Consider the following 56,295-nt stretch of genomic DNA (forward strand, 5'->3'; position numbering starts at 1 on the left):
CATCTTCATGTCAGGACTGGACCTGGACCAGTACTCGCTGCGCAAATGGGTCAGCGCTCCGTTCATCGGAGTGCAGAACTTCGTCGAAGCGCTGACCGCGTCACCTTTGTTGCACGCCATCTGGCTCAGCGTCAGCTACTCGCTGCTCGCCATGGTGGTCACTATCCCGCTCGGCATAGCAGGAGCAGTCGCGACCCAGAACGCATTCAAGGGCCGCGCAGTGATCCGCTCCGTCTTCCTGATCCCCTACGTCCTGCCATCCTTTGTAGTGGCCACGGTGTGGCGGACAATGTTCCAGCCGGGCAGCGTCATCGACTCGGCGCTGCATTCGGTAGGTATCGACCCCGGACTCTGGCTCAACGGGCCCCAGTCATATTGGACGCTGATCCTGGTCCAGATCTGGGCATCGTGGCCCTTCGTCTACCTGCTGGCCTTGTCCGGGCTGCAGTCCGTGGACCATGAAGTCCACGAAGCTTCGGCCCTGGACGGTGCCCTCTGGTGGAACAAGCTCCGCTATGTGGTCTTCCCTTATCTCAAGGGCCCGCTCGCCTTGGCGTTCCTGATCGGCATGCTGCACCACATCAACAACTTCACCTTGCCGTTCGTCCTGTTCGGTGTGCCGGCACCGTCCGATGTGGAGCTCCTCCCGATCCTCACCTACGTCACCAGCTTCCAGAGCTTCAGGTTCGGGCTCAGCGCGGCCATGGCGTTCATTTCGCTGATCCTGATCGCGATCCCCTTGTTCGTCTATCTACGGGCCGTCAAACTCGACGACGCCGAAACCCCCGGAGGCAAAAAGTGAGCACCACAACTACCGCCGTCGGACGCCAATCGAGCGAAGACTTCCGTCCGGGCTCCAAACGCCAGCACGAAGTCACCAAGCTCCTGCCAGGTCCCATGCTTGCCATCATCTTGACGGCGTTGTGTGCCCTGGTGCTTATTCCGGTGGTCTACATCTTCCTGGCGTCGGTGAACTCGGACATCGGCGTTGCCCGGGGCGAGTTCTTCCCTTCCACGTTCTCCTTTGAGAATTACTCCACGATCTGGTCGAGCGTCGGCCTGGCCACCGGCTTGGCGAACAGCGTTCTCGTGGCCGGTTCCACCGCCGTGGTCTCCGCGCTGATGTCGATTGCCACCGCCTACGTCCTGGTCCGCTACCAGTTCCGCGGCCGCCTCACGATCCTTCGCGGGCTGCTCGCGCTGCAATCGGTGCCCGGTACCCTCATGGTGCTGCCGGTATTCGTGCTGTTCTCTTCGGCCGCCAGCTACCTCGGCATCCAGGTCATCGGCACGCAGTGGGGCCTGTTCGTGACCTACCTGACGTTCGCGATGCCGTTCTCCACCTGGGTGATGGTCACTTATCTGCGCGGACTGCCGCGCGAACTCGAAGAGGCGGCAAGGATCGACGGCGCCAGTAACCTGGGCGTGCTGGTGCGGATCATCCTCCCGCTGAGCTGGCCCGGCGTCGTCGTTTCGGGTATTTTCGCCTTCCTGCTCGGCTGGAACGACGTCCTCTTCGCCTCTGTCATGACCCGCCCCGAAAGCCAGACCGCCGCCGTCGCGCTCCAAGTCTTCGGTGCTTCGCAAGAAGGCGGCGCCATTCCCTTCTACGGCCAGATGATGGCAGCCTCCCTTGTGTGTGCTGCCCCGGTGGTCATCCTGTACCTGATTTTCCAGCGTTACCTAGTGGGCGGCCTGACCGCCGGAGGAGTTAAGTAGTTATGAGCACGCCAGCTGTTGAATGGGAGCTCTCGGGCTTCGGCGACGAGATCGACGACGACCCCAAGATCCAGATTGCCGTGATGCAGGCATTGGGCGCCAACCACATTGAAGTCCGCAGCGCCTGGGGCACCAACATCGTGGATCTGGATGACGCGCAGCTCCGTGAACTGAAGTCTTTGCTGGATGCCGCGGACATGAAGGTTTCCGCGATCGCCTCGCCGATCGGGAAAGTGGACGTTTCCCTACCCGTGGAGCACGAGGTGGAACGGCTCCGCCGCGCAGTCAACGCCGCGCGTGTCCTGGAATCCCGCTACATCCGGATCTTCTCCTTCTACTACGGTGAGGACGTAGCGGTGGAGAGCATCCGGGATGACGTCATAGAGCGCATGCGTGCCCTCGCGGGGGTGGCGGAAGGGGCCGGCGTCGTCCTTCTGCACGAAAACGAGAAGGACATCTTCGGTGACATCCCGGAGCGCGTCCTGGACATCATCGAAACCGTCGCGTCTCCCGCACTCAAAGTGGCTTGGGATCCGGCCAACTTCGTCCAGGTGGGCGTCAAGCCCTTCGACGAGGGTTACGCGAAGCTGCGGCCGCACCTTGAATACCTGCAGGTCAAAGATGCATTGTTTTCGAACGCCACGGTGGTCCCGGCGGGCGAAGGTGACGGCGACGTCCTCCGCACGGTTGAAGCACTGAAGGCCGACGGCTACACCGGCTTCGCCAGCCTCGAACCGCATCTTGCCGGTGCCCATGGCCTGGGCGGTTTCTCCGGCCCGACGGCATTTGGCATCGCCGCAAGGGCGTTCGCGAAAGTTCTCAATGAAGCAGGAGTGGAAACCAAATGACTGAGGGAAAAAAGAACACCAACGCACCCATCCAGGCAGTAATCGTGGGGTGCGGCGTCATCGGCCGTACGCACGCGGCTGCGGTCCGTGAGTTCCCGGAGGTCGTCATCACGGCGCTCGTGGACGAGATTCCCGAGGCTTCCGAGGCGCTTGCCGCCAAGATTGAAGACCAGGGAGACCCGAAGCCCGCGGTTTTCCGGACGATGCGCGAGGCGTTCGCGAGCGCTCCGGTGGACCTGGTCATCATCGCGACACCCAGTGGGCTGCACATCCAGCAAGCGCTGGAAGCGCTCGACGCCGGCAAGCACGTCGTGATCGAAAAGCCGCTTGATGTCGACTTGAGCCGGGCGGACGAAATCCTGGCTGCGGCCAAGGCTGCGGAGGCCAAGGGCTTGGTGGCGAGCGTCATCAGCCAACACCGCTTCGATCCGGCCAGCCGGGTGGTGGACGAGGCTCGCCGTGCCGGACGCTTCGGCACGCTGACCTCCGCCGTCGCCTCGGTCAGTTGGTGGCGGAGCCAGGGCTATTACGATTCCGGCGCCTGGCGTGGAACCTGGGCCATGGACGGCGGTGGCGCCATCATGAACCAGGGTGTCCACACCGTGGATCTGCTTCTGTGGTTCCTCGGCCGGCCTGTCGAGATCAGCGCGCAAACCGCATTGCTCGCCCACGAAGGCGTGGAGGTGGAGGACACGGCCGTGGCCACCGTGACCTTCGAATCCGGCGCACTTGCCGTACTGCACGCGACGACGGCGGCGTACCCGGGCCTAACTGTTCGCCTCCAGGTCATGGGCAGCAAGGGCTCCGCAGTGATCGACAACGATAACCTTGAGTACTTCCACGCGTCCGACGCCGCCGATCCTTCGCAAAGCAGTGCCATGGGCATCCTCGGCGGCGGAAACCAGGCCGCCGTCGAACTCGCCAAATACCCGGACGACAAAGTGGAGGCGCTGGACCCCACCGTGTACCCTGCTGGTCATGTCCGCCAGTACCGCGACATCGTCGCAGCGATCCGGGAAGGACGCCCCGCGGGCGTCACTGTGCAGGACGCCGTGACGGCATTGGCTACCGTGCGTGCCTTGTATGTCTCCGCCACCCTGGGCCTGCCCGTGCTGATCGCCGATGTCATCGCTGGCAAGTACAACAACGTGGAGGTCCGTACGGGCAGCGCCGACGCTAACTCTGCTTCCCACCGCGAAGGGGTTTCGGCATGAAGTTTTCGGTGTTCACTGCATCCACACCCGAATGGTCGCCGCAGGAAGCCGCCACGAAGCTTGCAGCCCAGGGGTGGGACGGCATCGAATGGCGCGTCACGGACCAAGCCGAGGCGGCGGAGCCGGGCTTCTGGGCGGGGAATCGTGCTACGTGGCCGATGACGGGTTTGGAGGACTCGATCCCTGAGATTGCCCGCCTCACCGCCGAGTCAGGGCTGGAATTCTCGGGTCTCGGCGGCTATGCACGCTGCGACAACCACGACGACGTCGATCGCGTCCTCGCTGCCACTGCAGCCTTGGGTGCCAAACAAGTCCGCGTGAACGTGCTGCCGCTGGGCAACTCGAATATGGGCGGCCAGGAACCGACAGGACTGTCCTACCCGGAGCTCTTCGCGGCTACCCGGGAACACTATGAGTGGGTTGCTGCCCGCGCAGCACACCATGGCGTCAAGGCGCTCGTGGAACTGCACCATGGAACCGTGACCTCGTCGGCCTCCTCGGCCCGGCGATTGCTGGAAGGCATGGATCCGCAGCACGTCGGCGTCATCCATGACCTTGGCAATTTGCTCATCGAGGGCTGGGAATCGCCTTTGCCTGCGCTCCAGCTCCTCGGCCCTTATTTGGCGCATGTCCATGTGAAGAACGCCCGCTGGGTCCGCGCCGACACGAAGGACGAATCGGGCGCAGCCGTGTGGGTCAACGAATGGGCTCCCTTGGCCGAGGGCCAGGCAAGCGTCCTCGGCTACTTCCGGGCGCTCGCAGATGTTGGCTACGACTCCTGGGTCACGCTGGAGGACTTTTCCACCGAGCTTCCCTTGGAGGAGCGGACCGCGTCTAACTTGGAGTACGTCCGCAAGGCAGCCGCTTTGGCTGGGTTCGCCGTCGTCGATTCGGCGGCCTGACGGCGCCACTCTCCTTAAGCGCTCAAGCAGCCGCTTGCTCTTCGGAAGCAAGCGGCTGCTGTGTTGTTTGAGGGTCGCTCAGATGGTGCGTGTTGCCTTAGCCAGGTTGTCCTTGAGCTCGGCGGCGTTCTGCCGAATCACGTACGCAGGGCGGTCACGCTCCGCGCGCCAACTCTCGTCGAGCGGTCCAATGTTGACGGTGTCGAAACCGAACTCGTCGTAGAGCTTCGCCACGAGTTCGGCGGCCTCGGGATAGTCGCTGGCTGTGGCTAGCGCGCGTCGGTTTACGGTGCCTGCCGGGGTGCCGTCGGAGGTGATCTCCTTCGCCATGATGTGGTTGAAGCCCTTGGCCACCTTGGACGTGGGCAGGTGCTTTTGCAGCAACCCGGACGTGGTGGCTTCACCGGCGTCCAAGGCCGGGATACGGCCGTCGCGCTCCCAGTAGTAGTTGTTCGTGTCGATCACAATCTTGCCCTCGAGCGGTTCCGCGGGGATGTCCTGGTAGCTCTTAAGGGGAACGGTGACGACGGCGAAATCGCCCGCCGCTGCTGCCTCGGCCGGTATTGCGGCGCGAGCCCGGGGGCCCAGCTCCGTCACCAGTTCTGCAAGGGTTTCCGGCCCCCGCGAGTTGCTGATCACTACGTCATAGCCGAGTTCAACCGCTTTGCGGGCGACTTGGCTGCCAATGTGTCCTGCACCGATGATTCCGATTGTTGTCATGTTTGCGCCAACACCGCCCCCTGCACGGATATTTCGAAGGTTACGGCGGGTGACGCGTGGGACGTGCGGACCGGAGCAGCGCCCCGGCGACGCGGGATTTTCTTCGCGCCACCCAGAATGCCTCACGACACCGGAATTCTGGCGTCGCCAGGCATTCAGCGTGTCGAAGGTCGTGACGCACGTCGTGGACATTGCGTGACGCCGCCCGTTCCCTCGCCTCCAACGGCTTTACGTAGAATGGGCACCATGACTCCCGCCGTTGATACTGCCGCTGCCCGTGCCCGCCTCCTTGAATTGATCAAAGAACTGGCGGTTGTCCGCGGCAAGGTGATCCTTTCCAGCGGTGCCGAGGCGGACTACTACATCGACCTGCGGCGCATCACCCTCCACCACGAGGCCTCGAAGCTGGTCGGCCAGGTCATGTTGTCCATGATCGACGACGCCGGAATCGCCGTTGAGTGCGCCGGTGGCCTGACGATGGGTGCGGACCCGGTGGGGACCGCCGTGATGCACGCCGCGGCCGACACCGGCCGTGCCGTTGACGCGTTCGTCGTGCGCAAGGCCCAGAAGTCCTACGGCATGGGACGGCAGGTCGAGGGTCCCTCCGTCGAAGGCCGGAATGTAGTCGTTCTTGAGGACACCTCCACCACCGGCGGCTCGGCCCTGACCGCCGTCGAAGGTGTCCGCAAGGCCGGTGGCAACGTGGTGGCGGTAGCCGTGATCGTGGACCGCAACACCGGTGCCAAGGAAAAGATCGAAGCCGAAACCGGCGTCCCGTACCTCTTCGCCTTCGGCAAGGACGAGCTCGGCCTCGACTAACTGGCCCAGACTAGCTGAGGCTCGAGCGCGCTTGAGAGGGCCGTGTGCCCGTCGACCGAAACGCCTAAGCTGGCTGCGTGAACTTTCAGGCGGGGAAAATTCCTCGTAAGCAGCGCTGGCAGGACCCGGGCTCCCTTGCCCAGGTTCTCCGCCATGCTGCCGAGCTGAAGAGTTTTTCCCGTCGGACCTTCCTGATTGGCGCTGGCGCTTCGACGGCGCTGGCGGCGGACATGCTGTTTACCCGCCAGGTCCAGGCCGAGCGCCGCACCACCAAGATTCTCCCCGTCGGGGATGACTTCGCGGAGTCCTCTTACCCCAACTCGAGTTGGATACTCTTTCCCGGTTACAAGACCAGCTGGGAAGAAGCCCAATGGATCCTCAACTCCCTCCGAGGTTCGCTGCGGCAGAGGGGCCAGCTGGCCGCCGTCGGGTACTCCAACCTGGGGTTGGACGTCGCTGAGGTGGCGGACGCGGTGGTCGGCTATATCAACGAGCGGAAGCTGAACACGCTCTACTTCTATGGCCACAGTTTCGGCGGCATGCTGGCCACCGAAGTGGCCGCGCTCTTGCGTGAACGGGACGACGTCGGCGTCAAACTGATCCTGTTGGATTCTTCGCCGTTCAGTAAGTACGACATCCTCGACCAAAGCTGGTTCGACGGCGTGGTGTTCTTGTACGAGAGCGGCTTCCAGGTTCCGTCGGTGCTCCGCGGCGGTTACGAACTGGGCGAGCGCGTGGTGAACAAACATGAACGCACATGGGGGCAGATCTGGGACCAGACCCTCGAGCAGCTCTCGCCGATCGCACCGTCGAGTGTCCTGATCCAGAGTGAATCGGACTATATCTACCACTTCGACGGCACTCGGTTCGCGGACCGGCTGGGGGATACCCGCCTGGCTTTCATCGGAAACCCTCGCGATGACACGGTGAACTACGAGACTGCCCGGGCGGCGTGGGCCAAAACGTTCCCGCTCAACATAGCCTCCACGGGCCTCAGGACCGACGGCGCCCGGCCCGGCCACGCGAGTCCCCAGTGGAACCCCTTCGTCTACAATCCGATCATCGAGGATCTGCAGAACGAGCTGTTCCCCTTGCCCAGGGCCGGCTCGCGCGTGGTTATCAACTGACCGGACTCAGCTATCCGCGTGCCGCAGCCCATCCAGCTCTGCGCCGCTCAGTCCGGCGTCGTGCAGGTAGTCTGCCGCACTTCCGAACTCGCGCCCGAACACGTCCAGGAAGTACTCCATGGCAGGCTCAGGGGATTGCAGCAGCATGAGCGAGGGACTGAACGCGTCCTCCGGAACTTCGGGGACGGCCAGCCGCCACGCCGCCGCCATGGTCTCCAACATCAGCGGCAGGGCTGCAGTGCTGGCCGCGTAGTCCGCTACAACGGTTGCGTGGTCCATGCCGGTCGCGAGGAGCGCCAAGGCGGATACGACGCCGGTGCGGTCCTTGCCGAGGGAGCAGTGGATGAGCGTCCGCTTGCCTTGGGCCGCGGGACGGAGGGATTCCGCCACCCAATCAGGGCGTGTGCGAACCCAACCCAGGTACAGCTCCCCAAGGTCTTCGACGGTGTGGATCGTTTCGAGCCCGGCCGAGGCGACACGCGGATCGAGGGGGTTCTCTACGAGCTCCACCGTGCCGTTGGTCAGTCGCCACGGCACGATGGCGCGTTCGTACCCGCTGCGCAGATCCATGACCGTCTGGATTCCATGCAGTTCAAAGAAGGCGGCTGTCGCCGCGGTGTCCATACCGAACGGCTGGCTGCCTCTGAGGATCCGGCCGCCGGCCAGGGAACGCAGGTTCAGCACAGCCATGGTTCGACCTTAGATCTGATTTTTGAGATCGGCCACTGAGTTCAGGACTTGGTTCGGCCTGAACGGAAAAGCCGCGATGTCCTCGCGTTGGGTGATGCCGCTAAGCACCAGGACGGTGTGCAGCCCGGCCTCCATGCCGGCGATGATGTCCGTGTCCATGCGGTCACCGATCATGGCGGTGGTCTCGGAATGCGCGTCGATCTGGTTCATCGCCGAACGGAACATCATGGGGTTTGGCTTGCCCACAATGTAGGGCTCGCGGCCGGTGGCTTTGGAGATCAGCGCTGCGATGGCGCCGGTGGCGGGCATCGGACCGTCTTTCGACGGGCCCGTGGCATCCGGGTTGGTGGCAATGAAGCGGGCTCCGGCGAGGATCAGCCGGATGGCCATGGTGATGGCTTCAAAGGAATACGTGCGGGTTTCGCCGAGCACCACGAAGTCCGGGTTCTGGTCGGTGAGGATGAAGCCCGCCTCGTGGAGCGCCGTCGTGAGCCCTGCCTCACCGATGGTGTACGCGCGGTTCCCGGAATCCGAGCCCCGCACCTGGTCCTTCAGGAACTGTGCCGTGGCAAGCGCCGAAGTCCAAATGTTCTCCTCCGGGATTTCCAAGCCCGAGGAGCTCAGGCGGGCCGCCAGGTCCCGCGGCGTGAAGATGGAGTTGTTGGTGAGCACGAGGAATCGCTTGGAGGTATCCACCCAGCGTTGGATTAGTTCGGCCGCTCCGGGAACCGCCTGGTTCTCGTGGACCAGCACGCCGTCCATGTCGGTGAGCCAGCATTCAATCTCGTGTCCGTTGCGGTAGAGGGATGAGCTCTCCGGGGCCTCGGTTTCGTTCTCCATGCTTTTCCTCCGCGTATTGGCTGGTTCTCGTCCCAAGTCTTTCATCTTTCGGTTCTTGAGACACCCGGGTGTCCAGCGTTACGTGGGAGACGGTCGCGTGGTCGGTGTCGATTCGAGCGGTGAAAAATTCGAACGTACACGGATTGATCGATATCGCCCAAGCAAAAGCGTGATTTTGTTGAAAAATGGGCGGAAATATGCCCCGAACAAGCCTTGACATGTCCGAATCGGACCAGAACAATAGTCAATTAGGACGTACACGTTCTAATTGGATCTCAAAGGAGAGATTACTGATGAAGACCCGCACGGTTTCCATGTTCACGATAGTTTCCGGCCTTGCCGTTACCTTCCTCACCGGTTGTGGCGCCACACCTGCAGCGCCTGACAGTTCCACCGGTTCGGCCACTCTCCGCGTTGCCAGCATCAACATCGACGCGACGATCCCGCTCACCATCGCCCAAGAGCAGGGCTTCTTCAAGAACCACGGCCTGACTGTCAATACCAGTGTTTCCCCCGCGTTTGACGGCACCTTGGCCAGTGTAATGAACGGCCAGGCTGACATCGGTTTCGGCGCGGCGCCGCCGCTGCTGAACGCCATGGCAAAAAAGGCGCCTGTCCAGGTGGTGGCTCAGACAGCGTCCGTTGGAGGACAGATGACCGCCAATGTCGACGTTTACGGTGACGCCATCAACCGCCCCCGGGACTTGGAGGGACGCACCGTCGCCGTCACCTCGCTCAACGACCTTGGAGCTGTTGGTATACGCCTTTCCGTGGCCAAAGATGGCGGGGATCCGTCCAAGGTGAAACTCGTCGAGCTTCCTGAAGCGCAGGGACTTGGTGCGCTTCTTGAAGGACGCATCGATGCGGGCGTATTTCGCGGCCCTGCCCAACTCGCGGCCCGCACGACCAAAGGCGTGCGCGTGCTGTTCCAATACACCGACGGTCTGCCGGAAGGTAGCCCGCTGGACGTCTACTTCGCCACCTCGACGTTCATTCCGGGGCATGAAGACGCGCTCAAGCGGTTCCGGGCTGCCCTAGCAGATGCCGTTACCTATGTTAATGGCCACCCAGATGCCGCCCGAGCGGCTCTCGCCACGATATACAAGGACGTGGACGGTGGCGACAAGTTGGCTGCGACCCTGCCGCTTACCCGCTATTCCGCCACTATCAACCCGGACGCGGTAATGGCGCTGCAGGATGGCCTGACGAAATACGGGAAGCTAGCCGGCATTACCCCCTCCGATCGCTTCTATGGCTACAGCACTGGCAAGTGAGGTATAACGATGAAGCTAAGATCGGCCATCCTGGGAGCGGCAGGGCTGTTGACGTTGCTCACTGCGTGGGAATTGATTTCGCGGCTGGGGATTGTCAGGCAAGCATCCCTGCCCGCGGCCTCCACGACTCTGGCGCGCCTGGCCGCTGAGCTGGGACGCCCGGACCTCTGGGCACAAACACTCCAGACGCTGGCGCAGATCGTCATCGGCGCCGGACTATGCATAGCGATCGCCGTCCCGCTGGGACTGCTCATTGGGCGTCTGCCCCTCTTGGACGCCTATTCCCAAACATCAATCGACTTCCTCCGCGCCGTCCCTGGACTGGCGCTCGTCCCGCTGTTCGTCATGTTCATCGGGGCACGGCCCGAAATGGTGATCGGCCTCTCAGCGTTCGTAGCATTGTGGCCACTGCTGACCCAGACCATCGACGGCGCACGCTCCGTGGAACCGCTGGCCCTGGAAATGGCACGCAGCTTCCGGCTCGGTAAGCTCCGCACCTTCGCGCAGATCGTGCTCCCGTCCGCCGCGCCATTCATCGTCACTGGCCTGCGCATCACACTCAACGTCACGCTGCTGGTGGCAATCGGGACGCAGCTTCTGGTGGGTGCACCGGGCATCGGGCAGCAGATGGCCCAGGCCAATGCCAACGGAGACGGGCTGGCGATCTTCGCCCTCAGCATCTGGGCCGGCATCATTGGCGTCACCCTCAACCTGGCCTTGCGCTGGGCAGAAAACCGCCTGATGGCATGGCACAAAGCATCTACTGCACAGAGCGGAGCAGCATGAACCCCGTACTCAGCCGGAAAGTCGTTTACGCGCTGGCCCTCCCAATTGCCGTTATAGTCTTCATCGCCACCTATGCCAGCCTCGCTCACAACGTGTTTCTGTCCACGCCGCAAGAACTCTGGGACCGCGCGGTGGCATGGTGGCCGCAAGGGTGGGCGACCGACCTCCTGCCCAGTGTCCGAAATATCCTCATCGGATTCGTCGTCTCCGTCGTGGTCGGCATCGGGGCCGGCATGGCCCTGGGCAGCTCCCGATTTCTTCGGGACTACCTGGTACCGACGGTCGATTTCATCCGTGCCATCCCAAATGCGGCGATCGTGCCGGTTCTGCTACTGATTTTTGGGTTCTCTGCCGGCACCCGCATCTTGATTGTGTTCCTCAGCGCAGTCTGGCCGATCCTGCTCGGTGCGATGGATGGCGTCCTGTCCGCCGATCCACGACAGGGGGAGATGGCCCGCGCCTACCGGATCCCGGCCCTTGTCCGGTTCTTCCGGATCACCCTTCCCGGAGCAAGCCCGCAGATCCTGGCCGGTGTGAAGGTGGGGTTGACGGTCTCGATCGTCGTGGTGGTGATCAGCGAAATGTTCGGTGCGACCGACGGTTTGGGCTATTTCATCATCGCGTCCCAACGACAGTTCGACATCGCCGGGGTGTGGGTGGGAACCATTACCATCGCCCTCCTCGGGTATGGACTCAACGCCATATTCGCGCTCGTGCAAAACCGGCTCCTGCGCTGGCACCCATCCACACGCATTGACGCTCAAAGCTAGAAGAGGAATGACAATGACCACCTACAACCTCCCTGTGGCCGGGCATGGTGCTGCAGACCGTCGAGTCGCAGACAGCGGGCCCGCCAACGTGGGCGTGCTCGAAGCCAGCGGCCTGGGCAAGTCCTATGGCAATGGGCCCGCCGCGCGCGAAGTCCTCAAGGACGTGAACTTCAGCCTCGGTCGTGACGAGTTCGTCTGCATCGTCGGGCACTCCGGTACCGGCAAGACAACGCTCCTGCGATGCCTAGCCGGACTCATGGCCCCCACTTCGGGAGAAGTCCGTTTCGAAGGCGCCACGGTTACCGAACCTCCTCGCGGGCTCGCCGTCGTGTTCCAGGACTACTCCCGTTCACTCCTGCCGTGGATGACGGTCGCGAAAAACGTTGAACTGCCGCTGAAGGGCAAAGGCATCAACAGCGTCGAACGCCATTCGCTGGTCGCGAACGTGCTTGGCTCGGTTGGCCTTTCCGTTCATGCCGACAAGCTGCCCCACGAACTCTCCGGCGGCATGCAGCAGCGCGTCGCAATCGCCCGTGCTCTGGCGTACCGGCCGGAAGTGCTGATCATGGACGAGCCATTCGCTAGTGTTGACGCCCAGACGCGCGCCGACCTTGAGGATCTGACGTTGAAGCTGCGCCTGGAATTTTCCGCCTCCGTCGTCCTCGTCACCCATGACGTCGACGAAGCCGTGTATCTCGGCGACAGGGTCGTGGTCCTGGGCGGCAGCCCGGCAAGCGTCCGACGGATCGAACACACGGGTCTCGGAACTGACCGGGACCAGATTGAGACGAAAGCTTTGCCACAGTTCACGGACGTCCGCGCCCGTGTGCTCCGAGAGATCCGATCACAAACCCATCCGACCATTGAGGGGGAACATCCGTGAGCGTGCACGAGAAACACGATGAGGTCCAGAGCGAACTACCGCAAAACGCGGGTAACGACGTCGGGGATCCAACCTGGGGCTTCATGCCGAGGTTGCGTCGCCTGACACAGCTGTACACGGCCGCATGGGTCACTCATGTGTCCCCGGAGGTTACCTCCACACAGTTCGGCATGCTCTCGGCACTGGACGCCATCCCCGGACAGGACCAGAAGACGTTGGCACAAACGTTAAGCATGGACAAATCGAGCACCGCCGATGTTGTCAACCGACTATCCCGTCGAGGGCACATCCGCGTCCTGCGCGACACCAGTGACTCCCGCCGCAAGATCCTCCTGCTCACGCCTGAGGGCAAGGCGTGTCTTGAGGAGCTTCGTCCACTGGTACGCGGCCTGCGCCAAAAGACCTTCGCCGAATTCGGGGACGCGGAACGGGCTGTGTTCTTGAACGGCATGAGCCGGCTGGTTCATCATTTGGAAGGAATGAGCGAAGGATGACTGCAGCCGTGTCACCGGACGTCATTGAACAGGCCACAGTGCTCCGACGGCGCGCGGGGTTGATCGCGATCAACCCCGTCAAAGCGCACGACGGCTACACCTTGGTTGCACCCAGCGGCGGTGGAACCACCACCCGCCTCATCGACCTGCAGGGGCATGAGGTGCACCGATGGGAATTGCCGTGGCCGCCTGGCCTGGGTTCGCGCATCACGGACCGCCGAACCCTCCTCTACAGCGGACGCATCGTCGACGACGAACCGTTCCTTGGGCGCCTCCCGTTCAAGGGTGGCGTCGTGGCCGAAGTCGGCTGGGACGGTGAGGTGCTGTGGGAGGTAAGACACCCAAGCCACCACCACGACGCGATACTCCTCCGTAACGGAAATGTCCTGCTGCTGGGGCTCGGGCAGGTCCCTGCCGACTTGGCGGCACGAGTTATCGGCGGAATCGGCGCCGTCGGCGAACCCATGTACGCCGACACCGTCGTCGAGATAACAACCGCCGGCGAAATCGTTTGGGAGTGGCGGAGCTGGGAACATCTTGACGTCGACCTTGACCGGATCGGACCAGGTCCGATGGATCGCAGCGAATGGACCCACGGCAACGGGCTGGCCGAATTGCCCAATGGGGACGTCCTCGTCAGCATGCGTCAGATCTCAACACTGCTGCGGATCGACCGGCACACGAACCAGATTCTGCAACGCATCGGCGCCGACGAGCTCGCCGGCCAACACTCACCATGGCTAACCGACTCGTCGGTGCTGGTTTACGACAACGGATTCAACCGTGCCGACGGGTGGCCACCCTACTCCCGGGTTGTCGAGTTCGATTTGAACACAGGTGAAAGCGTATGGACCTACACCGACCCTGTCCGGTGGGAATTCTTCAGCGCCTTGCAATCGTCCGTGCAGCGGCTGCCCAACCACAACACTCTGATTTGCGAGGGACTCACCGGACGGATCTTCGAAGTCACGGGCAGCGGCGAGGTGGTATGGGAGTACGTCAATCCCTATGCCGCCACGTCTCCGAACGACCCGGACGGAGCCCGCTCGAATCGGATGTTCCGCGCCTTCCGTTACACCCGCGACCAACTAGGTCCGCTAGCCGGGCCTTCTGCTGAAACACAAGGTGAAAACCAATGAGACTGATTCTCCTCGGTACCGCCGGTGGTCCCCGGCCGGCCGTCAACCGCAGTGCCCCGGCGCAGGCGATCATCCACGACGGCGAGGTCCATGTGATCGACTGTGGCAACGGGGTGGCGCGCCAGYTGGCCCTCGCCGGCATCCCGCGAGACCGACTCACAGGCGTCTACATCACCCATCACCATGCCGACCACATGATCGACGTGGGTGCGCTGCCGCTGATCGCCTGGACCGATGGTCGTGACCTCCCCATCGATGTGTACGGTCCGCCGGGAACGGGGTCCATGCTTAACGATTTCTTGAGCATGACGGCACCCGAACTCGAAGCGCGCACCGCGACCACTGGCCGTGTCCCGTTCCCTGGGCTCCTTCGCACCACAGACCTGGACGCGGCAGGAGTCGTCCGGGAACGGAACAGGCTGCGTGTGACCTCCCGACTCGTTGACCATCCACCTTTCGACATCGCCCTGGGTTACCGCTTCGACGCCGGCGGCCGGTCGGTGGTCATCTCCGGCGACACGCGGTATTCGCCGGCCTTGATCGAACTCGCCCGTGGAGCTGACGTGCTCGTCCATGAGGCCATCTACCCGGAAGCGGTCGGCACTCAACTGGAGGGCGCACGAGCCGAAACCCTTCGCCAGCATCTGATGTCGTGCCACACCACCGCGGAACAGGCCGGACAAGTCGCCGCTGAAGCCGGCGTGGATACGCTCGTGTTGTCTCATCTTGTGCCTGGCAGTGACGTCGTCACTGACCAGATGTGGCTTGAAGCGGCATCCCGTACGTTCAGCGGCCGCATCATCATCGGCCGCGATCTGCAAGAAATCACCCTCGACCCCGTCAGCCATCAGGAGAACAGCTATGTCGAAGCCTGACACCACGAACATCCCCGATACCAGTCATGGCGTGGTTCCGGCTAACGGCGCCGGCCTCTACTACGAACTCCGCGGTGCCGGGCCGGCATTGTTGCTCATTCCCGGCGCCAGCGGCGATGGTGGCATGTATTCGCTGGCCGCCGAGCAGCTCGCCCACGACTTCACGGTCATCACGTACGATCGCCGCGGCAACTCCCGTAGCCTTCCCCCAGCCGGCTGGGATACGACCTCTGTCGACGAACAAGCCGATGACGCTGCCGCGCTCATCGCCGCGCTCAATCTCTCGCCGGCCTATGTGTTCGGCAACAGCAGTGGCGCCACCATTGCCATCAACCTGGCCCTTCGCCACCCGGACGTTCTGCGAGTAGTCGTCGCCCACGAACCGCCCAAAATCGGCACCCTGCCCAATCGCGACGAGTTCCTGGCAGAGCTGAAAGGCAACATGGAGGCGGCCGTCGAAACCGGCGGATATGCCAACGCCATGGACGTTTTCCACGGCTGGTTGACCGGGCCGGACGACGACGCGGACGATGCAGACCTTCGTCAGCGTGTCCAGGCCAACGGCGAGAACTGGATACGACGTGAACTTGGCATAGTGGATCGATATGACCCGCCTGCAGAGCTAGTTTCGGCACGCATCACGCCGTTGGTCATCGGCATTGGCACTGCAGGGGGGACAGAGCTTCACTCGAATCTGCTCGCCACCTACCGGGAGTCGCTCAGCAAGTTGGCGGCTGAGCTCGGTGCTCGATTTGCGTCTTTCACCGGGGCGCACGTTCCCTACGCAACCGGGCCCGAAACCTTCGCGGCGGAGCTTGGCAGAGTCCTCCGCGCCACCAACCAGGACCACTAGACGCCAGAGAGCCACACCAGAAAGCAGCCTCCGCATAACCAACCCAGAGGCTGCTTTCTCTGCCACATTGACAAAATCGATGAGGTACTAGGGTTGAGGAGTGACTGACCGGCCCCAGAACCCAGCCCCTACCGATACGACGCCCGAGGGTGAGTCCGAAGCGAAGCCGGAGGTCGGCGTCGGGCCCTGGGAAGGTGATTGGCCGGAAGGCGAGCAATGGGATCCGGACCTCCTGGCGGACGGCGACCGCCGCAACGTGGTGGACAAATACCGGTACTGGAAGCACGAAGCGATCGTGGCGGATCTGGACGCCCACCGGCACGATTTCCACATCGCCATTGAGAATTGGCAGCACGACCTGAACATCGGCACCGTGGTGCGCACCGCCAACGCGTTCCTCGCCAAAGAGGTCCACATCATCGGACGACGCCGGTGGAACCGTCGCGGGGCCATGGTCACCGACCGCTACCAGCACGTCCGCCACCACCCCACCGTGGAGGACTTCGTGGCGTGGGCGCAGGGGGAGGGGTTGGCGATCATCGGCATCGACATTTTCCCGGATTCCGTGCCGCTGGAAACCTACGACCTTCCCCGCAACTGCGTGCTCGTGTTCGGACAGGAAGGCCCCGGATTGACGCCCGAGGTGCACGACGCCGCCGTTGCCACCCTGTCGATCGAGCAGTACGGTTCTACTCGCTCGATGAACGCGGCGTCGGCTGCGGCAATCGCGATGCACGCCTGGATTCGTCGGCACAACTTCGGGCAGCAGGTCTCTTAACGCCCTTTCTTACAGACGGTCCGCAAGTGTTACCCGTCTCCGTGACCGGAAACACGGTGCCGGATTCTTCAGTCGCTAGGATGGTGTCTAGCCGTATAGGTCTACTCCAGGGTCAACAAAACCCACAGACGAAAATCAGCATAGGAGTCAGCATGCCCATCGCAACCCCAGAGATTTACTCCGAGATGATCGACCGCGCGAAGGCCGGTGGATATGCGTTCCCGGCAGTGAACGTCACCTCGTCGCAGACCCTGAACGCCGCCATCCGCGGCTTTGCCGAGGCCGAATCGGACGGCATCATCCAGGTCTCCACCGGTGGTGCGGCCTACTGGTCCGGCGCATCCGTCAAGGACATGGTTGCCGGCTCCCTGGGCTTCGCGGCTTTCGCCCGCGAGGTCGCCAAGAACTACAACGTGAACATCGCCCTGCACACGGACCACTGCCCGCAGGACAAGCTCGCGGACTTCGTGCTTCCGCTGCTGGCTGCTTCCGAGGAAGCCGTCAAGGCCGGCAAGGACCCCATCTTCAACTCGCACATGTGGGACGGCTCGCACGAGACCCTGTCCGAGAACCTGCGGATCGGTCGCGAACTCTTGGAGCGCGCAGCTGCCGCCAAGATCATCCTCGAGGTTGAAATCGGCACGGTTGGCGGCGAGGAAGACGGCGTCGAGAACGAGATCAACGAGAAGCTGTACACCACCACTGCAGACGCCCTCGCCACCATCGAGGCCCTCGGCGCCGGCGAGAACGGCCGCTACCTGACGGCCCTGACCTTCGGCAACGTCCACGGCGTGTACAAGCCGGGCAACGTCAAGCTCCGCCCCGAACTGCTCAAGCAGATCCAGGCCGAGGTCGGTGCGAAGATCGGCAAGACTAACCCGTTCGACCTCGTCTTCCACGGCGGCTCCGGCTCCACCGAGCAGGAAATCGCGGATGCTGTTTCCTACGGTGTCATCAAGATGAACATCGACACCGACACCCAATACGCGTTCACCCGCCCGGTTGCCGGTCACATGTTCTCGAACTACGACGGCGTCCTGAAGGTCGACGGCGAAATGGGCAACAAGAAGACCTACGACCCCCGCGTCTGGGGAGCCTCCGCCGAGGCCGGCATGGCTGCCCGGATCGTGGAAGCCGCCAAGCAGCTCGGTTCGGTCGGCAAGACCTTCTAATGTCCGACGAATTCCGCAAGAACCTGATGGGCCCGGAGCCGACGCTCCTCCCTCCCGAGACCGAGGTGTACCAGCACCTTGCGTTGGGGCAGGAGGCCCTGGACCTCGTAGCCAAGTACCCCACGTCTTCGTTGCTGTGGGCGATCCTGGCCGAGGAAGCCTGGGCTGAAGGACGAACCATCGATTCGTACGCGTATTCGCGTGTGGGTTACCACCGTGGACTGGATTCGCTGCGCCGCAACGGTTGGCGCGGCGTCGGGCCCATCCCGTGGGAGCACGAGCCCAACAGAGGATTCCTGCGCGCTCTGTACTCCCTCGGCCGGGCATCCGCTGCCATTGGCGAAGCCGAGGAACCGGAGCGGATCGAGAAGTTCCTGAACGACTCCGATCCTGCTGCGAAGGCAGCGATCGAAGGCTAGAAAAGCTGAGAAGACGCCGACGGCGGCCGCCCACGTAAGGTGGGGCGGCCGCCGTCGCGCTTTCCCCGCCCAACTGACTCGCAGTAAATGTCGTTATGAGGCGTCATAACGACAACAAATGCGAGTTAGTTGGGCAGGTCCTAGGAAACTGGCGTGAGGCCGGTCCGGGCCATTGCCTCGGCGTAAGCGCCATGGATGAGGTCCAGGTACTCCTGCTGGCGCGTAGGGGAGCCCGCGAAAGAGCGTCCACCCAGGGAGCGGACCTTGAACGTCTTGAAGCCGCGGCGGTGGATGCTCTGCGGGGCGGCCTTCATGAGCTGGTCTGCCAAGCGGTGGGCTTCATTGCCGTGGGCTACCAGCACGGAGGTGCGCGGCACGATCGCGAGCAAACGCAGGAGCGGCTTGAGGCCTTCGGTGATGTTGGCGGGAGTCAGCTTGCCCGGCTCTCCGTCCGGTTCGATCCACGGGTACACGTTCCACGGCATCATGAGTTCCGGACGCAGCCCCAACTGCCACTGCATGCCCACCATGCGGGTGGTGGCATCTGCGTCACCCGGGACAATGAAGCCCGAGCCCTCCGTGGTGCGGGTGTTGGAGAATAGGCTGATGATGCGGCATTCGTCAACGCTGTGGGCGGGGTCCACGTAGAGGACTTCGCTGCCCGGCTTCTGTTCTTTGAGGGAATCGCAAAGCCCCGTGACCTCGGCGATGTGGGGTTCGAAACGTCGGTTCCAGAGCTGCTCTTCGAGTGAATCAGTCGCCAGGTCTTGCATATGGGCTTTGGTCTCCTACGGGTAGCGAGGCGCACTTATCCGGCCGGGAACGGTTGGCCGCGACCGGTCGGGGTTGGGTGCTGTGTTGGGGGCTGGTTAACTCTACCGGAACGGCGGTGAGCTGTGGGGTGAATCGGGACTTCTGTGGTGGGACTCTCGACGGCGGCAAGCGGCGGCGACCGTTTGGCCGCGGCCGGGTTAACTGAAACGGCACCGCCTCGATGAGCTCGAGACGGTGCCGTTTTCGAAACGCCTGTTACTGCTTGTTGTCGTTCTGGTCGTCGTTTTCCTTGGTGCGGGAAACTACCGTACCGTTCGATTCATTCAGGATGAGTTTGACGTCCCGCCCGTTGTCAAAGTTGAACATCGCGTTGATGGATCCGGCTTTGGCGTCTGCCGACGAGTCGCCAATCTGGCCCGTGCGCCAGTTGTCCTCGATGAAGCGAAGGATGGAAGCCTGGTCCGTCTGGGTGTGGTCAACGAAGTTCTTCTTGGCGAAGGGGGAGATCACCACAAGCGGCTGGCGGGGGCCGGGGCCGCAACGGTCGGCATAGCCTCCGGCCGTAGGCACACCCTTGTTGTATGCGTTGAGGCACCACGCAGCGTCGTCAGTGGTGTTCGAGGAGTTCTTCACCGCGGCGGCAACGTGGTCATACCAGCCGTCCGAGTCATCGTAGGCAAGGATGACGGCGGTGTTTTCCCAGTTCTTCGAGTTTTGGATGGCGTTCACCTGCTGCGTGATGAACTTCTGCTCGTCCAGGGGATCGGAGTAGCCAGCGTGGCCGTCCTGGTAGTTTCCCGCCTTGAGGAAGGACACTGCAGGCATGTTGTCGGAGTTGACCACCTTGGCGAAGTCCTTGGTGTCGTACTGGTGGTTCGCCTGTCCGTTGTGCCCGATCTCGTCCACGCTGGCGGGAGCAAGGTGGTGTGGGTTGGACGTGGACTTGTAGTACTGGAACGGCTGGTGGTGCGGGTTGTAGTCCGTCACCGTGGCGGCTGCAATGTTGGTGTGGGTGGCCATGCAGGCCGCCGGAGTGGTGGCCGTCGCCGCCGTCGTCGGTGCAAAGCCGCCCTGGAACCAGCCCCAGCTGACTCCCTTGTCGTTCAGCAGGTCACCGATGTTCTTGCCCTGCATGCCGGCGAGGTTGTTCTTGCTCGCGTGGCTCTTGTTGGAGCAGTCGTCGTAGACCGGATCCGGGTCCTCCGTCATGGTGCCTACGCCGTTGGCGTCAGGGAACTTGACCGTATAGTCGCTGCTTGCGGGCTTGACCGGCTGTCCGTCCGCGGTGAACTCCGTGACGCCGTGGGTTTGGCCGGACACCAGGTTGAGCGCGCCGGGGCTGGACGGGCCGAAGACGGTGCTGAAGTGGGAATCGCTCATGGCGAAGTTCTGGGCGTAGTTCCAGATTCCTGTGACCGTGTTGCCGTCGTAGTAGTCCATGGTGAGCCCAGGGCGGCCGAACTGGCCACCCGAGCAGGTATCCATGCTGGTGTTCTCGACGAACTTGTTCATCAGGCCACCGTTGTAGGCCTTCTGCTCCGCGGTGTACTCGTGGTCCTGGTCGCAGGTGATTGCCTGGCCTGGCGTCAGCCGCTGGGGCTGGGCCGAGTTGGGGTTGTTAGGTGCCAGCAACTTGTCGTGGGCGAGGGTGGCGATGTTCTTGGGGGTGTTCTTGGCCGCCGTGAACGTCGGAGCCGCTGCGCCACTGCCTTGCTGGGTTTCGCCCGCGGTGTTTGCGGCCTGGGGGTACGTCGCGAAGTAGTGGTCGAAGGAGACGTTCTCGCCGAAAATCACCACAACGTGCTTGATGGGCGTCGCGGTTCCTTTAGGGTCGTCATTGGACGAGGCCGAGGCGGGCGTCATGCCGAACCCGATCATGCCGGCAGCGATCGTGGATGCTGCGAGTGCGCTCACTCCTGCCGTTGACAAGAGTCGCTTGTTGCGAAAATTCATGGATTTCCCTTCAGATTCATGGAAGTGCCCGCCCAACTAGCTCGCATTTGTTGTCGTTTAGAGGGCTCATAACGACAACAAATGCGAGTCAGTTGGGTGTGTTGGGGGTGAGGATTCACAAAGAATGTAGCCGCTCGCTTGGAGCTCGAGGGCCGTTTTGGAGGCTCAAAGCGGACTGTTTGGGAAGAGTTCACATTCTGCTCACAGGGAACTTCGAGGGCGCCGTGCCTGTTTTGATGTCCGCTCCGACCGTGTGACAACAGGTCCAAGAGCCGCATCGGCTAAACTTGGCTGGTAAGAGCCCCGGAACTCTTGCTGATCCCGCCGGTGAACTTTTGCGAAAGTCTGCGGGCAGGGCCGAAAGATTCGGGGCGTTCTCATGTACGGCGCTGAGCCTTGGTGACCCCGCCAGGACCGGCCCGAAAGAATGGGGGAGGATCCCATGCCAGCTATCGTGATCGTCGGAGCCCAATGGGGCGACGAAGGCAAAGGCAAAGCAACCGACCTGCTCGGTGGCCGCGTTGACTACGTGGTCAAGCCCAACGGCGGCAACAACGCCGGGCACACCGTTGTGGTGGGCGGTGAGAAGTATGAGCTCAAGCTCCTTCCTGCCGGCATTCTGAGCCCGAACGCGATTCCGATCATCGGCAACGGCTGCGTGGTGAACCTTGAAGCGCTGTTCCAGGAGATTGACGGCCTGGAAGCCCGCGGCGCCGACACGTCCCGTTTGCGCGTCTCGGCGAATGCCCACCTCGTAGCGCCGTACCACCAGGTGTTGGACAAGGTCACGGAGCGCTTCCTCGGCAGCCGCGCCATCGGCACCACAGGGCGGGGCATTGGCCCGGCCTACATGGACAAGGTGGCCCGCCTGGGTATCCGCGTCCAGGATGTCTTCGACGAATCGATCCTCCGCCAGAAGGTGGAAGGGTCCCTGCGCCAAAAGAACGAACTCCTGGTCAAGGTCTACAACCGCCGCAACGTGGTGGTGGACGAGATCGTGGAGTACTTCCTGTCTTACGCTGAGCGCCTGCGGCCGCTGGTGATTGACAGCACCCTGGTCCTCAACAATGCACTGGACGAGGGCAAGGTGGTCCTCATGGAAGGCGGCCAGGCCACGTTCCTGGACGTCGACCACGGCACTTACCCGTTCGTGACGTCTTCCAACCCGACTGCCGGCGGTGCGTCTGTTGGCTCGGGCATCGGACCCACCCGCATCTCGCGCTCCATCGGCATCATCAAGGCTTACACCACCCGGGTCGGCGCCGGTCCGTTCCCCACGGAGCTCTTCGACGAAATGGGCATGTACCTGCAGAAGACCGGCGGCGAGTTCGGCGTCAACACCGGCCGCCCCCGCCGCTGCGGTTGGTACGACGCTGTCCTGGCCCGCCACGCATCCCGCGTCAACGGCTTTACGGACTACTTCGTCACCAAGCTGGACGTTTTGACGGGCATCGAGCAGATCCCGGTCTGCGTAGCCTACGACGTCGACGGCGTCCGCCACGACGAAATGCCCATGACCCAGACCGAGTTCCACCACGCCGTGCCGATCTTCGAGTACTTCGACGGTTGGACCGAGGACATCACCGGCGCCAAGACCCTGGAAGACCTCCCCGAGAACGCACGCAATTATGTGCTGGCCCTTGAGAAGCTCTCCGGCACGCGCTTCTCCGCGATCGGCGTCGGGCCGGACCGGGACCAGACGATCGTGGTGCACGATCTGATCGAGGATTAGACACCAAAGCCAAATCACGACGACGGCGGGTCGCCCTTTCAGGGGGCGGCTCGCCGTCGTGCGTTGAAGCTATTTGGAACCCAATATCTTCCTGCTTCCGATCGATGACTTGAACTGGACAAACGTGATGAGGGTGTTCAGCTGTTGAGTGCAAGGACCCTTGTTGGGTGTGCCAAGGATGGTGATCGTGATGGTCTCTGCGGTTTCGGCGATTCTTGCCCGGTTGGGAGCGCTGCACTCGAAATTTGAGGTTGTTAAGTACACCCGATTTTCCGTATCATCGATTCGATTCAGGGTCCAAGGCAGAATTGGCGAACCATCCTCGGGGCCGGTCTCGATGGGCATCCCGGCGTTCGTGCTGGTCGGGGTGGAATCCGGGTATGGGCCGAGTGCGTTTTGATCGTTCCGACCGCAGCTGAGGAGCGTCCCTGCAAGACATATGGACACGATCAGGGTCACAGTGCGTGCGCCTCGCGAGCATGCTGACTTAACAATGGGCAACCGACACTCCAAAGGTACTGGGCACGTCGTTGATATGGGTGGAGCAAAGTTGGGTTCCACCCAACCTTAGGCCTTGATCAATGCCAAAAACGGGCTCGGAAAAAACTTTTGGAATACGCGTAACCCTTTGGGGTGCCCCGACGATTACCTCTTTGAAAGGCCGAGCTGAAATTTGTCCCCCATCAGGTTTCAGCTCGGCCCTTTTCATGTCTGAAGGGTTTCGTGGATGTACACAGTCCGGGAGAGGCGAGCCTCCGGAACGGAAAGCCGGTCCTTGGGCTTCATGGGAGCAGCGGTTAAGCTAGGTGAGGTTGTCCGGCCGTGCGGCATTTCGGCGGCAACAAGGATCTCGTTTCAATCCGGACATTTGCTCCCCAACGAAAGCCACGCTTCTGTGACCGACGTCTTGACCGATGCAGCCTTGCGCGCCCTGCAGGGCCGGGAAGCTGAACTGTTCAGTGCAGTGTACCAAGCCTTCGCGGGCCAGGTGCTCGGCTACCTGACAGCAAAAGGCGTCTCGGATCCGGAAGCTGTCACCCAGGACGTCTTTCTTGCTGTCCTGCCGCGTGTTGAGACCATCACCGGCGGCGTCAGTGGTCTGCGGACATTTGTATTTTCGGTAGCCCACGCCCGGATGGTGGATGACCATCGTCGGCAAAGCAGGGCCCCGGAGCACCACGAGTTTGAACCTGAGCGTGACACGCGCCAGTCGAGTTCGGCGGAGGCCGAAGCGATGGACCGTGTTTCGCCCCGGGAAGTCATGGGCCTGCTGGGCCTCCTTCGGGAAGACCAGCGGGAAGTCCTGTCACTTCGGATCATTGCTGGTCTGACAGTGGAACAGGCCGCCGAAATCATGGGGAAAAGCCAAGGCGCGGTCAAGCAACTGCAGCGCCGGGCGTTGAATGCACTCCGCGAGCACTCGGTAGTAAAGGAATACGTGGCCCCATGATGCGTTGGGATTGCAAGGACATTGACCGCGACGCGATCATCCATGAGCTCATGCTTGAGGCTGGACTGGCGGACGATCCCGCGCTCACGGACTCCTTGAAAGCACTGGAATCGTTCGCGTCCATGCCCGCGCCGGTCCCCGGCCAGGCGCTTGCTGCGCTCCTGGCCGGTACCGCCGTGGGAGTTGGCCCCGTTGCCGGAGTTGGCCTGGCGGCCGGAAGCGGGGCGACCGGAAGCGGGGCGACCGGAAGCGGGGCGGCCACTGCCGACCCTGCGGAAGAATATCCCCTCGATGAGCTCGGCAAGCGTCGTCAGCTGCGCAAACACCGCCCTGCCGTCATTGGTGCCGCTGTCCTGACCGCCATGGGCTTGGGCATCGGGGGCGTTGCGGCCTCGAGTTCCGGATTTAGCAAGGGGACTCCCGATTTCATGCAGTCGCTGATCTCCGACTGGGCGCCGGGCTGGACCACTGCTCCGCCGTCGCTGGTACCTCCAGCCCCGGCCGGCGATTCCCCGAAGGTCACCACCCACCCGGCGCCTGTCGATCTGCCTGCTCCTGCCGTAGCACCGGAACCGGTCATCGCGCCTGTCTCCGAAGCAGCCGCACCGCCTGCGGTTGAGCCTTCGCCGGACGTGGTGCCGTCGCCCACGGATCCCGCGGAAATGAAGGATTCACCAAAGCAGGGGACAGTGGGGCAGCCCGGGGTACCGAAGACGGCGCACACCGAGCCCAAGACAGATTCCCAAGGCGTACTCAAGCAGGCAACGGACACCTTGCCGAAATGGAGCAGCAAGGAGTTCCAGGATGGACTGCTACAGGTCCTCCAGGACAGCAAGGCCGACCCCTCGGGAAAGTCCCAAGGAGCGTCCCTGCGCTGGCTCTTCGGACTGGCCCGCTAACACCGCCTGGCGCGAATCCCAGTCAATAATTCGGCCAAGTGACCCGCGAAACCACGGTAGTAGGCTGGGGGTATGGCACATGTCAACGATCCGGCAGTCATCGACCGGCTTATGCGAACAAAGGGCCGCTGGGCAATCGTGGGACTCAGCACGAATGAGTGGCGCTCCGCGTTCGAAGTGRCTCTCTACATTCGCGACACCATGGGCATGGAGATCGTCCCGATCAACCAAAAAGGCGAAGACGTCCACGGTGAAACCGGCTACAAGTTCCTGGCCGATGTGCCCCTCGAACAGCCCATCGACGTCGTCGACTGCTTTGTGAATTCCTCGCGCGTTGGCGGCGTGGTGGACGAAGCGATTGCGGTGGGAGCGAAAGCAGTGTGGCTCCAGCTCGGCGTGATTGACGAGGATGCGGCGGAGCGGGCTAAGAAGGCGGGCCTGGACGTCGTGATGAACGCTTGCCCGGCGCAGATGGGCTGGCGAAGCGACAACTAGTGGCGCCTTCTGTTAACCGGCCGCTGTTACACTCCGGGGGCAATCACCCGAATTCGAAACCAGGGAACCCAATGTGCGACGACCATCCCTCCACTGCCAGCCGACGTACTGCGCTCGGCCTCCTCGGGGCATCCCTCGTGGCAGGGCTCGGAGCTTGCGCTGCTCCCGGAAACCTGTCCGGAGAAAGCCCGACGGCGGCTCCCGGCAGTGCGGGCGCCGCGCCGTCGTCGTCGGGATCGCCAAGCATCGCATCGGGCCCCACGCCTAGCCCGGGGCCCCCCAAGCGGCTCCGGCGCTCCTTTGTCCCTGACTTTGCCCTGCCGCCTATCCAAGGCGGGCTGGCTCCTGTGATCACCAAAATCCCCACCAAACATCCCGTGGTGTTCCTGACGATCGATGACGGAGTGGTCAAGTCCCCGGAAAGCGTCCGCCTCCTCGCGGAGAATGACTACCCGGCCACACTGTTCCTGACGAGCAACACGGTCCGCGACAACCCCGGGTTCTTCAAGGCGTTCATGGCGCAGGGGAGCTTGGTCGAAAACCATACGGTGAGCCACAACGTCAACATGGCCACACAGTGGGGTTACCAGCGGCAATTGGATGACATCGCGGGCATGCAGGATTTTGCCGTCCAGCAGTACGGCCGCAGGCCCACCCTGTTCAGGCCACCTGGGGGTGCCTACTCCACCACCATGAGGCAGGCAGTGGCTGCCGCGGGCCTGAAAGCGATCATTACCTGGGAGGTCAAGGCAAATGCCGGGCGCATGGACTACCAATACGGAAATTCGCTACGTCCCGGCGACATCGTCCTGATGCACTTCCGCCCCGAATTCGCGGCCGATTTTGCGGCATTCCGTTCCGCGCAACTCGCCGCCGGACTGGAAGTGGTGCTCCTGGAGGACTTCCTGGGCGTTGCGTGAGGCTGGGTCTCCGTTAGTCTCAGTGCATGGATGCTGCTACCCTTCGCCGAATCTGCCTGGGCTTCCCCGGGGTTTTTGAGGACTTTCCCTTCGGCCCGGAAACGTCAGTTTTCAAAGTCCGTTCCGCCGTGTCCGGGGGAGCCAAGCAGGAGGGCAAAATGTTCGCGGCCTCCGCCATGGACGACCATAACCTGGCGGTGAGCCTCAAATGTGATCCTGCCCTGGCTGTGCAATTGCGGGCGGCCCATCCGGAAATCACTGGCGCCTGGCATATGAACAAGACGCACTGGAATGGCGTGCGGCTGGACGGCGCACTGCCGGACACCATGGTCCGGGACATGGTGGAGGACTCCTATGACTTAGTAGTTTCGTCATTGAGCCGCAAGCAGCAGGAACAGTTGGGCTGGGCTCGCCTCGCGAAGGAGTGACACGCGGACCCTGTCCACTGCTTCGGCTAGATTGTCATTGCACCGCACCTTCCAACGCCCCGAAGCAATCAGGAGGAGCCAGATGCTTGAACAAGAGACCCTCGATGAGCTGTGGGCTTTTGAGGACCCCGCGCTGTCGGAAGCCCGCTTTCGCGAAGCCATGGAGGATCCTGCCTACGATGCTTTTGAACGGGCCGAGCTCGCCACCCAATTGGGCCGGGCCATCGGTTTGCAGGGCCGCTTCGAGGAGGCGGATGCCCTCCTGGACGGGATCGACGCCGAAGAGGAGCCGACCCTTGCGGTGCGGATTCTCCTGGAACGTGGGCGCTTGCTCAACTCCGCGGGCCACCCGGCCATGGCGGTTCCGCTCTTTGAGCAGGCGGCCGAATTGGCGGACCTCTTAGGCGAAGATTTCCTCGCCGTCGACGCGCTTCACATGCTCGCTATTGCGGACTCCGGACACCAGGAATCATGGACGCGCAGTGCGCTCGAGTACGCCTCCGCCGTCGAGCATCCCCGCACCAAACGGTGGATGGTTTCCCTGCACAACAACCTCGGATGGGCGATGTACGACGACGGTCGCCGCACCGAGGCAATGGTGGAGTTCCAGCTCGCGGAGCAGTGGGCTGAGCGGGTAGGAACCGAGCAACAGCGGCGATTGGCCCGCGAGGCCGTTGCTGAGTGTGCAAAATCCTTGAATTTACGGGGCTAAACAGGCCGAATGACCCCTTCGGAGCGGCAGCCTCGTCAGATCACATTTTGACAAAAGTTGATTGAAACTGCCCTCAAATATTGCTTTTCAATCATTCGTGGTGAAGTATGTCACACGAAGGGCGCGTCGCAGCGGCGGTGCCCGGACCGATCGACTGCCGGCCGAGGCGCCGTCAGAGTTCGGTACTACGAGTCTCTGGAGGGTTTTAGGATGAACGTTCAGCAGCAGTCCTTTGCACGTCGTGGTTTCCTCCGCGGCGCGCTTGCCGCGGCCGTGCTTGTGCCGTTGGCCGGCTCGGTGGCCTCCTGCGCAGCCGGTGGCGGCGGAGGATCCACCGGTCCTACGGGGACCGTTTCAGATGCCAACCCATTCGGTATGGCAGACAAGTCCACCGTTGACGCGGTGATCTTCAAGGGCGGTTACGGAATCGACTACGTCGACTTCGCGGGCAAGGCCTTCGAAAGCGCACATTCGGGTTCCACCGCCAAGATCGCTCCCTCCACGGATATCGCGCAGGAACTTCAGCCGCGATTCGTTGGAGGCAACCCGCCGGACTTGATCGACAACTCCGGTGCCAAGGCAATCGGCTTCAGTGCCATCCTGCCGCAGCTTGAAGACCTCACAAGCGTTATTAATGCCAAGAACCTCGAGGGCAAGGTCATCAAGGACACCCTCTACGGCGGCGTGCTCGCCCCGGGTACTTTCAACGGCAAGCTGGCCGCCTTGAACTACGTGCTGACCGTTTACGCCATGTGGTACTCGGATTCATTCCTCAAGGACAATGGTTGGACCGTGCCGAAGACCTGGGACGACATGTACGCCCTCGGCGAGCAAGCGAAGGCGAAAGGCAAGTACCTGTTCGTCTGGGGCAAAGAAGCAGCCACTTACTACCAGGAAATGGCGATTGCTTCCGCCATCAAGGAAGGCGGCCACGACGTTCGCCTCGGCCTTGAAAACCTGAAGGCGGACGCCTGGTCCCACCCGGCCATCCAGAGCGTCTTCACGGCCTTGGACAAGATCGTCAAGGCGGGCCACTTCAAGCCAGGTGGCTCGGGTACGCAGTTCACGGCAGCACAGGCACAGTGGAGCAACGCCCAGGAAGCCGTGTTCTACCCGTCCGGCTCGTGGATCGAAAACGAGATGAAGGACCAGACCAAGTCCGGATTCAAGATGACCGGCGTTCCGATTCCCACCGTGACCTCGGGATCCAAACTTCCTTACGAGGCAATGCACAGCGCTTCCGGCGAGCCCTTCATTGTTCCTTCCCAGGGCAAGAACGTTGCTGGCGGCAAGGAATTGCTGCGTGTCATGCTCTCCAAGGATGCTGCCACCAACTTTGCCAAGACCAAGCTCGCCCCCACCATCGTCAAGGACACTGTTCCCGCCGATGGCTTCGGCTCCACTGCCCTGGTTTCCCAGACCACCCTTCTCAACGCGGCCGGATCGAACATCTTCACGTGGAACTTTGTTGACCTCTACGGGATGAACAAGGACCAGTTGGTTGTCTGGAACACCTTCCTGGACGGAAAGTCCGACGTCGCCACCCTGACGTCGGCCCTGCAGAAGATCACCGACAAGGTCCGCAACGACAGTTCGGTGACGAAGATTGAAGTGAAGTGACTCCAGTGAAAACCCGAACGAGCCGGAACGACGTCGGCCTCACCGCCGTCGTTCCGGAAAGTGCTCCACCGGTGGTCAGGCGGAGGCGCAAGCCCCTGACGTGGGACAAGGTCAGCTTCTTTGGAGTGTTCCTTGGCCTTCCGCTGGCCATCTACATTGTGTTTGTGATTTCGCCCTTCGCACAGGCGTTCTACTACTCCATGACCGACTGGTCCGGGTTCTCGTCCAAGATGAACTTCATCGGCCTAGAGAACTATCGCAAGATCTTCACGGACGACATCTTCATGAAGGCCTTGGGCAACAACATCCTCCTGGTGATCTTCCTGCCGATCATCACCATCATCCTCAGCCTGGTGCTGGCGACCCTGGTGACCGTGGGCGGGAGCAGCAAGGGGCAAATCAAGGGTTTGCGCAACTCTAGCTTCTATCGGGTTGTGTCCTTCTTCCCGTACACGATCCCGGCAATTGCCATCGGCATCATGTGGGGCCAGATCTACGATCCTTCCGGCGGTCTGTTGAATGGCATGCTGACCTCCTTGGGGCTTGACCAGTTCAAGTCCTATGCCTGGCTGGGTGACAAGAGCACCGCCATGATTGCCACGATGTTCGTGATCGTGTGGGGTTTCGTCGGCTTCTACATGGTGCTGTTCGTCGCAGGCATCAAAGGCATTCCGGCCGAAACCTTCGAAGCGGCGAGGATTGACGGCGCAGGGCGTTTCCGTACCGCCGTGTCCATCACTATCCCGCTGATCCGCGACAACATCCAGACCGCCTACATCTACATGGGCATTCTGGCCCTGGACGCCTTTGTCTACATGGCTGCGCTGAATCCCGGCGGTGGTCCGGACAACTCCACCCTGGTGATGGCCCAGCAGCTCTTCTTTACTGCTTTCACCAAGAGCCAGTTCGGCCTGGCTAGCGCCATGGGCGTTGTGCTGGCCATAGCCACCCTGATCTTCTCGGGCATCGTGTTCCTGGTGAACAGGCTCACTGGCGGCGACAAGGATGTGTCCAACTAATGACTAGCAAACTCGCCTCGGAGCAGCGCACCTCGCTGCATTTCAACCCGAGCAAGTCGGCCACCACCACCAGCGACAAAGTGGTGGGTGCAGTTTCGCACACAGCGCTCACCATCTGGTCGCTCATTGTGATCCTGCCCTTGCTCTGGACTTTCATGTCTTCCTTCAAGACGTCGAGCGAGATCTTCGCCTCTCCGTTCGCCTTGCCCTCGCAGTGGCGATTCGACAACTACCTCCGAGCCTGGTCCGAAGCCGGCATTGGAAGCTACTTCCTGAACTCGGTCATTGTGGTGGGGTCTGCCTTGGTGATCGTCATGGTACTGGGCGCCATGTGCGCCTACGTCCTGGCGCGCTACACCTTCCCGGGCAGCAGGGCCATCTACTACCTCATGTTGGCCGGGCTGACCTTCCCGATCTTCTTGGCCATGGTCCCGCTGTTCTTCATCATGAAGAACCTCGGCCTGCTCAATACCTTGCCGGGCCTCATTCTTGTGTACGTCGGCTTCGCTTTGCCCTTCACAGTGTTCTTCCTTTTCTCCTTCTTCAAATCCTTGCCCTTCGAAATCGGTGAGGCGGCTTCCTTGGACGGAGCGGGGGAGTGGCGGACGTTCTTCCAGGTCATGTTGCCGATGGCCAAGCCAGGTCTCGCTTCCGTGGCCATCTTCAACTTCCTGGGCTTGTGGAACCAGTTCCTGATTCCGGTGGCGATCAACGCAGCCGGACCGCGCGTTCTGTCCCAAGGGCTTGCTGCCTTCGCAGGCCAGATGGGCTATGCAGTGGACTTCGGCGCTTTGTTCGCTGCTGTCACGGTTACCGTGGTTCCCGTGCTGATCGTCTACGTCATCTTCCAGCGTCAGCTTCAAGGCTCCGTGTCGCAGGGTACGTCCAAGTAGCACGACCAAGCTAAATAGGCGCCCGACGGCGGTTCTCACCTTTGGTGGGGACCGCCGTCGTGGTTTCCCCAGCGGTGGCGCCTCTAGGCGCGGGGCGCCATCAGAGCCGCTGGTAACGGGAACGGAGCAGGGAGAAGATCCCGTAGGCCACGAGCCCGAGGCCCACACCCGCCAGCACCCATCCGCCGAAGGGTTGTTTCAGGAAGGCCTTGAGCGCCGCGTCGAGGCCGCCTTGTTGGGATGGGTCGTGCGCCATCGTGGCGATCAGGATGAGCAGCCCGACGGCGCCGAGCGCGACTCCTTTCGCGCAATAGCCGAACACGCCCAGCACCGTGAACGCGTCTCCCGGGACCCCGGACGGTCTTTCGCGCAGGTTCTTTTCATACCTGCGTGTGATCCCCAAGAAGATATAGGTACCCGCAGCAGCCAGCAACGCGGCCCCGACGATCACAAGGAGGACAGTGCCCGGGGTGCTGGACATGAGGTCTGCGCTGATTGTCCGGGATTTCTCGCTGCTACTGCTTGGACGGCCCACCGCGAAACTGCCGAATGTTACCGCGGCCGCAGCGAAGACGACCGCCTGCCCGGCCGCCTTGAGCCTCTTTTGCAACTTCTTGGGAGCTTTCCGTCCGCTCCACCCCATGACCGCGTCGCTCGCCATGTAGAGAGCCAAGACTCCGCACGCCACCAGGCACGCCCACAGGAGGACGACGCCGCCAGGCGTGGCAGCCATCTGGGCGACCGCTCCGCTCTTGTCGGCCTGCCCCGATTCGCCGAACGCAATCCGCAAGGCGATGACCCCGATGAGGAGGTGGATCAGCCCTATGGCGACGAAGCCTGCCCGTGCCACTGCCCGGACGGCCGGTGAATCCTTGGCTTCGTGGACGGCGTCCCCCACCGAATCGGCGCCCCGGGACACCGCGTTGCCAGCCTTGTTCGCATCATCGTCTTTGCCCACGGATCTCCTTCGGCCTGCCTTTATCTTGCCACCGTGAGCCTCCGGAAGGGAGGGAGGGCGGCTGGTCGATACCATGGGCGCATGTGGATCGCTTGGATCGAGTTCGACATCCTCCTCGGCGAGGTATTCAGCTTGAAGGAGAAACGCTCCCTCGTGCGTCCGCTCATCGCCGAGCTGAAGCGGCGCTTCGAGGTCTCGGCGGCCGAGACCGGGCACCTGGACCAGCATCGACGAGCCCTCATTGGTGCAGCGGCGGTGGCCCCGGACCGGGCGCACCTCGTGGAGGTGCTCGACGCCGTCGAACGCTTTGTTGCCGCCCGCCCGGAACTGGAGCTGCTGAGTGCCCGACGCCGGGACCTCCATAGCGAGGACTGACCCAACCGTCGATCCTCGCTCACTTATGTGGGGTTCTGGCGGAACGCTCGCTCACCTGTGTGGGGCAAACGGCGGACGCTCCTGCAGATCATGAACTGCAGGAGCGCTCGGCCAGCGGCGTTCTATCGGCAGGAGCGTCCGCCAATGGCGCCAAAAGTGAGCGAGCGTTGCTCGGAAGGCGCGTATATGTGAGCGTGCGTCGCCTCCAAACTCCCGATATCTGCAGGAGCGTGGTTAAAAACGATTGCTCCCCGCCGCCGGGGGCGGTAGGGAGCAATCGAAAGTGGAACCGGTGAGGCTAGCCGAAGTACTTCGGCAGGGTGGCCTCGTGGGCTTCGTTAAGAGCGTCCAGGGACAGCTCGTCCACGCCGTTGATCTCTAGCTTGCCGCCGGCAGCGTCGACGACGCCGATCCGGAGGTGGGCGAAGCCGCGGGCGGTGCACATGTCCTTGAAGCGGACTTCCTCGGAGCGCGGAACGGACACGATTGCCCGGCCCTGTGACTCGGAGAACAGCGCCGTGAACAGGTCCACGCCGTCGCGCTCCACGAGTTCCTCCAGCGCAATCCGGGCGCCGACGCCGTAACGCAGTGAGGACTCCACCAGTGCGGCAGCGAGGCCGCCCTCGGAGAGGTCGTGTGCGGCGTCGATCATGCCATCCCGCGAAGCGTTGATGAGGATTTCGCCCAGCTGGCGCTCGATGGACAGGTCAACCTTCGGCGGCAAACCACCGAGGTGTCCGCGCAGGTTGGACCACTCCGAACCGTCCAGCTCCGCAGCCGTGGTGCCTAGCAGGTAGATGGCCTGGCCGTCTTCCTTCCAGCCCGACGGGGTGCGGCGCGCGACGTCGTCGAGCTTGCCCAGCACTGCCACCACCGGCGAGGGGTGGATCGGGACGGTACCTGTCTGGTTGTACAGCGAGACGTTGCCGCCAGTGACCGGGACACCGAGCTCCATGCATGCGTCGGACAGGCCACGAATGGCCTCGGCCAGTTGCCACATGACGTCGGGGTCCTCGGGGGAGCCGAAGTTCAGGCAGTCGCTGACAGCCATCGGGACCGCGCCGGAGGTGGCGACGTTGCGGTACGCCTCGGCCAGTGCCAGCTGCGCGCCGTGGTACGGATCGAGGTAGGTGTAGCGGCCGTTGGCGTCGGTGGCCAGGGCCACGCCAAGGCCGGTTTCCTCGTCCACGCGGACCACTCCGGCGTCGTCCGGGAACGCCATGGCGGTGTTGCCGCCGACGTAGCGGTCGTACTGCTTGGTGATCCAGGCCTTGCTGCACATGTTCGGCGAAGCAATAAGCTCTGTGATGGCGGCGGCCAGTTCCCCGGAGGTCGATGGACGGCCGGCGTCTTGCACGGAACCCGTGAAGGTATCGGCCTGCACGGAATCCTGCCACGAGGGGCGTGCGAACGGGCGGTCGTAGACCGGACCGTCGTGGGCAACGGTGCGCGGGTCGACGTCGACAATGACTTCGCCTTCCCACGTGATGATCAGGCGGCCGGTATCGGTCACCTCGCCCAGCCAGGAGTATTCCACCGCCCACTTGTCCATGACCGCTTCGAAAGCGGCAATGTTCTCGGGCGTGACAACGGCCATCATGCGTTCCTGCGACTCGGACATCAGGATTTCGCCCGGGGTCAGTGTGGGGTCGCGCAGCAGCACGGAGGTCAGTTCAACCTGCATGCCGCCGTCGCCGTTGGAAGCGAGTTCAGACGTTGCGCAGGAGATGCCCGCGGCGCCGAGGTCCTGGATACCCTCAACCAGCGAACCCTTGAAGAGTTCCAGGCAGCATTCGATGAGCACCTTTTCTGCGAACGGGTCGCCAACCTGGACAGCGGGGCGCTTGGAAGGCTTGGTGTCATCGAAGGACTCCGAAGCCAGCACCGAGGCGCCGCCAATGCCGTCGCCACCGGTGCGCGCACCGAACAAGACAACCTTGTTGCCCTTGCCGGAGGCGTTGGCCAGGCGGATGTCCTCGTGGCGCATGACGCCGACTGCCAGTGCGTTGACCAGCGGGTTGCCCTGGTACACGGAGTCGAACACCATTTCGCCGCCGATGTTCGGCAGGCCAAGCGAGTTGCCGTAGCCACCGATGCCGGCCACGGCGCCGTGCATGACGCGGGCCGTGTCCGGGTGGTCGATCGCACCGAAACGCAGCGGATCCATCACGGCCACCGGGCGAGCGCCCATGGAGATGATGTCGCGGACAATGCCGCCAATACCGGTTGCGGCACCCTGGTAGGGCTCCACGAACGACGGCGAGTTGTGGGACTCGATCTTGAACGTCACGGCCCAGCCGTCGCCCAGGTTGGTGACGCCGGCGTTTTCGCCGATGCCCACCAGCATGTCCTTCTTCATCTCCTCGGTCACCTTTTCGCCGAACTGGCGCAGGTGGTTCTTCGAGGACTTGTAGGAGCAGTGCTCGCTCCACATGACGGAGTACATGGCGAGCTCGGCGCCGGTGGGGCGGCGGCCCAGGACCTTCACGACCTCGTCGAACTCGTTCTCCTTCAGGCCGAGTTCGGCCCAGGGGAGCTCGGTGTCCGGGGTCTTGGCTGCGTTCTCGACGGTGTCGATGTTGAACTTCTTGCCGACGGTTTCAGCAGAGGTAGTCACTGTGCGCCTCCCACGATCTTGTTCAGGACGGAGGTGAAGAAGCCCAAGCCATCCGTGCCGGCGTTGGACTCCGGACCGAATCCGGGCTCTACCGCGTGCTCCGGGTGCGGCATGAGGCCTACCACGTTGCCGGCGGCGTTGCTGATGCCGGCGATGTCGCGGCGCGAGCCGTTCGGATTCCAACCGACGTAGCGGAACACCACGCGGCCCTCGGCCTCAAGGGCGTCCAGGGTCTTCTCGTCGGCGATGTACTGGCCGTCCTGGTTCTTCAGCGGAACCGTGATTTCCTGGCCGGCCTCGTAGTCCGAGGTCCAGAAGGTGGTGTTGTTCTCCACGCGCAGCACCTGGTCGCGGCACAAGAACTTCAAGTGGTCGTTCTTGATCATGGAGCCGGGGAGCAGGTGCGACTCGGTCAGGATCTGGAAGCCATTGCAAATACCCAACACGGGCAGCTTGGCGTCGCTGTTGGCAGCATCGATGATGCGGGACATGAGCGGCGCGAAGCGCGAAATCGCGCCGGCGCGCAGGTAGTCACCGTAGGAGAAACCGCCCGGGATGACGACAGCGTCCACGTCGGCCAGGTGAGTGTCGGCATGCCATAGTGCGACGGCGGTGCCACCTGCCATGCGTACCGCACGGGCGGCGTCGCGGTCGTCGAGCGTTCCGGGGAAGGTGACGACGCCGATCTTGGCCCCGCTCAATTGGGGTTCGACGGCCACAGGGGCTCCGCCGATCAAAGGAAGTTCAGTCATGTCAGGCCTCGACGACCTCGACGTTGACGACGTCTTCGATCACCGGGTTGGACAGGAGGGTCTCGGCGGCTTCGCGGGCCTGGGCGAGGATGGCGTCGGTCACCTCGCCATCGACGGTCAGTTCGAAGCGCTTGCCCTGGCGGACTGCGCTAAAGCTGGTGAAGCCGAGGCGTGGCAGCGCGCCCACGATGGCCTTCCCCTGCGGGTCCAGAATCTCGGGCTTGGGCATGACGTCGACGACGATCCGGGGCATCCGGTAACTCCTGTGCGTGAGCGTTGGTTAAACCTTGGTTAAAGGCTGCCGCGGAGTGGTGCCGTCTCACGCCGCAACCGCATCCAACAGAGTTCACGACAGTGTTGGATGCAGTGTCTTACGGAATAAGGGGGGCGCTCCGCGAGCTTGCATGCCCATTCTACCGGCCAAATAGCCACATACCCTATTTGCGGGAGATCGGTGAAGAGGCCCCGCGGGCCGCGCCAATTGGCGGCGGCGGCCCGCCGTCGTCGGGGGTTTGTCAATGCCCGACGGTGGCTCCGGGCACTGAACGACGGCGGCTCTGGCCGGGGGTGGTTTGCGTCATTAGGATTGCCGCATGGCCGAGAACGCTAAGTCGATGGTTTTACCCGTGGTCCTTGCCGCTGTGTTTGCCGGCCTGGGGAGGATGGTTTTCCAAAGGATCATGGCAGACCGGGCTGCCCGGGAAAACCGCATTTCGGTCCCGCCGGATGCTTCAACAAGGGCCAGAATCAGCGACGCCCTGCGGGGGATCCCGTCTTAGCGCGGCCGGTCCGCTGACAAGACACCGGCGCAATAGGGCGCAATAGGGTACGCAGAAATGCGCTAATCTTCCGGGTTCAAGGCGTGTATTCGGGAGTAGCTTGGAATTGCTGTCAAGGAATTTCCGCATCCAAGCAGGAGGATCAATGACCGAACACGTCGCCGAAGTGTCCGCATGCAGCGTTGGCAGCTGCGGCTTCAACCATCATGGCTGTACCGCCTTCGGGATCACGATTGGCGGAACCGCGGACCACGCATCCTGTGCCACCTTCATTGACACTACGCTCATGGGAGGACTCCCCAAGGTCTTGGCGCACGTTGGTGCCTGCCAGCGCTCGGAATGCACCCACAACAACAACCTCATGTGCGAGGCCCACGACGTCCGGATCGGCCCCGGTGCCGAGGCGGCTGATTGCTTGACTTACGAACACGCCTGAGGCTTCCTCCACGCCGCCTTCGTCATTTTTATCTGAATATCCGCACAGCGGGCACGTCCCTCCCGACAGGGGCGTGCCCGCTGCTGTGTGCAGATGTATTCTGATGCCAAATGACATGACAAAAGACGCGAAATGTGTCCTATGTCATATTCGGCTATCGCTCTGTACTCTATGAATCGGCTGGACTTTACCTGATTACAAGAACTGTCAATCGGTGTCCACCCACAGTTGATTGATCTTGACATGACCACCACGATCGCCCGGAAAGGTGCAATCACTCGTGAATTCACAAGGAAAGAGCTTCATTGGAAGCGGGGGGCTTCGAAAAGCTGCGGCGTTAGCCGTCGGATTACCGGTTCTGCTCTCCTCCGTGGCGTTGACACCCGCTCAAGCCACTCCCGCTTCCGGATCAACCACCGCCGGATTAGCGGTTGCCCGGAATGTGGACCCCACGTCTTATCAGGATGGCCGTTACGTCGTGGTGCTGGCAGAGAAGCCAGCAGCCACTTACGACGGCGGAACGCCCGGTTATGTGGCCACCAAACCGCAAGCGGGCAAGAAGCTCGACGTCGGCAAGGCCGAAGTGAAGCAGTATCAGGCCCACTTGCAGCAGAAGCAGCAGGAAGTGGCCAAGCAGCAGAACGTGAGTATCAATCGCGACTACACCACAGCCATCAACGGCTTCAGCGCCACCCTTTCCGCGAACCAGGCTGTCAATCTCGCGAAGGACCCCCAGGTCCTCCTTGTAGCTCCGGACACCCAGTCGGCTCCTGACTACTCCACCACGGATTTCCTCAAGCTCAGCGGACCCGACGGACTGTGGAATACCCAGTTCGGCGGCCAGGACCAGGCCGGCAAGGGCACGGTGGTCGGTGTGATCGACACGGGCTACACGCCCACGAGCAAGTTCTTCGCCGGTGATCCCGTCCAGCCACTGGTAGGGGACCCCCAGGTAGGGGTCCCGTACCGCACGAGTGACGGCAAGATCGCCATGCTGAAGGCCAACGGAGACACCTTCGTGGGCGAATGCCAGAAGGGCACCGACACCGGAGCAGCCTTTGACGGCAGCGCCTGCAATTCCAAGGTGCTCAGCGCCCACTACTTCGCCGATGCCTTCCTGCAAACGGTTCCGCCAGCTCAACGGGCACTTCAGGAACAGATCTCGCCCATCGACGTCGTGAGCCACGGTACGCACACGGCTAGCACCGCCGCGGGCAATCCCGGTGTGGAGACGTTCGTGGGCGGCCGCAGCTTTGGCAAGACGAGCGGCATTGCACCGGCTGCCAAGCTCTCCATCTACAAGATCTGCTGGGAAGACACCGACCCCAACACGGGAGGCTGCTACAGCTCCGCGGCCATTGCCGCCATTGATCAGGCCATTGCAGACGGCGTGGACGTTCTCAACTACTCCATCTCCGGCGCTACGGACACCACCACCGATCCCGTCTCGCTGGCGTTCCTCTCTGCCGCTTCGGCCGGCATCTTTGTCGCCGCGTCAGCAGGCAACTCCGGGCCGCAAGCCAGCACCGTCAACCACGGCGCACCCTGGATGACCACCGTTGCCGCTTCTTCCTTCTCCCAGGAGCTGCAGGGAACGGTTGAATTCTCCGACGGCAGCAAGTTCCGCGGAGCCAGCATCATGAACCACCAGGTGAGCGGGGCCGGCGTCGTGCTCTCCGCAAATGCTCCCTCAGGCACCGGTAACGCCGCGCTTTGCGCACCCGGATCCTTGGACCCGGCGAAGATCGCGGGCAAGGTAGTGGTCTGTGACCGTGGCGTGGTTGACCGCGTCGCCAAGAGCGCCGAGGTGCTCCGTGGCGGCGGTGTGGGCATGATTCTCGTGAACCTCACCAGTTCATCGCTGGACACAGACAAGCACGCAGTGCCCACCGTCCACGTGAATCCGCCGGCCTCGCAGGCCATCAAGGACAAGGTTGCGGCCAACCCGGGAATTATTGTTTCCCTGGTTGACCGCGACACCACCGGGCTTCCGCTCGAGGCGCAGCCGCAGATCGCCGGATTCTCCTCCCGCGGCCCGCTCCTCGCCACCGATTCGGATCTGCTCAAACCGGACGTTTCGGCTCCCGGCGTTGCTGTCCTGGCCGGGGTTTCGCCCATTGGCAGCAAGGGTGACGAGTACGGATTCATGTCCGGTACGTCCATGGCGTCCCCGCACATCGCAGGTTTCGGAGCTTTGATCCTGGCGAAGAATCCCACGTGGTCCCCGGCTGCAGTCAAATCAGCCATGATGACCACGGCGAGTGACGTCAAGCTGGCCGATGGAACCAAGAACCGGGATGTCTTCGCTACTGGCGCAGGAGAGATGAACCCGGCCAGCGTGCTGGATCCAGGACTCGTTTACGACGCCGGAACCGAGGACTACCTGAAGTTCATCCAGGGCACCGGCGTCGATCTCGGCATACCGGGCCTTGGTTCCACCCTGCCGCGCGACATGAACCTTCCGTCGTTCGCCCTCGGAAACCTGGCCGGCAAGATCGAGGTCACGCGCACGGTTACCGCGCTGACCCCGGGACAGTACCGGGCGACAGCCGATGTCCCCGGCGTTGACGTCAAGGTGACCCCGTCCGTGCTGAATTTCAACTCGGTCGGCCAGAAGAAGACCTTCAAAGTGACCTTCGAAAACAAGAGTGCAGCCCTGGGTACATTCGCCATGGGTTCGCTGAAGTGGGAAGGCGCCAACAAGTCGGTGGTCTCTCCGATTGCGGTCCGTCCGCAGTCGGTGCTGGCCTCTAAGAGCGTCGGCTTCACGTCCCAGCAAGCGAGTGGTTCCGCCGACATCAACATCATCTCCGGCACCAACTCACCCACGGCTGTGACCATTGACGGGCTCTCGAAGGCCGTTTCCTCGGCTGCGGAGCTTGTTCCGGGTCCTGTGGCTATGCAAAGCGACGCCTCAAACTTCGTCAAGACCGCCAAGGTTGTCCCCGGAACTCCATTCGCGAAGTTCTCGGTGATCTCCTCCGATCCCACCGCGGATTTTGATCTCTATGTGATTTCACCCTCGCATCAGCTGCTGACCGCTGCCACACCCAGTGCCAGTGAATCGCTCTCCCTCGACAACCCGGAGCCCGGGGATTACACCATCATCGCTAACCTGTATGCCAGCCCCAACAACCGGCCCACCAAGGCCACCGTTGATGCCGCCATCCTCGACGCGAAACTGGGCAAGCCCACGGTCACGCCTAACCCGATCCAGCTGCGAAACGGCAAGGCCGGGAAACTCTCCTTTGCCTGGAGCAATCTGCCCCCTGGCTCCTTTATCGGTCGGCTCACGTTTGCCGGCACCAGCGCACCCACCTTCGTGTCCCTCCTGGTCTCGGCGAATGGCACCGTATCCGTGGTGCCGAAGGATGATCAAGAGGGCGAGCACGGTAAGAGCAAGCTGCGGAATGAGGACGAGGATCAGTCGAATAACGCCCGTTGATGCGGCAATGATGCTCTGACATATCTGCTTGATAGATAGGCAAGAAAGCGGCCGGCGGGATATCCCGCCGGCCGCTTTCTTTTTATTCGACAGACGCTCGCTCACCTTTATGGTCGAAATCCAAGACGCTCGCTCACCTTTGAGCCCAAACGATCGAACGCTCCTGCAGATGATCCGCCGGAGGGTTGGGTTTGAGGCGTTATTTGTGAGTGAGCGTTGGGTTTGGGGCGCTATTTCTGCAGGAGCGTTCCGGTTTTGTCCCCTGTATGTGAGTGAGCGTTGGGCTGGGGGCCGTCATATGTGAGCGAGCGTCGGGTTTGGATTCTGCCTAGGTGTTTCCCGTGGATCCGGAGATGCCGCCGAGGAGTGCGGCCATGGTGCGCCAGCGGGCGATCTCGCAGCCATCCGTCCGGCTGAAACGGCTGTTGACGTCGCGTCCGCGGAACCGGCCCGTCACTACAGCCACCTGTGGACCACCGTATTGCTGGGTGCAAATCCGGTCCGGCCGCGGAACGGGGAAGAAGATCTCTTCGCCGAATTGCTCGACGGCGGCCAGCGCCACGCGGGCGTCCGGAAGGGTTGAGCCTTCGGAGACTTCGCCGCCCGAGCCGAGCAGGACGAACTCGTGATCCGTAGCGCCAGGCGCTTCTGTCAGCGTGATGGTGAGTTCGACGTCGTACTTTCCATTGCTTGAAGTCATGAGTTTCCTTTGTGGGGTGCCGGTACCAGGAGTTCCAGAAGCGGCCGAACTTCCTCCAAGACCCGCGCGCGGAGCTCCTGGGCTTCGGCGGCGAAAGCCCGCTGATACTCAACGTACTCGGCCTTGCCCTGCGGTGTCTCGATCCTGATGGCCGGATAGCCCCATTCTTCAAGGTCGTAGGGCGAGGCCTGCATGTCCATGGCCCTGATACGCCAGGATAGTTCGAAGCAATCCATCACCAGCTCGCTGGGCAGCGMCGGGGTCAGCTTGTATGCCCACTTGTAGAGGTCCATGTTGGCGTGCAGGCAACCTGGTTGCTCCATGGTCCGCTGGTTTTCCCGCGTCGGGGTGAGTTCGTTGAGCGGGGTGGCGTCCGGAGTATAGAAGCGGAAGGCGTCGAAGTGCGAGCAGCGGATCCGGTTGTCTTCCACCACGGCGTCCGTGCCTTCGGAACCGAGCCGCAGCTTGAGGTATTCGTGACGAAGGTGGAATTTGTCCTGGCGGTAGACCATGGCCCACTCATGCAGGCCGAAGCAGCCAAACTGGGCGGGCCGCGTGACGGTCCCCGCCAGGATGATGCCCGCGAAGCGGACGGCCTCGGTGCGGTCGGCTACGAACCGGCTGCGATCGAAGGTAACCGCGACGGTACCGGCAGGCAGTCCCGCGAAGGCCAGCGCGCCGTCGTCGAGCACTCGGTAGTACTTCCACCCGGCCCGCTCTGCCGCCTTGGGGCCGGAGAGGACGACGCCGTCACCCGGGTGCCAGCGCAGCAGCTGGCCTGGCTTCTGGGTGTAGTAGGTGAAGAGGAAATCTTCCACCGGATGCTTCTGGCCTGCGGAGCGCCGGGCCAGGTATGGCTTGGCGTAGCGCTCAACGCGGGCACGGTGGGCAGCCTCCAGCGCAAGCCATTTTTCTTGCGGGAGGTGCTCTTGCCTAGGCTCCTGCACCGCTTGAACCCAGGATGTCGGCGACCGCGGCCCATGCGGCGATTTCGCAGCCGTCGGTGAGTTTGTAGGAGGAATCGACGCCCACGCCATCCACTGCCCCGGTGACTGTTGCCGTCTGGGGGCCACCGTAGCGCTGGCTGCAGACTTGGTCGCTAGGGCGTGGCGAGCGCGTGAGGAGGGCAGGGTTCTTCTTCAGGGCCGCGCACGCTGCGGCGGCGGTGGGGTGGTGGCTTTCGGCCGCGGGGACGCCACTGGTGCAGACGAGCGTGTAGCTTTCCGGAGCTGCTGTGGGGGAGGGCTTGACGATGATGGAAAGCTCGGCATCTCCATGGCCGGGAGAGGTGGGTGTGCCCGGGGTGAAGGAAGGGGCCGGTTTGGGGGATTCAGTCTCGTCCGGGAGGAGTCCAGTGGGACTGGGCGACGGCGTGGAGGACGCGCTGCTGCCAGGGGCCGAGCTGCTGGGCGAGCCGCCCCCGGTGCCCGGCGTGCAAGCGGCGAGCCCCGCGACGGCGAGGACAGCCAGAACGTACCGGACTATTCGCAAACGCATGGGATCTCCTTGGTTCCTGCCAGTTTATCGCCCGGCGGACGCTCCGGGGAGTTGAGTGGCCGCGATGAGCCCGGTCATGGCCCGGTGCAGTTCCGCTACTTCGGCCCGCGTGAGGTGGAGCCGCTCCATAATGGTTCCTGGCACGGCCGTTGCCTGCTGCCTGAGAGCGGACCCGGCTTCAGTCAGGGTGATGGCGAGGGCGCGCTCGTTTCCGTGGATGCGGTTGCGGGTCACGAAGCCTGCTTCCTCAAGCCGGCGCAGGATGGGGGAGAGGGTGGCCGGCTCGTGCAGGAGTGCCTCGCTGATGTCCTTGAGCGTACGTGGACTGCGTTCCCACAGAGCCAGCATCACGAGGTATTGCGGATGGGTCAGACCCATCTTTTCGAGCACCGGCTTGTAGACGCCCACCACGCTTCGCGATGCCACCGTCAGGGCAAAGCACAATTGACGCTCCAGCAGCAGGTCGTCGTCGGGCGGCGTGGTGGTTTCGGGGGCAACGGGTGTGCCGGCGGCAACCATTGCTTGCTCCATTCTGTGTCGGGCGTTGTTTCTGTTCTGGGTGTCCGGACCGGCCGGGCCAGTGATAGTTAGTGCACTAATTGTTAGTGTACTCTTAAGTCACAACATCCTTTGAGAGAGGGTAGACCAGGTGGCCAAAGAGACCATGACCCAGAAATTCATGCGTGCAACGGGCAAGCTGCGGATCATTTTCGGGCCGGCGCACAGCAGTTCCCTGGACCACGAAATGACCGAGGAGAACCGGCTCCTCCTCATCCGGCGCCAGGCCGAAGCGCAGCAATGGGAGACCATCCGAAGGCCCGATGGCAGCACCTACGTAGTCCCCAAGAACCCCGACGACAAGTCCCTTCGCTGACCTCCGCCCGGGCCTTTTACGGGTTCCGGGCGTAAAATTGGCCTCACTGGAACCACTCAGCTCCAACCGTACGGCTGGACCTCGCAGCGGGGAAGGAGGTGGGAATTGTGGGACATGCACTCGATAGCTTCATGAAGGTGACCGATCGACTGCGTTTCTGGTTCGGCCCGGCGACCCGGGGCGACATTGATACGCCCGTAGTCCACAAGCATGACGACTTCGAAAAGGCGTCGGAGCAAGACCTGGGGCATTTCGTCGTCGAAACAGATGACGAAGGCCACCACTACGGAGTCCGCAAGGAAGACGCCTGAGGCCTCGTTGCGGCTCGAAAGCCGCAGGAAAGAAAAAGAACCGGAGCGTGAGCCCCGGTTCTTTCACATTTTAAGCAATCCAGATCCCGACGGCGGGTGCCTAACGGCGGCGTTCGGCTAGCGGCCGGTGCCGCCGTAGACGGTAGCCTCGGCTTCGCCGTCGAGCTCGAAGGCCTTGTGGATGGCCCGCACGGCGTCATCCAGCAGATCAGCATGCGTGACCACGGAGATGCGGATTTCCGAAGTGGAGATCATGTTGATGTTGATGCCCGCGTCCGAAAGCGCCTTGAAGAACGTGGCGGAGACGCCCGGGTGCGAACGCATGCCAGCGCCGATCAGGGAGAGCTTGCCGACGTTTTCGTTGTATTCGATGCTTTCGAAGCCGATTTCGGGCTGCGCCGCACGGAGGGCCGTGAGGGCGTCAGCGCCTTCCACGATGGGCAGGGTGAAGGAAATGTCCGTGCGGCCGGTGCCGTGAGTGGACACGTTCTGAACGATCATGTCGATGTTCGAGTGCGCCTTGGCGATGACCTGGAAAATCGCGGCGGCCTTGCCGGGGATATCCGGGACGCCCACCACGGTGACCTTGGCTTCTGAACGGTCGTGTGCAACGCCGGAGATGATTGGCTGCTCCAAGGCAACTCCCTCTTGAATCGTGATCTTGTCATCGGCGCTGGGCAGGACCCAGGTGCCTTCGTTCTGGCTGAATGAGGAACGGACGTGCAGGGGTACGCCAAAGCGGCGGGCGTACTCCACGCAACGCAAGTGCAGGATCTTGGCACCAGACGCTGCCAATTCCAGCATTTCCTCGCTGGAGATACGGTCGATCTTTTGGGCGGTGGAGACCACTCGCGGGTCGGCTGTATAGATACCGTCGACGTCCGTGTAGATCTCGCAGACGTCGGCTTCAAGCGCAGCTGCGAGAGCCACCGCAGTGGTGTCGGATCCGCCGCGGCCAAGGGTGGTGATCTCCTTGGTGCTGTGGCTCATGCCCTGGAAACCGGCAACGATAGCGATGTGTCCCTTGTCCAGGGCAGTGCGGATACGGTGGGGATCGACGTCGATAATGCGGGCTTTGCCGTGGATACCGTCCGTGATCATGCCGGCCTGCGATCCCGTGAACGACTGCGCGGAGGCGCCGAACTTGTTGATCGCCATGGCGAGCAGGGCCATGGAGATGCGCTCGCCTGCGGAGAGGAGCATGTCCATTTCGCGGGCGGGAGCCGAATCGGTGACCTGGGCGGCGAGGTCAAGGAGTTCGTCCGTGGTGTCTCCCATGGCCGAAACCACCACAACAACCTCGTTGCCGGCCTTTTGCGCGTCAACTACGCGGCGGGCAACACGCTTGATGCCTTCGGCGTCGGACACCGAGGAGCCACCGAACTTCTGCACGATCAACTGCTTTGTGATGGCAGTCTGAGCGGACAGGTCTTCGGTTTTCACATCGGTAGTGGGCAAACTCATGCGCGCACCCTCACTGCATCAATTGGGGATCATACGTTGCTTGGCCAGATAACGGCACGGCTACGTAGCTTATTTGGCCAGTTTATCGCCGGGTGCCGCGGGCAGGGGAATTGTGACCAAATCTCGGCCTTGGGGTGGATGTCCGGCCGTTTCCGCGTGGCGTACGATCAAGAAATACGCAGCCTGAGGGCATGTGGGCTCACAGGAAATCAGCGTACTTGTTCTGTTTGGGGGAAACAGGTGAGTAGGGCATGTCCATAGCTGAAAGTTCAAACGTCCCGGGCGGTGGTGCCCCCGGCGTATCCGCGGAAGGCGTCTCACGCCGCTTCGGTACGGTCCATGCAGTGGAACACATTGATTTCCACGCGCCGGCCGGGAAAGTCACGGTACTCATCGGTCCCAACGGAGCCGGCAAGACGACGCTCCTGCTCATGCTGGCCTCACTTCTCCGGCCCGACTCCGGGACCATCCGGATCGATGGCCTGGATCCACTCCGGGACAGTGCCGCCGTGCGGCTTCGGATCGGCTGGATGCCAGACACCCTGGGGGTATGGGAGTCCTTGACCGCGCGCGAAATCCTGGTCCAGATGGCGCGCTTCTACCGTCTGCCCAAGGCCGGTATCGCCCAGCGTGTTGCCGAGTTGCTCGAACTTGTCCGGCTGGACACACTTGCCGACCAGCCGGCTCGGGTCCTTTCCAGGGGCCAGCAACAACGGCTCAGCCTGGCCCGAGCCCTCATTCACGATCCCTCCGTGCTCCTGCTCGACGAGCCCGCTTCCGGCCTTGATCCGGGATCCAGGGTGGAGCTTCGGAACCTGCTGCGCCGCCTCGCGGGAGCCGGCAAAGCCGTGGTGGTTTCCTCCCACGTCCTCAGTGAGCTCGATGAAATCGCAGACGGTGCGGTGTTCGTCAACCAAGGCCGCACCGTGAAACAGCAGACCCTCGAGGAGGCGGCTCGGCAAGGCCGCCGCTACGCGATCACGGCCCTCGACAACCAGGCACTCGCGGTAAAGCTCGGAGAACTGGGCCTGGAATATCGCGTGGAGGCAGGCCTCCGTCCGTCGGTCACCTTGCTGTTGACGCACGACGACGGCGCTGCCGCCCTCCTCCGGGAACTCGTCACGGCGGGCATCGGGGTAGTTTCCTTCGCCCCGGCCGCGGGTGCCCTCGAAGAGACCTACATGAACTTGGAAACGGAGAGGCGATGAGCAACGTGACAGAAGCCGCGCCCAGTCCAGCGGGACCGCGAGGAACTACGGACGGTTGGAACGCCGTCGTCGGCTACCTTCGCGGGATCCGCGACGTCGTGGTCCTGGAGATGAAGCAGCGGCTGCGTTCCCGCGGCTGGTACATCATGTTGGGCATCTGGTTCGTGGTCATCGCCGTAGTAACCTGGCTGACCTGGCTCGCCTGGAACGCGACCATGGAAGCACGGCGTTCCGTCACGGCTATGTCCCCGCAGGACGGGGCGGGGTCCATGATCTTCGAAGTGGTGCTCGCTTTTGTGCTCCTGTTTGCCCTGCTTGTGGCGCCCGCGCTGTCCGCCAATGCCATCAACGGAGACCGTGCCGGGGGCACCCTCGCCATCCTGCAGATCACCTTGCTGACACCGGGCCAGATCCTGTGGGGCAAGTTCTGCGCGGGCTGGCTGGCGGCGCTCGCCTTCCTGGCCACCAGCGCACCGTTCCTGGTTTTCGGAATGTTCCAGGGCGGGCTGACCGTAGGGCATGTGGTGGTTTCCTTGGTGATGCTGGCGGTGGAACTGGCTGTTGTCTGCGGGATCGGGGTAGGAATTTCGGCACTTGCGGGTCGGCCGTTGTTCTCGATCGTGGTGACTTACCTGGCAGTTGCCGCGCTTGTGGTCGGCTCCCTGATCTCCTTCGGGCTGGGATCGCAATTGGCGCAGGGCACGGTGTTGGCCAACACACCCCAAGCACGCGCCTTGTCGTATGCCCCCGCGCAGCCAAGCCAAAAAGGGCAGCCGACCGAACCCGTCCAACCGGGGTACACCTGCGGGGGCCCCTTGGTTGAACACCCAGCACTCCGGACCGAACGCGTGGCCTGGATGCTCGCTTTGAACCCCTATGTGGTGGTGGCCGACGCGATTCCGTACCCAGACCGCAGTGGAAGTGCGTTCTACTCGGCCGGCATGATCGAAAGCATCAGCCAGGGTGCCAGGTCCGCGCTAGCCGGCCCGGATCACACCTATACATGCGCCAACGGGGTGCCCCAGCCGCAGTACCTCAAGCAGACGACGCCGCTGTGGCCGCTGGGGCTTGGCCTGCAGCTGGTCCTGACGGGGTTGCTCATGTGGCTCGGTTGGCGGTCATTGCGGACGCCGGCAAGCCGACTGGCTCAAGGCACCCGGATCGCTTAGGGCAGAGCGGACTGGGTCCCTCGGCGGGCCGGGCATTGGTTACATGAGCGCGTTGCGGCGGCCCTCGAAGGCCCTTCCGAGGGTAACTTCGTCGGCGTACTCCAGGTCTCCGCCCACCGGGAGGCCGGAAGCGAGCCTGGTGACGGTGATGCCGATCGACTTCAACATTCGGGCCAAGTAGGTGGCCGTCGCTTCGCCTTCAAGGTTGGGGTCGGTCGCGATGATGATTTCCTGGATAGCGCCATCGTTGAGCCGCGTAAGGAGTTCACGGATGCGCAATTGTTCGGGCCCGATGCCGGCGATCGGATTGATGGCGCCGCCCAGCACGTGATAGCGGCCGCGGAAGGACCTGGTCCGTTCGACGGCCAGGACGTCCTTGGACTCTTCGACCACGCAGATCACTGAGGGGTCGCGGCGCGGATCGCGGCAGATGTTGCACAGCTCTTGCTCGGTGACATTGCCGCAGACAGTGCAGAACTTCACGCGTTCCTTGACTGTGGTGATGGCCGCGACCAGTCGCTTCATGTCCTCGGGATCGGCCTCGAGGATGTGGAAGGCAAGACGCTGCGCCGATTTGGGCCCGACGCCGGGGAGCCGGCCGAGCTCGTCGATCAGCTCTTGTACTGCGCCTTCGTACACAATGTCCTCGTTCGTTCTATGCAGGCGCCTGTTGTTGTTCCGAGGCGTTGCGGTTTGGTGGCATCTTGACGAGATGCCGGAGAGCTCGCATGGTGTTCCGTGGGTTTCCCCCTTGGACACCGTGCGATTAACGCAAGATGTTGTTGGGTTCCGGCTGTTAGCGGCGCATCAGGGGAGTGCCGTCCAGCGACCTTTCTTCCAGTAGCTTCCCGCCCAGAATACGCTCGACGGCGGCGCGCCCAAAGACTCCCGACTCCTCGATCGTCTCGTCGTCGGCACTCGGGATATCCTCCACCACGACGCCGGGAGCGGCTGCGGCCCGTGCCGGTGCCTTCTCGCGCCCAGCCATGGCTTCCGGGCTGTTCGAAAGCCGCTGGTAGAGGCTCTGCTTCCCGGTTCCCGTAGGTGATGATGTTGGCGTGTGGGCAGTGGCTGGAGCCTGAGCCGTGGACTGTGCGAGTGCTACGGACGAACGCGCGGGTTCGCCCCCGGATGTCGCGGCCGCTTGCGGTGCGCCCGCTTGCAGTGCGCCCGCGCTGGGGCGGGTGGGCTGTGGTGCCGACCAAGTCGTTGACCAATCGGCCGCTGGCGCCACGGCCGGTGCCGAAGCCTGCGGCTGGCTTGGAATCTGCGCAGCGGCGGGCTCATAGACGGGACCTGCGGTTGTTGCCCCGGATGAAGGGGTTTGCCGTTCAGGGCCGGCAGAATTGCGTGTATCCGCGGAACCCACGTTGGATTCGGTGCCGACCACCCATGACCCGGGCGCGTGCTCGACGGCCTTGGACCAGGGATCTTCCAGGACCTTGGACTTCTTCTCCGGAGTTGCTTTGGACGCGTCCTTGCTCGTTGGGGTAGGGCTACCGGCGGTTGAGCCGTTCAGCCCGGATGCTGCGGCTGGCGACGCGGCGTCCTGCGGAGCAGCGGCTTGGGGCGCGGCAGCTTGCGGCGTGGCGGTCCCCGCGGGCACCGCGGCGAAGCCCGGGGGAGCCGATGGCACCCAATCCATGGGCGGCTCTTCGTCGAGCGGGGGAGCGTCTTCGTCCCGCGGGGGACCCCAGTCGTCGTCCGAATACGAGTAGTCCGCGCCCGGGTCGGTGCTTGGGGCCGTGGGTGCCGCTGTTGCCGAAGCCAGCGCGGTCGCTGCGGCCGACGCCATGGCTGCCGCCGCGGCCGGGCCCTGTGCGACGGAAAGAGGCTGGTTGGCCGGAGCTGCGCCTGGCGCCTGGGCAGGAGCTGACCCCTGGACCTGTTCGGAAGTCTCGCCAATGGCCGAAGGAGCCTGCGCCGACGTTTCCGGTGCCGGTGGTGCCTGCTCTGCCGGTGCGGGCGCTAGGCCCGGTGCCGCGTCAACCGTGGCTGTTTCAGGGGCGGCAGCGGTGATTTGTGTTGCAGGGGCAAGTCCCCACGCGCTGTCTATGGCGGACGACGCTGTTGGATGGGCGTTCCCGTTTACAGGGGACGCCGGGTCAGCCGGTGCTTTTGGGTTTGGCTCAGAGCTACCTGAGCTGTTGCCGCCGACGACCGACGTGATTTGGCAGTCGATGCCGATCGTCTTGTGGATGGCTTGGCGAAGGTTCTCGGCATGGTCCGCCCGGCTAAAGGCGCTGGCAAGGCCGTCAGTGCTGAACGCCAGAGTCAGAAGTTGGCCATCGAATTGCGCCACCTGCGCGTTGGCTCCGACCAAAGCCCAGCTGCTGCGCTTGATCTTGGTCAGCGTCTGGAGAATCTCCGGCCAAGCGCGACGGATGACCTCGACGTCGGCACCACCGGCAGCGGGACGAGATGGCTGTGCGGACACCGGCGGTTGTGCGGGCGGCGGTTGTGCGGGCGCTGGCGCGGGAGCTTGGGCTGGCGCGGATGCCGGGGTTGCTGCGGGAGTCTGGGCGGCTGCCTGCTCTGCAGGAACCGCGGCGGACGCTGGCGAATGGGTGGCGGGTTCGGCTCCGGGACGGCTGGCCGGTGGCCGGGCCTCATCCACGGGCCAGTCATTGGTAGACACACGAGGCGGTGTTAACTGGCCCCTGGACGGGGTTTCAGAGCTGGGCGGGGTTTCAGAGCTGGGCGGGGTTTCAGAAACGGACGGGGATTCAGACATGGATGAGGTGCCAGATATAGGCGGGGCGTCGGAAACCGGAGCCTGTGCGACCGCAGGCACGCCGGACACTGGTGAGGCGGAAGCGGTACTGGGAGCCGCCGTCGGGCGTTCCACTGGCTGTTCCGCAGCGCGGGCAGTCGGGGCCACGGCTGCGGGGGGAACCGCGGAAACGGCAGACGAACCTTGGGCTTCCGCCGGGGGAAGCGCTCCGCCGTAATTGAGGCGGCGTTCGACGCGATCGATCCGGGCCGCGATGCCGCGTTCGGTCTGCTCGGAACTGGGCAGCAGGATCCTGGCGCAGAGCAGTTCGAGATGCAGCCGGGGCGAGGTGGCGCCGGTCATTTCGGTGAGTGCGGTATTGGTGACATCGGCGGCGCGGGAGAGCTCTGCGGCACCGAGGTTGTTGGCTTGGCTGCGCATGCGGGCGATCTGGTCCGCCGGCATGCCGCGGAGGATGGCTTGGGCGCTCTCCGGCATGGCCTGGACGATGATGAGGTCGCGGAACCGCTCCAGCAAGTCCTCAACGAAGCGGCGGGGATCGTGCCCGGTTTGGATGACACGGTCCACGGCGCGGAAGACGGTGGCGGAATCGGACGCGGCGATTGCCTCGACGACGTCGTCGAGCAGCGAAGCGTGCGTGTATCCGAGCAGCGCGACAGCGAGCTCGTAGTCCAGGCCGTTGGGTCCGGCGCCGGCCATGAGCTGGTCAAGTACGGAAAGGGAGTCTCGCACGGAGCCGCCGCCAGCGCGGATGACGAGCGAGAGCACGCCCGGAGCCACAGGGACGTTTTCCTGCTGGCAGAGAAGCTCTAGGTATTGCATCAGGGGCTCGGGCGGCACCAGCCGGAAAGGGTAGTGGTGCGTGCGGGAGCGGATGGTGCCAATGACCTTGTCCGGCTCCGTGGTGGCAAAGATGAACTTGATGTGTTCCGGCGGTTCTTCGACGATCTTCAGAAGCGCATTGAAGCCGGCAGAGGTGACCATGTGGGCTTCGTCAATAATGAAGATCTTGTAGCGGTCCCGGACCGGGGCGAAGGTGGCGCGCTCGCGGAGATCACGGGCATCGTCCACGCCACCGTGGCTAGCGGCGTCGATCTCGATGACGTCAAGGGAACCGGAGCCGCCACGGGCCAACTCAACGCAGCTGTTGCATTTGCCGCAAGGTGTGTCAGTGGGGCCTTCGGCGCAATTGAGGCAGCGGGCGAGGATGCGGGCGGACGTGGTTTTTCCGCAGCCGCGGGGACCGGAGAAGAGGTAGGCGTGGTTGACGCGGTTTTTGCGCAGGGCCGTCATGAGCGGCTCGGTGACGTGTTCCTGCCCGATAACGTCCGCAAAAGAATCCGGGCGATATCTGCGGTAAAGAGCAGTAGTAACAGTCACAGGGGAAACCTACCTATAGGGACTGACATTTAAATAAGAGACCCCTCATGCACCCGCCAGAGCCCATCTACCCTTGCTACCTTCCGGTCCTGGGGGAGTTCAACAGGATGACGCCACATGAGGGGCCGTCGACAAGCTTACCCGAAGTTATCGAGCCCTCCGAATCCGCATCAGACTCCCCGGTTTGAGTGGACATGCCCCTTGTGAGGGCCAAGGAATGGACATGTCCCTCTCGTGCTCCCCGGTTCCAAGGGACATGCGCCCTGCTAGAGCCAAGGAGTGGACATAGTGGGATTATGTCCAGTGCTCGTTGCCAAGGGAGGGCATGTCCATTGGAGGCTAGCGCCAACCGTTCACCGGCCACGTCATGAAGGCCGGTTCCTCGTACGGGTGGGCTGAGCGCAGGGCCTGAATCACGGCGTCGAGCATGTCCACCTCAACCACGCACTCGACCCGGACTTCCGCCACCGTTTCACCTTGTCCCACGGCCCCGATAAAGGGTTGCGCCCCGGGTAACGGAGTGAAGCGTCCGGTGCCCGGAGTGGTGAAGGAGCAATGCGAATAGTCGCCGATTTTGCCTGCCCCGGCATCGCCGATCGCGCCCAGCAAGTCCTCACTGTGCGAGACCGGGACGTAGACAACGAGGGCGTGCAGTTGACTCATGGCACCATCTTCCCAGTGGTCGCCGAAAACAGGTCAAAGGATGGTTCTTGATCTCCATTGCCAAACCGCTGAACGCAGCGGACTATGGGTATGTACACCGATTGGGGCAATCTCAAGATTGTGAGCCGCAGGGCCTGGTTTCAGGGGCTGGACCCAGCAGCTCAACGGAGTGCCGGAGGAATGGACGCATTGGGGGCGTCCATTTTTACGTTTAAGGACGAGAGAGGCCCTGGAAGTCCCGATTGGGCGATGCCGAATTTCTCGGGTACAGTGGAGTCTGCTTTTGATTCAGAAGCATGGAGAATTCGCCTAGCGGCCTATGGCGCACGCCTGGAACGCGTGTTGGGTTAACGCCCTCGGGGGTTCAAATCCCCCATTCTCCGCGTTTTGGCCCCGGTCCTTCGACCGGGGCCTTTTGCGTCCTTACACCCGCTCCGCAGCCACCCGCTCCAGCACTTCCCGGCACGCCAGAATCGCCGGGTGGATCCGCCCGGCTGTCCGCGTAGAGGTGAAGACCGTCCGCTTGGGGAGTCCGGGAAGGTCCAGCAATTGCACCGGCGTGGTCCTGCCCGTCCAGACGAGGTCCGGCATGAGGGCCACGGCGTTGCCGGATTCGATGAGCCGGATCTGCGCCTGGAGGTCGGCGGTTTCGTAGCGGACGTCGGGCTCAAACCCGGCGGAGCGGCACGCCTGCTCCGCCCAGTGCCGCGACGCTGCGCCGCGCGGTTCCATGACCCACGGCAGCGCAGCCGTGTCTGCCAAAGAGGAAATCGATTCGCCACCCAGGCCGGGCGGGGGAGTAGCCAGCCTGATCGCGTCGCTGGTCAGGGTGGCCCGATCGAGTCCTGGGTGGTGCGGGGCGGCGTGTCCGGGGTACTGCTCGGCCACCACAATGTCGAAGTCGCGGGCCCAGGTCTCGTAAAGTGCGGTCTCCGGTTCGCGCTGGATCATCTCAACGCGCACTTCCGGGTACTCGCTTTTCATGATGGTGAGGAAGTCGGGCATGAGAGCCAAGGCGGCCGTTTGGAACACTGCCAGCCGGACTGTGCCCGTGACCGTGGAAAGCGATGCCGCCAGGTCCGTCTCGGCCCGCTCCAGTGTGGCCAGCAAGGCCGCCGTGTGTTCCACCAGGATCTCGGCTTGCGGCGTGAGCTGCACGCGTCTTCCTGATTTCCGAAGCAGTTTCACGCCGGCTTCCTTCTCCAGCAAGGTCAACTGCTGGGACACCGACGACGGGCTGTACTTCATCGCGTCCGCCACCTCTGCGAGCGTTCCGCGGATCTTCAATTCGTGTAGCAAGCGCAGCCTGCGGACATCCAGCATTCGACTCTCCAGAAGGTTCTAGAAATCTAATGAATATTCTTCAGAAAAGATCGCTTTTCCTAATCTGATTGTAGATCCATACTGATGGAAACAAAGCCCTCTCCGCACCAAAGGAACGAAGCGCATGAGCACACCAACCCGGGATTCGAGCATCGACGCCAGGACGCAGTCCGCCCCGGAATCCGGTCACCTCCAGGAGTTGGCGCACGAAGCCATCCGCCTGGTCCGCCACTGGCTCACTGAGGCCTCGAAGGTGCCCGTTGACGTTTCCGCACAGCGCCTCGCCGGCGTCCTGAAGGATCCGAATGGCCTGGACTTCACGGTGGGATTCGTCGACGGCGTCATCCGCCCGGAGGATCTGACCGTCGCCGGCCGCAACTTGGCCAAGCTTGCCCCGAAGGTCCCGGCCTTCCTGCCCTGGTACATGCGCGCCGCTGTACGCACCGGTGGCGTCATGGCCCCGGTCCTGCCGCAGGTAGTCATCCCGATCGCCCGCAGAGTCCTCCGTGACATGGTGGGCCACCTGATCGTGGATGCCACGGACGCCAAGCTTGGCCCGGCCATCGCCAAGATCAAGCAGAACGGCGTCCACCTGAACGTGAACCTGCTGGGCGAGGCCGTCCTGGGCGAACGCGAAGCCAGCCGCAGGCTCGAGGGAACCCTCAAGCTCCTGGCTCGTGACGACGTCGACTACGTCTCCATCAAGGAGTCCTCCACGGTGGCCCCGCACTCGCTGTGGGCCTTCGACGAAGCCGTGGACCACGTGGTGGAGAAGCTCACCCCGCTCTACAAGCTGGCTGCATCATTCCCCAAGCCCAAGTTCATCAACCTGGATATGGAGGAGTACAAGGACCTCAGCCTCACCATGGCTGTCTTCACCCGGATCCTGGACAAGCCTGAATTCAAGAACCTCGAGGCCGGCATCGTGCTGCAGGCCTACCTCCCCGACGCGCTCTCGGCCATGCAGGAACTGCAGAAGTGGGCCGCGGCCCGCCGCGCCAACGGTGGTGCTCCCATCAAGGTGCGCGTCGTCAAGGGCGCCAACCTGCCCATGGAACAGGTCCAGGCATCCATCCAGGGCTGGCCGCTCGCCACATGGGGCACCAAGCAGGATTCGGACACCAACTACAAACGCGTCCTCAACTACGCCCTGACCCCCGAGCACATCGACGCGGTGCGCATCGGCGTCGCCGGCCACAACCTCTTCGACGTTGCCTTCGCGTGGCTGCTGGCCAAAGAGCGCGGGGTCACGACGGGCATTGAGTTCGAGATGCTCCTCGGCATGGCCACGGGCCAGGCCACCGCCGTCCGTAAGGACGTCGGCAGCCTCCTGTTGTACACGCCGGTGGTGCACCCGGGCGAGTTCGACGTCGCCATCGCCTACCTGATCCGCCGCCTCGAAGAAGGCGCCAGCCAGGACAACTTCATGTCTGCCGTGTTCGAGCTCAGCGAGAACGAATCGCTGTTCGAACGCGAGAAGCAGCGTTTCCTCGCCTCGCTCGCGGAGCTGGACGACGCCGTGCCGGCACCCAACCGCACACAGGACCGCAACAAGCCCGCGGCGGCCACCCCAAACCAGGGCTTCGCCAACACTCCGGACACGGATCCGGCACTTCCCGCCAACCGTGCGTGGGGCCGCGAGATCCTGAAACGCATCCCGGGTTCCACTGCCGGCGACGCGATCGTTGAAGCCAGCAAGGTCAGCGACTCCCATGAGCTGGACCGCATCATCGCCACCGCCGTCGAGGCTGGCGAAAAATGGGGTGCCATCCCGGCTGCCGAGCGCGCAGCCATCCTGCACCGGGCCGGCGACATCCTGGAATCCCGCCGTTCCGAACTCCTTGAGGTCATGGCTTCCGAGACCGGCAAGACGATCGAACAGGGCGACCCCGAAGTCAGCGAAGCGATCGACTTCGCGCACTACTACGCCGAGCGCGCCAAGGACCTGGAAACGGTCGACGGCGCCACGTTCGTCCCAGCGAACCTCACCGTGGTGACTCCGCCGTGGAACTTCCCGGTGGCGATTCCCGCGGGCTCCACGCTCGCAGCACTCGCGGCCGGATCCGCCGTCGTGATCAAACCGGCAAAGCAGGCCCGCCGCTCCGGTTCCGTCATGGTGGACGCGCTGTGGGAGGCCGGTGTGCCGCGCGAGGTGCTGGCGCTCGTGCAGCTCGAAGAACGCGAGCTGGGCACCCAGCTGGTCTCGCACCCCAGCGTTGACCGCGTGATCCTCACCGGCGGGTACGAGACCGCTGAGCTCTTCCGCTCCTTCCGCCAGGACCTCCCGCTGCTGGCGGAGACCTCGGGCAAGAACGCCATCATCGTCACCCCGCACGCGGACCTCGACCTGGCCGCCAAGGACGTCGTGTACTCGGCTTTCGGGCACGCCGGAC

Annotated in this window: 55 protein-coding genes, 1 tRNA gene and 1 other RNA gene (2 of these 57 only partly in view); 38 read left to right on the forward strand and 19 right to left on the reverse strand. The window is 63.1% G+C overall.

Annotation, left to right across the window (positions count from 1 at the left end):
* The 5 genes from AC1DLO_RS15950 to AC1DLO_RS15970 all read left to right on the forward strand — a co-directional run.
* Positions 1–802 carry the 3' portion of a carbohydrate ABC transporter permease gene (locus AC1DLO_RS15950; protein ID WP_476890529.1) on the forward strand. Its footprint begins 194 nt before the window's first position, so 802 of the gene's 996 nt are visible here — the last part of the coding sequence; the start codon falls outside the window, past its left edge; the stop codon is at positions 800–802.
* A gap of 95 nt (positions 803–897) precedes the next feature.
* Positions 898–1,719 (forward strand): carbohydrate ABC transporter permease, encoded by an 822-nt coding sequence (locus tag AC1DLO_RS15955; RefSeq protein ID WP_221451671.1) that lies wholly within the window; start codon positions 898–900, stop codon positions 1,717–1,719.
* A 2-nt stretch (positions 1,720–1,721) separates the two neighbouring features.
* Positions 1,722–2,567 (forward strand): sugar phosphate isomerase/epimerase family protein, encoded by an 846-nt coding sequence (locus AC1DLO_RS15960; RefSeq protein WP_476890530.1) that lies wholly within the window; start codon positions 1,722–1,724, stop codon positions 2,565–2,567.
* Positions 2,564–3,781, forward strand: a complete 1,218-nt coding sequence (locus AC1DLO_RS15965; protein ID WP_476890531.1) for a Gfo/Idh/MocA family protein — start codon at positions 2,564–2,566, stop codon at positions 3,779–3,781. Before AC1DLO_RS15960 ends, AC1DLO_RS15965 begins: the two co-directional genes overlap by 4 nt.
* Positions 3,778–4,683, forward strand: a complete 906-nt coding sequence (locus AC1DLO_RS15970; RefSeq protein WP_476890532.1) for a sugar phosphate isomerase/epimerase family protein — start codon at positions 3,778–3,780, stop codon at positions 4,681–4,683. Before AC1DLO_RS15965 ends, AC1DLO_RS15970 begins: the two co-directional genes overlap by 4 nt.
* A 78-nt stretch (positions 4,684–4,761) precedes the next feature.
* Here the strand turns inward: AC1DLO_RS15970 and AC1DLO_RS15975 are convergent, their stop codons facing one another.
* Positions 4,762–5,403 carry an NADPH-dependent F420 reductase gene (locus tag AC1DLO_RS15975; protein ID WP_476890533.1) on the reverse strand — a complete coding sequence of 214 codons (642 nt, stop codon included), beginning with the start codon at positions 5,401–5,403 and terminating at the stop codon, positions 4,762–4,764.
* Between the two features lie 246 nt (positions 5,404–5,649).
* Between AC1DLO_RS15975 and pyrE the strand changes: the two genes are divergently transcribed.
* Both pyrE and AC1DLO_RS15985 read left to right on the forward strand, forming a co-directional pair.
* Positions 5,650–6,222, forward strand: a complete 573-nt coding sequence (gene pyrE / locus AC1DLO_RS15980) for an orotate phosphoribosyltransferase (protein WP_265982127.1) — start codon at positions 5,650–5,652, stop codon at positions 6,220–6,222.
* A gap of 77 nt (positions 6,223–6,299) precedes the next feature.
* Positions 6,300–7,349, forward strand: coding sequence for a thioesterase domain-containing protein (locus AC1DLO_RS15985; protein WP_476890534.1), 1,050 nt, complete (start codon positions 6,300–6,302; stop codon positions 7,347–7,349).
* A gap of 6 nt (positions 7,350–7,355) precedes the next feature.
* Here AC1DLO_RS15985 and AC1DLO_RS15990 read toward each other — a convergent pair whose 3' ends face one another.
* Together AC1DLO_RS15990 and AC1DLO_RS15995 are read right to left on the reverse strand one after the other, a co-directional pair.
* A complete protein-coding gene (locus AC1DLO_RS15990) occupies positions 7,356–8,039 on the reverse strand; it encodes a tyrosine-protein phosphatase (protein WP_476890535.1) in 684 nt (227 codons plus the stop codon).
* Positions 8,040–8,048: 9 nt separating this feature from the next.
* Complete coding sequence (locus AC1DLO_RS15995) at positions 8,049–8,879, reverse strand: HAD-IIA family hydrolase (protein ID WP_184741366.1); 831 nt, start codon at positions 8,877–8,879, stop codon at positions 8,049–8,051.
* Between the two features lie 293 nt (positions 8,880–9,172).
* Between AC1DLO_RS15995 and AC1DLO_RS16000 the strand changes: the two genes are divergently transcribed.
* The 11 genes from AC1DLO_RS16000 (at position 9,173) to AC1DLO_RS16050 (ending at position 18,322) form a co-directional block, all read left to right on the forward strand.
* A complete protein-coding gene (locus AC1DLO_RS16000; RefSeq protein ID WP_476890536.1) occupies positions 9,173–10,153 on the forward strand; it encodes an ABC transporter substrate-binding protein in 981 nt (326 codons plus the stop codon).
* A 9-nt stretch (positions 10,154–10,162) separates the two neighbouring features.
* The gene (locus AC1DLO_RS16005) at positions 10,163–10,939 is read left to right on the forward strand and encodes an ABC transporter permease (protein WP_476890537.1); all 777 of its coding nucleotides are present in this window, start codon (positions 10,163–10,165) and stop codon (positions 10,937–10,939) included.
* Positions 10,900–11,709, forward strand: a complete 810-nt coding sequence (locus AC1DLO_RS16010; protein ID WP_476890538.1) for an ABC transporter permease — start codon at positions 10,900–10,902, stop codon at positions 11,707–11,709. The genes AC1DLO_RS16005 and AC1DLO_RS16010 overlap by 40 nt, the downstream gene beginning before the upstream one ends.
* A 13-nt stretch (positions 11,710–11,722) precedes the next feature.
* Complete coding sequence (locus AC1DLO_RS16015) at positions 11,723–12,592, forward strand: ABC transporter ATP-binding protein (protein WP_476890539.1); 870 nt, start codon at positions 11,723–11,725, stop codon at positions 12,590–12,592.
* A complete protein-coding gene (locus AC1DLO_RS16020; protein ID WP_476890540.1) occupies positions 12,589–13,086 on the forward strand; it encodes a MarR family winged helix-turn-helix transcriptional regulator in 498 nt (165 codons plus the stop codon). The genes AC1DLO_RS16015 and AC1DLO_RS16020 overlap by 4 nt, the downstream gene beginning before the upstream one ends.
* Positions 13,083–14,225: an aryl-sulfate sulfotransferase gene (locus tag AC1DLO_RS16025; RefSeq protein ID WP_476890541.1), complete on the forward strand. Its 1,143-nt coding sequence runs from the start codon at positions 13,083–13,085 to the stop codon at positions 14,223–14,225. The genes AC1DLO_RS16020 and AC1DLO_RS16025 overlap by 4 nt, the downstream gene beginning before the upstream one ends.
* Positions 14,222–15,100: an MBL fold metallo-hydrolase gene (locus tag AC1DLO_RS16030; RefSeq protein WP_476890542.1), complete on the forward strand. Its 879-nt coding sequence runs from the start codon at positions 14,222–14,224 to the stop codon at positions 15,098–15,100. The genes AC1DLO_RS16025 and AC1DLO_RS16030 overlap by 4 nt, the downstream gene beginning before the upstream one ends.
* Positions 15,087–15,953: an alpha/beta fold hydrolase gene (locus tag AC1DLO_RS16035; protein ID WP_476890543.1), complete on the forward strand. Its 867-nt coding sequence runs from the start codon at positions 15,087–15,089 to the stop codon at positions 15,951–15,953. Before AC1DLO_RS16030 ends, AC1DLO_RS16035 begins: the two co-directional genes overlap by 14 nt.
* A gap of 100 nt (positions 15,954–16,053) precedes the next feature.
* A complete protein-coding gene (locus AC1DLO_RS16040) occupies positions 16,054–16,731 on the forward strand; it encodes a TrmH family RNA methyltransferase (RefSeq protein WP_476890544.1) in 678 nt (225 codons plus the stop codon).
* An 80-nt stretch (positions 16,732–16,811) separates the two neighbouring features.
* Complete coding sequence (gene fbaA, locus AC1DLO_RS16045) at positions 16,812–17,903, forward strand: class II fructose-bisphosphate aldolase (RefSeq protein ID WP_476890545.1); 1,092 nt, start codon at positions 16,812–16,814, stop codon at positions 17,901–17,903.
* The gene (locus tag AC1DLO_RS16050; RefSeq protein WP_184741364.1) at positions 17,903–18,322 is read left to right on the forward strand and encodes a DUF3151 domain-containing protein; all 420 of its coding nucleotides are present in this window, start codon (positions 17,903–17,905) and stop codon (positions 18,320–18,322) included. Before fbaA ends, AC1DLO_RS16050 begins: the two co-directional genes overlap by 1 nt.
* Positions 18,323–18,462: 140 nt before the next feature.
* Here AC1DLO_RS16050 and AC1DLO_RS16055 read toward each other — a convergent pair whose 3' ends face one another.
* Complete coding sequence (locus AC1DLO_RS16055) at positions 18,463–19,095, reverse strand: uracil-DNA glycosylase family protein (protein WP_476890546.1); 633 nt, start codon at positions 19,093–19,095, stop codon at positions 18,463–18,465.
* 256 nt (positions 19,096–19,351) lie between these two features.
* Entirely contained in the window at positions 19,352–21,049 is a 1,698-nt protein-coding gene (locus AC1DLO_RS16060; RefSeq protein WP_476890547.1) for a phospholipase C, read from the reverse strand.
* Between the two features lie 442 nt (positions 21,050–21,491).
* Here AC1DLO_RS16060 and AC1DLO_RS16065 point away from each other — a divergent pair, with 442 nt between their 5' ends.
* From AC1DLO_RS16065 to AC1DLO_RS16110, 10 genes are all read left to right on the forward strand, one after another.
* Entirely contained in the window at positions 21,492–22,781 is a 1,290-nt protein-coding gene (locus AC1DLO_RS16065) for an adenylosuccinate synthase (protein ID WP_184741361.1), read from the forward strand.
* 895 nt (positions 22,782–23,676) lie between these two features.
* On the forward strand, positions 23,677–24,231 hold the full coding sequence (locus AC1DLO_RS16070) for an RNA polymerase sigma factor (protein ID WP_476890548.1): 555 nt from the start codon (positions 23,677–23,679) through the stop codon (positions 24,229–24,231).
* Complete coding sequence (locus AC1DLO_RS16075; RefSeq protein ID WP_476890549.1) at positions 24,228–25,130, forward strand: hypothetical protein; 903 nt, start codon at positions 24,228–24,230, stop codon at positions 25,128–25,130. Before AC1DLO_RS16070 ends, AC1DLO_RS16075 begins: the two co-directional genes overlap by 4 nt.
* A gap of 72 nt (positions 25,131–25,202) precedes the next feature.
* Positions 25,203–25,625, forward strand: coding sequence for a CoA-binding protein (locus tag AC1DLO_RS16080; protein WP_476914524.1), 423 nt, complete (start codon positions 25,203–25,205; stop codon positions 25,623–25,625).
* Positions 25,626–25,696: 71 nt separating this feature from the next.
* Positions 25,697–26,545 (forward strand): polysaccharide deacetylase family protein, encoded by an 849-nt coding sequence (locus AC1DLO_RS16085; RefSeq protein WP_476890551.1) that lies wholly within the window; start codon positions 25,697–25,699, stop codon positions 26,543–26,545.
* Between the two features lie 26 nt (positions 26,546–26,571).
* Positions 26,572–26,973 carry an MmcQ/YjbR family DNA-binding protein gene (locus AC1DLO_RS16090; protein WP_184741356.1) on the forward strand — a complete coding sequence of 134 codons (402 nt, stop codon included), beginning with the start codon at positions 26,572–26,574 and terminating at the stop codon, positions 26,971–26,973.
* 82 nt (positions 26,974–27,055) lie between these two features.
* Positions 27,056–27,685: a tetratricopeptide repeat protein gene (locus AC1DLO_RS16095; RefSeq protein WP_184741355.1), complete on the forward strand. Its 630-nt coding sequence runs from the start codon at positions 27,056–27,058 to the stop codon at positions 27,683–27,685.
* A gap of 210 nt (positions 27,686–27,895) precedes the next feature.
* A complete protein-coding gene (gene ngcE / locus AC1DLO_RS16100; protein ID WP_476890552.1) occupies positions 27,896–29,305 on the forward strand; it encodes an N-acetylglucosamine/diacetylchitobiose ABC transporter substrate-binding protein in 1,410 nt (469 codons plus the stop codon).
* Between the two features lie 5 nt (positions 29,306–29,310).
* Positions 29,311–30,324 carry a carbohydrate ABC transporter permease gene (locus tag AC1DLO_RS16105; protein WP_476890553.1) on the forward strand — a complete coding sequence of 338 codons (1,014 nt, stop codon included), beginning with the start codon at positions 29,311–29,313 and terminating at the stop codon, positions 30,322–30,324.
* The gene (locus AC1DLO_RS16110) at positions 30,324–31,217 is read left to right on the forward strand and encodes a carbohydrate ABC transporter permease (RefSeq protein ID WP_184741352.1); all 894 of its coding nucleotides are present in this window, start codon (positions 30,324–30,326) and stop codon (positions 31,215–31,217) included. The genes AC1DLO_RS16105 and AC1DLO_RS16110 overlap by 1 nt, the downstream gene beginning before the upstream one ends.
* Positions 31,218–31,317: 100 nt before the next feature.
* Here the strand turns inward: AC1DLO_RS16110 and AC1DLO_RS16115 are convergent, their stop codons facing one another.
* Entirely contained in the window at positions 31,318–32,175 is an 858-nt protein-coding gene (locus AC1DLO_RS16115) for a DUF1206 domain-containing protein (protein WP_476890554.1), read from the reverse strand.
* Between the two features lie 81 nt (positions 32,176–32,256).
* On the opposite strand from AC1DLO_RS16115, the gene AC1DLO_RS16120 reads away from it, so the two are divergent.
* Positions 32,257–32,550 carry a DUF503 domain-containing protein gene (locus AC1DLO_RS16120; RefSeq protein ID WP_184741350.1) on the forward strand — a complete coding sequence of 98 codons (294 nt, stop codon included), beginning with the start codon at positions 32,257–32,259 and terminating at the stop codon, positions 32,548–32,550.
* Between the two features lie 298 nt (positions 32,551–32,848).
* On the opposite strand, the gene purL is transcribed toward AC1DLO_RS16120, so the two are convergent.
* From purL to purS, 3 genes are read right to left on the reverse strand one after another with little or no spacing between them, the layout of a single operon-like run.
* The gene (gene purL / locus AC1DLO_RS16125; RefSeq protein WP_476890555.1) at positions 32,849–35,167 is read right to left on the reverse strand and encodes a phosphoribosylformylglycinamidine synthase subunit PurL; all 2,319 of its coding nucleotides are present in this window, start codon (positions 35,165–35,167) and stop codon (positions 32,849–32,851) included.
* A complete protein-coding gene (gene purQ, locus AC1DLO_RS16130) occupies positions 35,164–35,919 on the reverse strand; it encodes a phosphoribosylformylglycinamidine synthase subunit PurQ (protein ID WP_476890556.1) in 756 nt (251 codons plus the stop codon). Before purQ ends, purL begins: the two co-directional genes overlap by 4 nt.
* 1 nt (position 35,920) lies before the next feature.
* Positions 35,921–36,172, reverse strand: a complete 252-nt coding sequence (purS, locus tag AC1DLO_RS16135; RefSeq protein ID WP_028265707.1) for a phosphoribosylformylglycinamidine synthase subunit PurS — start codon at positions 36,170–36,172, stop codon at positions 35,921–35,923.
* Between the two features lie 340 nt (positions 36,173–36,512).
* On the opposite strand from purS, the gene AC1DLO_RS16140 reads away from it, so the two are divergent.
* From AC1DLO_RS16140 to AC1DLO_RS16150, 3 genes are all read left to right on the forward strand, one after another.
* Positions 36,513–36,698 carry a hypothetical protein gene (locus tag AC1DLO_RS16140; RefSeq protein ID WP_184741347.1) on the forward strand — a complete coding sequence of 62 codons (186 nt, stop codon included), beginning with the start codon at positions 36,513–36,515 and terminating at the stop codon, positions 36,696–36,698.
* A 145-nt stretch (positions 36,699–36,843) separates the two neighbouring features.
* On the forward strand, positions 36,844–37,134 hold the full coding sequence (locus AC1DLO_RS16145) for a DUF1540 domain-containing protein (RefSeq protein WP_184741346.1): 291 nt from the start codon (positions 36,844–36,846) through the stop codon (positions 37,132–37,134).
* A 370-nt stretch (positions 37,135–37,504) separates the two neighbouring features.
* Entirely contained in the window at positions 37,505–40,579 is a 3,075-nt protein-coding gene (locus tag AC1DLO_RS16150) for a S8 family serine peptidase (protein ID WP_476914525.1), read from the forward strand.
* A gap of 328 nt (positions 40,580–40,907) precedes the next feature.
* Here the strand turns inward: AC1DLO_RS16150 and AC1DLO_RS16155 are convergent, their stop codons facing one another.
* The 4 genes from AC1DLO_RS16155 to AC1DLO_RS16170 are packed head-to-tail and all read right to left on the reverse strand — an operon-like array spanning position 40,908 to position 43,295.
* On the reverse strand, positions 40,908–41,279 hold the full coding sequence (locus AC1DLO_RS16155; protein ID WP_476890558.1) for a serine protease inhibitor: 372 nt from the start codon (positions 41,277–41,279) through the stop codon (positions 40,908–40,910).
* Complete coding sequence (locus tag AC1DLO_RS16160; protein ID WP_476914526.1) at positions 41,276–42,316, reverse strand: 3-methyladenine DNA glycosylase; 1,041 nt, start codon at positions 42,314–42,316, stop codon at positions 41,276–41,278. Before AC1DLO_RS16160 ends, AC1DLO_RS16155 begins: the two co-directional genes overlap by 4 nt.
* Entirely contained in the window at positions 42,213–42,776 is a 564-nt protein-coding gene (locus AC1DLO_RS16165) for an SSI family serine proteinase inhibitor (RefSeq protein ID WP_476890560.1), read from the reverse strand. The genes AC1DLO_RS16160 and AC1DLO_RS16165 overlap by 104 nt, the downstream gene beginning before the upstream one ends.
* 24 nt (positions 42,777–42,800) lie before the next feature.
* A complete protein-coding gene (locus AC1DLO_RS16170) occupies positions 42,801–43,295 on the reverse strand; it encodes a MarR family winged helix-turn-helix transcriptional regulator (RefSeq protein WP_476890561.1) in 495 nt (164 codons plus the stop codon).
* 145 nt (positions 43,296–43,440) lie between these two features.
* Here AC1DLO_RS16170 and AC1DLO_RS16175 point away from each other — a divergent pair, with 145 nt between their 5' ends.
* Together AC1DLO_RS16175 and AC1DLO_RS16180 are read left to right on the forward strand one after the other, a co-directional pair.
* On the forward strand, positions 43,441–43,650 hold the full coding sequence (locus AC1DLO_RS16175) for a hypothetical protein (protein ID WP_221451661.1): 210 nt from the start codon (positions 43,441–43,443) through the stop codon (positions 43,648–43,650).
* 131 nt (positions 43,651–43,781) lie between these two features.
* Positions 43,782–43,961 (forward strand): hypothetical protein, encoded by a 180-nt coding sequence (locus AC1DLO_RS16180; RefSeq protein WP_184741429.1) that lies wholly within the window; start codon positions 43,782–43,784, stop codon positions 43,959–43,961.
* A 117-nt stretch (positions 43,962–44,078) separates the two neighbouring features.
* Here AC1DLO_RS16180 and AC1DLO_RS16185 read toward each other — a convergent pair whose 3' ends face one another.
* Entirely contained in the window at positions 44,079–45,425 is a 1,347-nt protein-coding gene (locus AC1DLO_RS16185; RefSeq protein ID WP_476890563.1) for an aspartate kinase, read from the reverse strand.
* Positions 45,426–45,676: 251 nt separating this feature from the next.
* Here AC1DLO_RS16185 and AC1DLO_RS16190 point away from each other — a divergent pair, with 251 nt between their 5' ends.
* Entirely contained in the window at positions 45,677–46,633 is a 957-nt protein-coding gene (locus tag AC1DLO_RS16190; RefSeq protein ID WP_476890564.1) for an ABC transporter ATP-binding protein, read from the forward strand.
* Positions 46,630–47,802: an ABC transporter permease gene (locus AC1DLO_RS16195; RefSeq protein WP_476890565.1), complete on the forward strand. Its 1,173-nt coding sequence runs from the start codon at positions 46,630–46,632 to the stop codon at positions 47,800–47,802. The genes AC1DLO_RS16190 and AC1DLO_RS16195 overlap by 4 nt, the downstream gene beginning before the upstream one ends.
* Before the next feature lie 39 nt (positions 47,803–47,841).
* Here the strand turns inward: AC1DLO_RS16195 and recR are convergent, their stop codons facing one another.
* The 4 genes from recR to AC1DLO_RS16215 form a co-directional block, all read right to left on the reverse strand.
* Positions 47,842–48,441, reverse strand: coding sequence for a recombination mediator RecR (gene recR, locus AC1DLO_RS16200; RefSeq protein ID WP_028265726.1), 600 nt, complete (start codon positions 48,439–48,441; stop codon positions 47,842–47,844).
* Between the two features lie 157 nt (positions 48,442–48,598).
* Positions 48,599–51,916 carry a DNA polymerase III subunit gamma and tau gene (locus AC1DLO_RS16205; RefSeq protein WP_476914527.1) on the reverse strand — a complete coding sequence of 1,106 codons (3,318 nt, stop codon included), beginning with the start codon at positions 51,914–51,916 and terminating at the stop codon, positions 48,599–48,601.
* A gap of 33 nt (positions 51,917–51,949) precedes the next feature.
* Positions 51,950–52,046: signal recognition particle sRNA small type (gene ffs, locus AC1DLO_RS16210), an RNA gene on the reverse strand.
* A gap of 209 nt (positions 52,047–52,255) precedes the next feature.
* Positions 52,256–52,579 carry a hypothetical protein gene (locus AC1DLO_RS16215; RefSeq protein ID WP_476890567.1) on the reverse strand — a complete coding sequence of 108 codons (324 nt, stop codon included), beginning with the start codon at positions 52,577–52,579 and terminating at the stop codon, positions 52,256–52,258.
* Between the two features lie 298 nt (positions 52,580–52,877).
* Here AC1DLO_RS16215 and AC1DLO_RS16220 point away from each other — a divergent pair.
* Positions 52,878–52,962 (forward strand) — tRNA-Ser (locus tag AC1DLO_RS16220).
* A gap of 40 nt (positions 52,963–53,002) precedes the next feature.
* Here AC1DLO_RS16220 and AC1DLO_RS16225 read toward each other — a convergent pair.
* A complete protein-coding gene (locus AC1DLO_RS16225; RefSeq protein WP_476890568.1) occupies positions 53,003–53,902 on the reverse strand; it encodes a LysR substrate-binding domain-containing protein in 900 nt (299 codons plus the stop codon).
* Positions 53,903–54,026: 124 nt separating this feature from the next.
* Here AC1DLO_RS16225 and AC1DLO_RS16230 point away from each other — a divergent pair, with 124 nt between their 5' ends.
* A protein-coding gene (locus AC1DLO_RS16230) for a bifunctional proline dehydrogenase/L-glutamate gamma-semialdehyde dehydrogenase (RefSeq protein WP_476890569.1) crosses the window boundary here: on the forward strand, positions 54,027–56,295 show its 5' portion. 1,211 nt of this gene lie beyond the right edge of the window; only the first 2,269 of its 3,480 coding nucleotides appear in the window; the start codon lies at positions 54,027–54,029; the stop codon falls past the right edge of the window.

Source organism: Arthrobacter sp. 01T419, assembly GCF_056398865.1.

Coding starts and splice junctions, on each gene's coding strand:
- AC1DLO_RS16195 (WP_476890565.1), top strand. CDS start 46,630: ATGAGCAACGTGACAGAAGCCGCGCCCAGTCCAGCGGGACCGCGAGGA.
- AC1DLO_RS15975 (WP_476890533.1), bottom strand. CDS start 5,403: ATGACAACAATCGGAATCATCGGTGCAGGACACATTGGCAGCCAAGTC.
- AC1DLO_RS16050 (WP_184741364.1), top strand. CDS start 17,903: ATGTCCGACGAATTCCGCAAGAACCTGATGGGCCCGGAGCCGACGCTC.
- AC1DLO_RS16165 (WP_476890560.1), bottom strand. CDS start 42,776: ATGCGTTTGCGAATAGTCCGGTACGTTCTGGCTGTCCTCGCCGTCGCG.
- AC1DLO_RS16090 (WP_184741356.1), top strand. CDS start 26,572: ATGGATGCTGCTACCCTTCGCCGAATCTGCCTGGGCTTCCCCGGGGTT.
- AC1DLO_RS16005 (WP_476890537.1), top strand. CDS start 10,163: ATGAAGCTAAGATCGGCCATCCTGGGAGCGGCAGGGCTGTTGACGTTG.
- AC1DLO_RS16170 (WP_476890561.1), bottom strand. CDS start 43,295: ATGGTTGCCGCCGGCACACCCGTTGCCCCCGAAACCACCACGCCGCCC.
- AC1DLO_RS16120 (WP_184741350.1), top strand. CDS start 32,257: ATGTGGATCGCTTGGATCGAGTTCGACATCCTCCTCGGCGAGGTATTC.
- fbaA (WP_476890545.1), top strand. CDS start 16,812: ATGGTGTCTAGCCGTATAGGTCTACTCCAGGGTCAACAAAACCCACAG.
- AC1DLO_RS16095 (WP_184741355.1), top strand. CDS start 27,056: ATGCTTGAACAAGAGACCCTCGATGAGCTGTGGGCTTTTGAGGACCCC.
- AC1DLO_RS15990 (WP_476890535.1), bottom strand. CDS start 8,039: ATGGCTGTGCTGAACCTGCGTTCCCTGGCCGGCGGCCGGATCCTCAGA.
- AC1DLO_RS16185 (WP_476890563.1), bottom strand. CDS start 45,425: ATGAGTTTGCCCACTACCGATGTGAAAACCGAAGACCTGTCCGCTCAG.
- AC1DLO_RS16055 (WP_476890546.1), bottom strand. CDS start 19,095: ATGCAAGACCTGGCGACTGATTCACTCGAAGAGCAGCTCTGGAACCGA.
- AC1DLO_RS16140 (WP_184741347.1), top strand. CDS start 36,513: ATGGCCGAGAACGCTAAGTCGATGGTTTTACCCGTGGTCCTTGCCGCT.
- AC1DLO_RS16000 (WP_476890536.1), top strand. CDS start 9,173: ATGAAGACCCGCACGGTTTCCATGTTCACGATAGTTTCCGGCCTTGCC.
- AC1DLO_RS16110 (WP_184741352.1), top strand. CDS start 30,324: ATGACTAGCAAACTCGCCTCGGAGCAGCGCACCTCGCTGCATTTCAAC.
- AC1DLO_RS16015 (WP_476890539.1), top strand. CDS start 11,723: ATGACCACCTACAACCTCCCTGTGGCCGGGCATGGTGCTGCAGACCGT.
- AC1DLO_RS16190 (WP_476890564.1), top strand. CDS start 45,677: ATGTCCATAGCTGAAAGTTCAAACGTCCCGGGCGGTGGTGCCCCCGGC.
- AC1DLO_RS15965 (WP_476890531.1), top strand. CDS start 2,564: ATGACTGAGGGAAAAAAGAACACCAACGCACCCATCCAGGCAGTAATC.
- AC1DLO_RS15970 (WP_476890532.1), top strand. CDS start 3,778: ATGAAGTTTTCGGTGTTCACTGCATCCACACCCGAATGGTCGCCGCAG.
- AC1DLO_RS15995 (WP_184741366.1), bottom strand. CDS start 8,879: ATGGAGAACGAAACCGAGGCCCCGGAGAGCTCATCCCTCTACCGCAAC.
- AC1DLO_RS16035 (WP_476890543.1), top strand. CDS start 15,087: ATGTCGAAGCCTGACACCACGAACATCCCCGATACCAGTCATGGCGTG.
- AC1DLO_RS16225 (WP_476890568.1), bottom strand. CDS start 53,902: ATGCTGGATGTCCGCAGGCTGCGCTTGCTACACGAATTGAAGATCCGC.
- purQ (WP_476890556.1), bottom strand. CDS start 35,919: ATGACTGAACTTCCTTTGATCGGCGGAGCCCCTGTGGCCGTCGAACCC.
- AC1DLO_RS16175 (WP_221451661.1), top strand. CDS start 43,441: ATGACCCAGAAATTCATGCGTGCAACGGGCAAGCTGCGGATCATTTTC.
- AC1DLO_RS16075 (WP_476890549.1), top strand. CDS start 24,228: ATGATGCGTTGGGATTGCAAGGACATTGACCGCGACGCGATCATCCAT.
- AC1DLO_RS16065 (WP_184741361.1), top strand. CDS start 21,492: ATGCCAGCTATCGTGATCGTCGGAGCCCAATGGGGCGACGAAGGCAAA.
- AC1DLO_RS16180 (WP_184741429.1), top strand. CDS start 43,782: ATGAAGGTGACCGATCGACTGCGTTTCTGGTTCGGCCCGGCGACCCGG.
- ngcE (WP_476890552.1), top strand. CDS start 27,896: ATGAACGTTCAGCAGCAGTCCTTTGCACGTCGTGGTTTCCTCCGCGGC.
- AC1DLO_RS15955 (WP_221451671.1), top strand. CDS start 898: ATGCTTGCCATCATCTTGACGGCGTTGTGTGCCCTGGTGCTTATTCCG.
- AC1DLO_RS15960 (WP_476890530.1), top strand. CDS start 1,722: ATGAGCACGCCAGCTGTTGAATGGGAGCTCTCGGGCTTCGGCGACGAG.
- AC1DLO_RS16145 (WP_184741346.1), top strand. CDS start 36,844: ATGACCGAACACGTCGCCGAAGTGTCCGCATGCAGCGTTGGCAGCTGC.
- AC1DLO_RS16155 (WP_476890558.1), bottom strand. CDS start 41,279: ATGACTTCAAGCAATGGAAAGTACGACGTCGAACTCACCATCACGCTG.
- AC1DLO_RS16060 (WP_476890547.1), bottom strand. CDS start 21,049: ATGAATTTTCGCAACAAGCGACTCTTGTCAACGGCAGGAGTGAGCGCA.
- AC1DLO_RS16025 (WP_476890541.1), top strand. CDS start 13,083: ATGACTGCAGCCGTGTCACCGGACGTCATTGAACAGGCCACAGTGCTC.
- AC1DLO_RS16215 (WP_476890567.1), bottom strand. CDS start 52,579: ATGAGTCAACTGCACGCCCTCGTTGTCTACGTCCCGGTCTCGCACAGT.
- AC1DLO_RS16085 (WP_476890551.1), top strand. CDS start 25,697: ATGTGCGACGACCATCCCTCCACTGCCAGCCGACGTACTGCGCTCGGC.
- AC1DLO_RS16010 (WP_476890538.1), top strand. CDS start 10,900: ATGGCACAAAGCATCTACTGCACAGAGCGGAGCAGCATGAACCCCGTA.
- pyrE (WP_265982127.1), top strand. CDS start 5,650: ATGACTCCCGCCGTTGATACTGCCGCTGCCCGTGCCCGCCTCCTTGAA.
- purS (WP_028265707.1), bottom strand. CDS start 36,172: ATGCCCCGGATCGTCGTCGACGTCATGCCCAAGCCCGAGATTCTGGAC.